The following is a 57,671-nucleotide window of genomic DNA, read 5'->3' on the forward strand; positions in this document are numbered from 1 at the left end:
TTTCCGCCAAGTACCTGCCTTACTTACCTACGGAAGAAGAATTGAAACAGGAGTTAGAGCGGGAACACGCTAATGCGATTCAGCAGCTGCAGACCAAAGAGTAGGAAATAATGCATTCATTTTTATCACAGCGCCTCACGGCGCTTTTTTTGTGCCTATGACTACCAGAGAAGTACATTTTAGAGTTAGAAATTTGAATTCTGACGACTATGAAAAGCTCCGTTGTTTTGCTAAAGCGGAGACGGGAAAAGCCAGTGTGTCGCTGTTGGCAAGGCGATTATTACTTAAGGAGTTAACGTTAAAAAATCATGAAATAAAGCCCTTTGCGGGTCAAACAAACCGAGTGGAAATTCGTTTGGATCAACATGATTTAGATCAGCTACAAAAAAGAGCTTTAGCGGAGAACATGACGGTAAACGGTTATATCAGCTTTCTCATGCAAAGCGTGTTGGCTAAAGAACCACTGTTAACGACTAAGGAAGTGGAAGTGCTATATCAATCGAATGCTCAACTACTACGTATAGGACGCAATATTAACCAGATTGCTAAATCATTAAATACGAATAATCCTACGGCTTTAAGTACTCAGGAGCTAAAGGAAATAAAAGCACAGATAGCTCAGCATACGGAGAGAGTGGGGCAGTTGGTGAGTGCGAGTTTTAAAAGAATGCCTTGAATTCACAGTCCATATACTAAGATGTTCGTACAGTTAATAGATTTATTAACAATGTTTTTCTGAAGGCGAGTTTGATCGACAGCCAACTATCCGGAAATTACGGATAGTTCGTCAGGAGAGAAATATGAGTATTACTCACTGTTTAGATAACTGGTTCTTAGGCCATGAGCGCAGTCTTTATAGACGACAAACTCTGGCTGGAGTAGCACCTCATAACTTTAAACCAGGCACTGGTCTGGCTAATCTAAAAGCAGCAGCCCTCAAGAAGCCAGAAGTGATGGTCAAGATCCCTAAGCGTACCGGTAAGGCTACAGGCCTTAAAGCAGCAGCAAATCATATTGATTACATTAGCCGCAATGGAAAGCTAGCAGTTGAGAATCAAGATGGAGAGCAAATTAAAGGTAAAGCGGCTCTACGTGAAAACGTGATCAAGGAATGGCAGCGACAGGGTATTCCAGAGCAGAGCAAGTATAAAGAGTCCCTGAATGTGGTGCTATCTATGCCGCCAGGCACGGATCCTCGTGCAGTGAAGAACGCAGCAAGAGAATTTTCACAGGAAGTCTTCAAAGGGCATCAATATGTGTTTGTGCAACATCTAGATGAAAAGCATCCGCATGTGCATATTTGCGTCACTATGCGTAACGAAATGGGCAAGCGTATGAACCCTCGTAAAAATGATCTTTTTAAATGGCGCGTCTTATTTGCCGAGAAAATGCGTGAGCATGGGGTGGATTGTGCGGCGACGCGACGCCAACACAGAGGCGTTACTCAGAAAGGGGTAAATGGTACGGTGAGTCATACTACTAAAAGAGGTGGCTATTCCACAGTGCGTCAAAAAGAGGTAAATGAGTTACTGGAAGCCATTAAAACCCAAAAACGTCCCGCAAATCCTTATTTGAAAGAACAGCTGGAAACTAGGTGTTTGATTTTGGGGGAGTATCGATTTTTAGCGAAGCGATTGTATGATGAGGGATTGAAAGTGGAGGCGAAGATGGTTAGTGGGTTGGCGAAGGGATTGGAGCAATCGGATATGAGGACGAAAAGGCAGGAAAGGTTTGATGAGTATCAAGCAGAGCAAAGCCTTGAGCAACTAAGTCTGAATCTAGGTTAGTTTATAATTTATTTCTGAAATTGAAACTTGAGGTTTAAGTCGGCAGACATCTGCTTTAAGCGACGGTTTTCATCTTCAAGCTCTCTGAGTTTCTTAACGTCGGAGAGCTCCATGTCACCATATTTAGTTAAAAATTTATAAAACGTGGCGTTATATACATTATGTTTTACGAGGCATAACTTCTTAATTGATATACCAGCTTTCACTTCTTTTAATGTCGTCATAATCTGACTTCCTATCATGCATTTTCTCACGATAAAAACTCTATCTTTCAGCTGTATTGGTATAGAGAAGAGTTACATATTCATGTAACTAAATTAAACTTTTGACTGAGCTTTCTGGTGCTTAATCATATAAAAAAACGTTATATGACATTTCTTAAGTTTTTTTCGATGCTTTGTACATGCCTTTCGCTAATAACTCCGCTGGGTGCCAACCGTCTTCAGGGGTTATATTTGTTTCAGGCTTATATTCATTATTTTCAAGCATCTTCCATTCAGCCATTAGCAGCTTTGTATCAAAATAATTTAAGTTTAAATTTAACCAGTTCTGGAGCTCTTGAAAGTTATTAGCAAACGATTCGCCTTGGTGCTCTAAGTGAAAAGTTAGGAGTTCAATAGGATATTTCTTGTCCGCAGCATCCATTAAAGCTTTACGAGCAATCCCTAGTAAAATCTGTCCACTAAAATTAAGTTGAAACTCATATGGATCGTCTCTTAATCCGTATTTAATTCTTATTTGTTTAGAATGGGACCAATACCGATCCTCTATCAAATCTAGTCGTTTTTGATATACTTTTATAATCTCATCCTCTACCAAACCTTTAGTTTCTTCTTTTAACTCTTCAAAGGTCTTAAGTCGAACACTAGTCCCTTGAGCTACTTCGATGGCTCCTTTTTGGAAACCCTTTCGAGAAATCATAAAAGCTGAATCGGCACCGACATCTTGTACTATTTGTATTAATGTTAAAATGTGATCCTTGCTAACTTTTTTGTTCCAATATTTAGCCTCCACAAGCCAAGTTAAATTCTGTCCTAGATATTTGGTTTTTACTAAGACATCAACATCATGAGTTGACCTAACTCCTTGAATTGTCACATTTGTCTGAGCATCAGCGCCGATAGCCCGAAAGTGATCGCAAATATCCTCTTGGAACTGAAACCATTCCTCTTTCCTCATGATCTCCTCCGTAACAAAAACAAACAGGATAATCTCTAGCCAACAAAATATTTGTTGTGAAGATGAATATGGGGGGATTTTAAAATGGCTTGCTTTAGATTAGAGATCGCTAGGGCCTCAATCTTTAAGCAGCATGCTAATCACTTGATGCGGCACACTCTATCCCTAACTAGAGAATTACTGCAAATAACGTATTATCTTTTACTAGACCGCATTAGGTTGGCAAGGGCTCTAGTGAGTTCAGCCTCATCTTTAAGTGCTTGTGCTAGACGCTCCGCTAATTCACCCAAAACGACTCGGATGCTCGAAGCCACCTCTAAACAGTGTTCATCGGTACGATCATGAAGCCCATCACTCAATGCTGAATGTAACAATAAGAGCGGGTTATGCCCATTAATTAGCAAGGTTTGAGGCACAGCATTTTTGACGTCGCTGAGAGCCTGGCTAAAGCGCGACTCAGCTTTGGCAGTCTCCAATTTAGCAATGGCATCATCAGGGGCTCCCAGCTTGCGTGAAACTTTTATAACCTCGTCGAGAATTCTATTTTTTTGCCCTTCGACGACCCGACGATAGTAAACAAAAGCTCCTATACCAAGGCCTTGGTTTTCACAACGTCTTCCTTTCAAAAATAGCTCTCGGTCAGGACCAATCAGCTTAGTCAAACGTGCTGATGTTGGTGGCCCGTATCCCGGCAACTCACCAAACTTGTAGCATTGTCCTGAATCCTCCCCTTTGTTTCGTTGAGCAGCGAGGGAAAATGTTTTCTCTGATTCTCTGCAGTTCGAACATTTGTAGGTTGAGTAAAAGAAGTGCCAGGAGTCTTGAGGAATTACTGCCTGATCCCTATTAGATACTCTAAAATAACGCATTCCATTACATGAGTCGTTGGGACAATGAAGTAGAAGGTCAGGAGCGCTAAACTTATATCCAGCAAGAGCCCCTCCGTTATAATAATAGGGAGTTCCTAGCTCCGATACACTAGTTATACTACCGGGGGAAACACCTTCTAGAAACTCAATTAGAGGTGTAGGATCAGATGATTCCTTTACTTCCGAAGTTGCCTGGTTACTCATACAAGTTTTAAGGAAAATTAATATGTGGCATGTTTAAAATTAAATTATAACAAATATTTACTTGTGTTCACTTATGTGCCTTGCCAAGTAGTTGGGTTACAAGGTAAACAAAGCTCGCAACCCAACATAAATTGTGTTCTATTCCTAGTGTGTCAAGAGTACTTTACGCCGTGTCCTCTGTCGATTTTGGTAGGTCCGGTTGAGATTTTCGTACTTGTTCTTAATAACAAGTGGAGCTACCTTGATGCACAGTCAGCTTCCGTAATCGTCGACGCTTAATTTTATGTTGAGATTCGGTTCTTCTTCATTAGTGACTTCAGTACCCAACTATTTTGTTCGTCTAGAGTTCCCGTTTGGTGTAAAACGGAAATGGTTGAAGAGGTGACGGTAGATAGTGAGTGGTTTATAAGTTTGTAAAAAGTTTTTTTGACTTACATGAGTCCACTTTCCCCGGCGTTAGCCTATCCTGCATTTTAGCTTTTACGTCCTTTATTCATTGATATAACGAATTTCTCGGATTTTATAGAATTTATTCGATCAAGTCCGAATATATACGAACATGTACGAATATGAGCGAATGCTCTAGAATAGGAAAGAATTATCACGAAAGGAGAGGAAAGCGATGGATAAGGTAACCATTGATCAATTTCGAGCCCAAGTAAAACCAATAAGAGGCTCTAAGTTAGATCCATTTCGTGATGAGATTTTAGCGTTATATGACGAAGGCTATTCACTGGACCAGGTTATAGAATTCTTAGCGTTGAATGAGGTTCAAGTAGCAAAATCAACCTTACATGGATTTATCAAAAGAAGAGTAGGTGCGACTCCGGTCAATAAAACTAGACAGGCAAAGTCTATTGAGAAAGAGAGGGAAGGGTTTAAAGGTTTTAATTCGCCAGTTTGGGCTGATCCCATTACTAAAATTGATGATTTAATCTGAGAGTAATAATTCTCATAAATGTTCTTGATGACTACGTTCACCCCTCAAACCCCAACGCCTTAAACACCGCATCAATAGGATCGGCGTAAAAGCTGGTTTGAAATTTAGTAAATAGTTCTGGTGGGATGCTAGGAATATCTTTAGCGCTGCTCATGGGTAGGGCGATGCGCTTTCCGCCAGCGTCAAAAGTGACTTGTAAGCATTCTGCAATACTTTCCACTGGATTGATGCTGCCACCTAAACTCATATCACCTAAAATCACCATCTGGCTTTGTACAGGTCTATTCATTAAGCCAGAGGCAAAGGTGACTAAACTTGCTAATGCCATGTGGGTAAGCGGACCCGTGTTTTGTAGTTCTACTACATGCAGGTGAAAGTCGTGGTCTAGCACTTTAGCGGATGCGCTGATGCGGCTGGCGTTGGCTTTGAAATAATCGAAGGCGATTTTGACTTGTTCTTTCGCTTGGCTGGAGTTCCATAGCCCAGAAGTCACAAGCTTCCCTGATCCTTTTGTGACTTGTAACTCTAGCCTATAAAGCCCAGGCATGCCTTTATTGCTGAGGCCTATCGTATGGACTACGCCGGGCTTACCCTGACCTTCAGGGATGAGTTTGCCACTACCTTGCTCCAGCACCGTGACAAAGTGTTCCTCAAGCGAGTCGTTTTCTATGTAGCTAAAGTGAACATCATAAAACTCCATGCCGCCGATTTTTTTCAATTGCTCTTTCACGCGGCGTCGGACTTGGAGGGCATATTCTAAGCAGAGTCGAACATCTTCTTTAGTAAAAACACCATGAGGATGCAGTAATTTTAATAAACCAGATACCGTCTTGCGCACGGCAATTACGTCCCGTTGGTTTAAATTGTTTCCTAGTTTAAAGTACTTATCAATGGCATCGGCAAAGCTGCGTTTGCGCATTTCACGAAAGAACTCCGCTAAATAATCCACAATAAGACCGTAGTTTTTCGTGAAAAACTCAGGACGCATCTTTGGGATTTCCCAGCCAGGAATATACGCATGAAAGCGATCAAAGAAAGCTGCATCAATCATTTGCTCAGGGAAGGGCGCAAGCAAATGGCTGGTTTTCACTAAAGACTCAACGCTTTGATTGATATTGCCGATAAAAACCATAGAGGCGGAGGCTTCCATTTGCTCTCTGCCGCGCCCAAAAGAGCCAGAGGCCATATAGTCTTTCATGATTTGGATGCCGTCTTTGTCTTTAAAGTTAATACCAGCCACCTCATCAAACGCCACAATATCCCAAAGGCCAACTAAACCAATACGTCGTGAGCTCATGTTGTAAAACAGGTTGGCAACAGTGGTTTGGCCGCCTGACACCAGCATACTGTTGGGTGAGCACTCTTTATAGATATGGCTTTTCCCGGTGCCACGCGGCCCTAATTCACAGACGTTATAGTTGTTTTCTACAAAAGGGATCATTCGTGCTAGCAGATGCCATTGCACAGACTCCTCAAGGGTAGAGGGCTCCATGCCTATAGAGCGAATCAGAGCTTCACGCCATTGTTCGGTTGTGAAGGCGGCACGCCCATCAAATAGCTCTTGCATGTTCATGTGCGGCATTTGAATGGGCTTTAAGGTGGATACAGCAAACGGGGAGTTGGATTGCCCCTCTTCGTGAAAGTAGTTTAAGGTTGCAATCACCCAGATTCCACCTACCAGTAGCTTTTCAAACTCTTTAACTAAATTGGGTGAGATTTCCGCATCTTTAATGCCTAAGTTACTGAAGGTGGCTTCGTAGCGATCCTTACGTTCATTTAGGCGTACCGTCACGCGATCAATAATGCGATAACTGCCACGTTCTCGTGTGAGGGATTTTATTTTTTCCGCTTCATCGGGGCGCACGTAGTTTTCGGCCAAAATGGTTTTTACATTCTGAATGCCTTTTGCAATGATTTCCTCATCATCAGAGGCACAATACATGCCTAAGAGGTACTCCAATACATAGACAGGCACATTCGCGCCTTCTTTGATCATCTGCGTGAGGTCTTTGCGCACCACTCGGCCCGCGAAGTGCGTATTGAGCAACTGATCTAAATCCGTATCAATAGGGGTGTCCATGCTGGTTAGCCTTTAGAAAAAATCATCGGTAAATGCTAAATCAATCGTCACTTTATAGCGCTCTAGTTCTATATTGCTGTCTTTATCATGCAGGATTAAAAAGTAATCTTTTTTACGATCGAAATTACTGCCAAGTAAAGACAACAGCACAGACTGATGGCGCTCACTCATCTGATCCGACTCACTATCAAAGGTGATGGTTTCTTCGCTGGAAATGGGTTGATCGGCCTCATAAAGGGCCGCTCGTATGGTGATAGGTAGATAGTTATCTCCTACGGCATCGGTTTGCATGAGTTCAAAGCGGTGCATATTGCTGGTCATTTTAATCGTTGAGCGGGGTGAGATAACCCCTACTTTTTGCTTTGTACGCTCTTGGGCAGCCTTACCTCTTTTGGTATTAACCGTAATAACGGGTACGACCACTTCTTGCGGCATAGCTCCACCGTGTACAAAGCGTGCACCACCTACGAAGTGAAAGCGATTAGCGCCCTTGGGTATCCAAAATTGCGTGTCTGATTCTGTGTCTGCCGTATTTTTTGTCGAACCTTGCCAGACTTCGGTGGAGGTAGGCAGATCATAGCCCAAGGCATAGCGTTTTTTATGCTTAAACGTATTAGCAGGTTTATTCGCTAGGCTAGTGCGATCTGTGTCCTCTAAGGCGCTGTGCTGGAATAAAAAGCCATGGTCTGCGGTAATAAGAACAGTAGCGGTATTGAGGTCCATAGTGATTTTACGCGTGAGTTCAGCTAGCTCTTGGATAGCAGACTCCACATGAGCAAAGGTATCTAGCTCAGAGGCTCCGCCTTTATCGCTGCGATCATCAATAATATTATGATACACATAGACTACGCGTTGATTTTTGAAGTGCTGCTGCCCCTCACTTTTAGACCAAGACTTAAGCTGCTCTGCCGTAATAGCAATACCCTGATAATTAGCGAGTATTTTATTGCGTTGCTCTGTGCCCGCTGTGGATTGCCCATCCACATATAAGGTGTCACGTCCTTCAGGTGTATAGGTTAATGAATCGTGGGGCAGTAAAGAGGCCATGCCTAAGCTGGTGTAGCTAGGTAGTACGCCTAATTGGCTGGCAAGTGTAGCCTCGTTATAGCGTTTTTCATTAATACGATCTATAAGCTCTACCGCTGCCTCATAACGGAAGGCATCACTGATTATCACCACCACCCGTCTATTGCTGCTTTGCTCTAATAGCGGCTTAACCCATGTTTTGTAAAAGTCTTGCTGCTTAGGAATACGTGCAATAGCCCAGTTATCCATGCTGTTTTCATGCTCTATGTGTTTACCCCAATCTCGGGAGAGCTGATCTAGGTACCAATAGGAGTAGCAGTCTTCAACCGCTTCGTCCAAGGGTTTAAGTAAATCTACCGTTGCCATTTTAGAGGCGGCAATGTAGTGCCTATACGTAAAATCAAACGCATACAATTCAGCCGTATACGCATGATACAAAGCACTTAAATCTGGGTAGTTAAAGCCCTCGTCATATTGTTGGCGTAAGGTAAATAACTTGATAGCCGCATTAAGTGCGGTATAGACCGCCCGATATTTACGCCTAGAAGAGCAATCAATGTGCCTAGACGCCCAGAATCCATCTAAGCGCTTCGCAATTAGTTGTTGAAATAAGTGGAGCTCTTGCGGCGGTACTTTAGGGATGGCTTGTGCTAGATCTACCACTAAATAGCGTTCAACCTCTTCAAAGGTGGCCACTTCCACTAAGGTCTCTATGGGGTAATCCGCTAATCGCTCTGAGATGCGTAAGGCGCTAGCAACGCGCTTGGCAAGCTCATCATAAATAAGATGGTCATTAAAGCGATAACGCCACTGAGATAACAGCGCCCGGGCGGTTGCACGGGCATTGAGTGAAGACAGCACTAATGATTTAGCCCACGAGGGAACCTCACCCACACTTTCACAAAAGCCAGTAGTGAGTAAACGGATAAAAAAGTTACCTAGCTGGAAGGCGGTTTCTCCTTCTAGCTCTTCACGGCTTGCTTGATAGCCAATCTCACCCTGTAAGGCGTGCAATAAGGGAGTAATGAGCTGGTACTTTTCTAAATCCGTAATCACTTTTGGATTCTCTTCTAAGCCCGTGCTGTCTTCAATCAGGTGTTTAGCGAGCTCACAAATAATACTTACAATATCGGTCTGCCCACTTCCAATACTGACGGCAATCATGGCCATATCTAACTCTGTGGCTGTGGCTTCTGCTGTGATCAATCGTTTAACGCCTTCTATGCGTGCTTTATTTGCAAGAAAAGTTTCCCGTTGACGCAAGTGCTCACGTAGACTGAGCTGCTTTAGGCCTAAGTCGTTAAAGACAATAGAGATACGGTCTGCGTAGAAAACGCGGGAATACAGCTTAATATCAAGCAACCAGTCGTCTTCAGGCTCGGGTTCGGCAAAAGGGAAGTAGAGTAGGTATTTGTTTTTTGTGTCCTCTAATTCCAGCATCAACTTAATACCAAACGTAGACTCTCCCTCCATGTTTAAAATGGTGACATCGCTTAATTGCAGTTCAGCTAATTCATGGATAAAGCTTCTTTCAGCGTCATACCAAAAAACGAGGCGTTGCTTATCAAAGGCGGTTTGAAGACTAGAAGAGAGTTGTTTGGTGTTCATGGTTCTTATAAGTTAAATGTATTATTTCCCAGCAATGGCTCTACGTTCAGCCAACAAATCCCCAAATTTCCCATAGTTCACCTTAACGCCATCGTCTAAGTCTAGCTGGATGCGTTGGTCAGCGGCGTGGCGTAGTTGTTCGTCAAAGGCGGCGAGTTCGGCCTGTTGGTCGTGGATTTTCTTTTGTTCTCGGTTTAAGCGGTTACGCTCTGCCGTACTATCGGCTGCCTCAATACGTGCAGCTAAGCGGGTGGCATAGGCACTGAGTCTAGCGGTGTGGGGAATGACGTACTCGGTACGCATACGGGCGAGGGTGCTTTCGTTATAGCGGTGCAAATACACTAAGCATTCAAAGGCTTTGTGTCTACCGGAGCTAAACAACCAATAAATAGGTCGTCTTTTGTACATGCTCATGTGGTCTTTGAAAAATTGCGTGCTTAAATAACGGCGAATGACTTCCATAGCGGTTTCGCCACTACGGGCTTTTAGTGCATATAAGCACAGGCTTTGTGCTACGAAGTCGATGTTTTGCTGCAGGCTCTCTTCTCCCCAGACTTGCGCTAAAAACTCATTAAATCGATTCGCAATATCTTCCTCAAACCATTCCTCTGCCGTCAACGCCAAGATACCATCACCATCCGCAGCAAAACTCTTATAAGCCCCTTCCGCTACCAGCTCCGCAAAGCCATCATTATTTTCATTCGCATACACCAAGCCATCTCGGTCTAAAGAATAACGGCCCATCATGCAGCCAATGGCATAACTGATGAGTTCAGCGATGGTGTCACTTTGCAGCCGATCTTCACGCTCTTGCTCTGTTAGGTCGCCACGGTAACGGTAGTGGGGGTTACAGGTGAGGGTGATTTCGTTTAGGGGTACGTCGGGAGTTAGCTCATCCTGTAGGCCGTAGGCGTCAATGAAGATACGGTTGTTCTCTTCTTCTAGGCGTTGCATTTCTAGGGTGGAAGCAAGCCAGTTAGCGCGGAGGGTTTTGTAGGAGGTGCTGAGGGCGGGTTGTTTGGTGTCTTTGGCCATTAAAGGCAAAGACGAAAAATCCCATGAGATTTCGTAAGAATCCCAGTCATTTTTGGCTATACTTTTAAGTGGTATTATGTGTGACTGAATATTTTTAATTATTGGAATGCTTGATACTGTGCCCACAGTAAAATTTAAGGTCGGTGCTAGTAGCTCCATTATTCCTAAAGCTACCTTTGAGTTTAAGATAGAACATAGGTAGTCTATATTTTTAGAAAAAATACAAAGACCACCAGTATCAAAAAGATAGCCATTCTCAAAAACTCTAAAACTTAAAGCACCACTACTAACTTTAGACCAAGTAATACCGGGTTTAAAATAAAATTTTTCTCCTCGTACAAATGATCCTTTATAATTTTTAATCTCAAATCCGTCTTCTTCCCAATTTATTAAAAATGTATTGTTTCCATACCATTTCTTAAACTCTCCTCCTTTATTATATGGAAACCATTTTTTTTCGGATTTTTTTGCTTTTTCTTTATCTTCAAATTTAAAACCTATTTTAGAAAATGGTATTTCAAACCACATTTTGAGAAATTTATTTACATCTCCAGTGGTGCTTCCCTCAGCAACATTAGCTATAGAACTCAACAGAGGATAAGATTTAAATATTTTAATTTGCTGATTAGTAGCCCAATACGCTATCGGATTCCCCGGTATTTTCATAAAATCCGCAGCTGACGCACGATAAAAATGCTGACTCATATCAACAGACACATTCTCACTCATAATCTTCATCCTTTAGGTAAAACAATACGCCCTGCATCCATATCATCGTGAAAACCATCAGGGACGGGTTTATAGCTGGAGGTGGGGGAGGTGGGGTGGCGGTAGATGAAAGCATGAAACGCATTAACTTTCTGGCCCTAAAATAACTTTTTCAATCATCAGTAGTACACCAAGGATTCAAGAATATTAAATTACCGTCTACACAAGATACGATGGCAGCTGAGATATCATCACGATCGCGAAATAAACCTGTGTACTTATGCTGCTCATAATAGTTATTAGACTCACGTCCAGTTTCATATTTAATCACAAATCTTTCATGGGGTATAAAGCTGGTACCAACATCCCCGTAAAAAGCATGCCAAACCCCAAAACATCCTACAAATGTATGCCCTTTAGCTATTAAGGATCTTATGGGTAGACAGTCATCCGCCTTAAGTCCCAACTTATATTTAAGGTCTAGCCATAAAATGTTTTTCTTACCTTTTTTAAATTGATTGTGCTCTCGCTTATTATTTAAGACTCTGGCTATCACTTGATTAGTAGGATAAGAGATAGCGTTTTTTTTAGAGCCGGTAACAGGTAGTGCAAGTTTTAGTCTTACTATACTTTCCTGATCGTTAAGTGCTGCACTAACCTTATCCGCTTCAGGGTGAGATTCATCAGGGCAATATACTTCAATGAAAATTTCATTATTTACACTAAAGTCGGGTGTTTTTGCATTTTTTCTTACTTGAATGGGTGAGGATGTAGTACCAAATAGGCTTTTTAGCTGTCCATAGGCTTCAAGCTCAGCCAATAGTGACTTTTTATCACCTTCTTTTTCAAGCAGTTTGCTCCCTTCAAGCTCGTGAGTGTCAAAGTCCTCATTTACTAGGGCTTTAATAGTCCTATCAAACCAATCGCAAAGGTTCTCAGAGTCAAAGTCTGAGTAAACCTCCTGCAATCCTTTCAATATTGAGCTTCTCTCGGGATTTATACTGCCAGGAGACTTTCTAATATATTCACCTAAAAACCCCGTAATCTCAGAAACCCCTCTCTTTTCCAAAAGAGACTTAAACTCTCTTAGGTCTGCATAGTAGTTTTGGTCATTCATTTATTTACCACAACATTCGCAGCTTTAAGATTCCTTTCATTCAAAGGAGGAAATTGCTTGGGTTTGTTTTTCTCATCTAAATCTTCATACTCAACGTAAAAATAGGCTCCGCGAGTTGCAGGGTTACCCGCTTTTTTACAAACAGTAGCTGCTGTACCAAATGCTATACCCATGACCATGTTAGCCATATGTGCCAAGCACTCAATAGATGAGTTCCTAAGAATCTTTAGTCTTAATTTTTCATAGGAAGATAAAAACATCCAACTTTGCATCGTGACCATGCCATGAAAGCCATAGTCTTTTAGTAACTTAAATCCTTTTTCAATAAAAACCGCAAATAAATCTGATTTGCTATCGGGGTAAGCTTTACTCACAAAGTCTTTCAGTTCTTTGTTCATTCCCTTACTCCCCATATACGGTGGATTTGCCACCACTGCATCATACCTCTGCGCCAATATCCATGCCTGATGCACCAGTGGCAGCAAACGCTTAGCGGCAGGTACTTGTACGGTATCGCCCGTATCAACAAGTCCCCGTAACGTATCCAACAACTCCTTAAGCTCAGCCTCTTCCTCATGAGGCACATCAATTAAAGAGCCAAAGGTTTTTGCCTTTTCAAAGCGCTCTATATTGCTAGCCAATAAGGCATAACGGGTATCAGTCGGTGTGCTGAAAGTGGCAGAAGACTCTTCAAAAAGGCCATAAGAAATACTAGTATCGGCTTTCTGATCTAAGTTAAGGTCTTGCCATAAGCGAGGGAGGTCTAGGTGTTGACTGTCTTGAAGGGCAATCACATTTAACGACAACGGGTTTTGGGCGAGACGAGTGAAGAGGCGGCGGTCATCTTGGCGGGCCATCATTAAAAGACTAAAACTCGCCAACTGACCGGCTCTATCATCAATATCCAAACCAAACAAATTGTTTTCTAAAATAAGCTGTGGGATATCGCGGCTGCGAAAGCCTCTTTCTTCGTAAATACGCTTTAAAATGTTGTAAGCTTCGATCAAAATATGGCCTGAGCCTGCGGCTGGATCCAGCACCTTAATGGATAAAGGATCTAAGCTCTCTGGAATGGTGGCTTGTAGTTCAGCCTCAACCTCTGGTGCTTGCGTACCGGCCTCAATGTAATAAGGCATGAGTTCTTTTAAAGAGGAGTCAGGGTAGGTTTGTAGCCACTGGCGACCTAAGGAGTTTTGGACTAGGTATTGCACAATCCAATTAGGCGTAAACAGCTGAGTGGCGGCGGGGATGTCTTCGCTTTTAACTACCTTACCAATGACCGCATCTTTTTTCTCAGAGATATAAAACTGATACAGCCAGCCCATTATCTCCACCTGATCCCAGTCTTCTTCAGGGATTTCCGTCACTAAAGTTTTGATTAAGGAATCGGTTTTGGTGAGATTGTTTGGTAGCAACAGCTCTTGCTCAGGTGCTACCTCAAAAAAAGGAATAGCGGGAGCCAAGGCACGGCATTGAGCCAGAATCAGTAAATGATAAAGCTCTTCATCTTTGGTGCCATCTAGCTTTAAATCGTGTAGCTGTTGTGGATCTAAACCGGGTAAATCAATGGATAAGCAATCATCAATCAGCTCAATACGATGAGTTTGATCTAGATGGCTAAGCACTCTACGGCCATGATCTAAGAAATCTTTTAACTCCATATAGCGTAAAGCACAGAAACGGTTAAACCAACTATAAGCGGCAAGCTCCATGGTTTGATCAAAGCCCTGTTGCTCCACTTGTAATGCTAACGCATCGCGTTTACTTTTAATGGTTGCGGGGAAAACTTGATCACCTATAAGTGCTACATCACCTTTCACCTCAAGAGGCAGTGTAGTCTTAGCATCAATCCCGTAACGTGCCGCTTGTTTATGCATGGCTTCAATAAACGCCTCGCGCGCCTTGGGTGCATAGTTTTTAATGTTGTTCGTATTCATAAGTCATCCTTACCGCTGGCTTAGCGAATTTGCACTCGTTTACCGTCTTCAATTGCCGATTTCAGTTTTGCCTTGAGCGCGTCAATAAACTGATCCATTTCTTCCGTGGTCTCTATATACATACCTTGTCTGAGCGCACTAAATACGTCTACAGAAGACACTTGGAACACAGGCTTTGGGGCGATAACAGTTGGTTTTGTGACAGGGCTTTCAGCGGCGGCTGGGCCGGAGTTTGTAGGGCTTGGAGCGGAGGTTGTAGTTGCTGTAGTAGCGGCTGCAGCTGTCGCTTCTCGTTGTTGTTGTCTCTCTAGCTCAGCTTCGGCATACGTTCTTAATAGCTCTAAGCTGTTGTGCAGCAAATCATCTGCCGTCTGCGTTTGGGCCAGATAGATTTGCGCAATACTGCTTTCGTTAGCAATCTGCTCTTTAAGCTCGTGTAAGGGCCTTAGTACTTGATTACTGATATCTGCCGAGCTTAAGCCCGTATTGCTAATTTCATAGTTAAGCTGGGCTGTTTTCTGTTCTAGGCGTGTGAGAGCATGCTCACGTTTCTCTTGTATCAAATTTTGCTGAACCGCTTGTACCGTTTCAATCAGCTGCGGCGTGGTATGCAATACGCTGTAGGGAGTAGGAAGAGCAGCAATATGCTCTAACTCAGTTAACGCTTTCTTTGCGGACTCCACCTTCACTAAGGCCACCTTATTGATGGTAAATGCGCGTAGCGCATCTAAGAGTGCATTCCATATGGGCTGCTGGTTCTCAAAAAACTCATGTAGATCTCGGTAATCTTCTTCAAGGTCTAAATAATCCGCTTTGTTATCAACTAGCGCCGTAAAGAAATCCACACTGGAGGGGAGGGCTAGTAGACGCTGTAATTGCTTTTTAGCTGGTTCAGCCAGCTCTTTACCTGGAAAGTGGCTTACCGCCATTTGATTTAGGTATCTTTCTAGGTTGTTAAGCCAAACCTGAAAGTTGGTTTTGTAAAACTCAAAGAGGTCTTTTTCATTTTGTGGTCCCAGCTGACTAAATAGCTCACGCGACAACTCACGTGCCTGCTTTAGCAACTGTTCATCAGTTTGACGCTTTCTTTGAATAATGAGCTCACGGCGCTTACGGCTGTTTGTTAATGGCTCATACGCTTCGGCTAGTGGCATACTTACCGGACTACCATGAGCATGGAACACAATGCGATCTGCTACGGCTAGGCGAGTGATTAATAAAAGGATTTCCCCATCAGGCCAGCCATACGGGCGCTGACTGAATCGATCAATGAGTTCAGTAACCGCTAGACGAGCATCACCCGTAGTGCGTAGCTTAATAAACTCATCCATTTCTCTCAATGCAGCGGCATTTCCTTCTTCACCATCTAACTCTAAGCCTGCCTGAGCTATATCATCGCTTTGCAGCAAGGCGCGCAGCTCTAAATCGGGGTTGTCTTGAAGTACCTGCAAGTAGTTCAGCTTGGTGTAGGTGTTTTCTAAAATGTATCTACAAGCCTCATCGAACTGCATATTGATATTCGTTGATTTATGATGCAGTATTTGCCCCAGTGCATAGCTGTTAGCTTGCTCTACCATTTCTTCTAAAAGAAAGTTTAAGCGCTTTTTACGCTCTAAGTTTTCACGGCCCCTATCTGCCAAGATACGGCTTAGCTCTACTTGGCTGGTGTCATCGTTAAGACGAATAAAGCGGTTTGTACGTAACCACGTGCGTAACTCAGTATAAAAATCGCTATTATCAGGCAGCTTAAATAACGCAGAACCCTGTGCTTCACTACTTTTGTTGATGCAAGCGGCCTCAGTGTACGCCTCATAATCAGGATCTAAGGGGCTAATAAACTCAACCTTTAAGGCATGCTCATGGCGGCCATCTACGGTATGACCATCTAAAAAGCGCCCAATGCTGTAGTCAGTCTTGTTTTCTGGGTAACGGTATTTATTTTTGTCTTTGAGTACGTCTTTAAAGAGCAAATCCGACAGGGCGCGGTTTTCTTCTGAACTTGTAATGTCTACCGCTTTAATTTGACGACTAATATCACGCTCTTCGTTGGTAAGAAATAAGTACTCTTCGCCGTTACGAATAATTAAGCTTTCTTTCTCTAAGCGCAGTAAGCTGGCTTCAATTTTCTGGCGTAAGGCGAGCTTGTCTTGGTCTATTTCCGTCAAACTGAGGGTAACTAAGTTATCTAGTGTGCCTTTGATCAGATCCACATAGCGAATCATAAATAAGGTACGTAAAATGCGTACATCAATGGCTTCTAAGCTGGTGTTTTCACGTGCTTGATCAATGGTACGTTTAACGGTGGTATCTAAAAACCCCTCAATAGCACTGTAAAAACTATGCATAGGGATAAGCGCACCTACGGGCTTATCTTTTATAGATAAGGCAGCCATTTGGAAAGCATCTAACATGGAACGCTCTCCATAGGCCAGATGGGCACCAGAAGCCCCCACTTTACGCACCTGTTCAAAGACTTTTTGTACTAATTGAAACTGATAAGGGATGAACGGGTAGTGGGCGACAAAAGTATCTACTTCGTCATAGTTTTTAAGCGTAGGACCAGACTTATCAAAGTTAATTTGATTACGTAAGATATCGCCTTTTTCTTGCCAAATAATTTTTAACTGCTCTTCAGCGGCATCAGTTTTACGTAATAAGCGTTTTTGAATGACCTCATCGGTGTTTGAGCTAGACAATGAAAGTCTAGTGGTAAAGCGCCCCGTAATTTTAGAGAAATCATTGGCTTTACTGGCAGACAAATCCCCAATCACTGCATCCATATCGGCTTGAGAGGTTACAATAATCCAGGCTCTACCATTACAGATGGTGCCTAAGTTTTCTGTGATGGTTTGAATGTTGAGCATGAGTTTACTGTCTTGCCCAATAAATTGCCCAACCTCGTCCACCAAAAATAAAACGCGGTGATTAGCCGGTTTTGAGTCTAGATGCTCTTTTACCCATTTACAAAAATTCTCTACAGAAACAGAAAAATCTTCTTCGGCATTTTCAAACCATTTATTTGCTGCGTCCAGTGAGATGTCTAAGGCTTTAGAAAGCGCAGCTTCAATATCATCTTGATAGAAGTGGGGCGCATCTCGCTCCTCTTCCCACGATGAGCCACTGCTTTCTTTAAATGCCTCTTTAAAAGCTTGATAAATCCCACGTTGGTTTAGATAACGCTCCATGTGGGCAATATGCGGGCTATCACCACTAAAGCCTAAGTGCTCATTAAATACTCGTAAAAATACATTTAAGATGGGGTTGCCATCATCATTACTGCTGGCTTTGCTGTCAATATTAAAAAGAATAACATCAGTAGTATATTGCGCTGCTTGTGTAATATCAGCTCTAGTAATGGGGTCCTCAACTTTATTGGCATCAAAGAAATCGATAGCTTGTTTTGTGCTACCACTGGCATCCCGCGCTTCAATATTCCCTAGTAGATAAGAGAGCACTTTAAGGAAATGAGATTTTCCAGAACCAAAAAACCCACTAATCCAGACCCCCATACGATTCGCTAAAGAGGGGTCATTATGGGCGGTTTTATAGGCATTAAAAAAATCACGGAAATGACGCTCTAGCTCTTTGGTGATGACATACTCATCAAGCTCCTGATATACCGTAGCATCATCCGCTTGATCTGCTTTAACCACGCCATTGATTGGGCGTTCTAAGGGTTTGGAGAAAATATGTTGAATAGTCATTACAGTGATTTTTTAATAAATAATAATTAGGGTACTAGCTTGAAGGCACGATAGTAATTATTGCTTGGTAGCTTATTAAATAAGCGTAAGTTTTGGCCTGAATAATAACCGGGATAAAACAGAATTAAAGGCGTTTTATCTAGCACAGCATGCAGGTTGTTTAATAAATCATGGGCGCGTAATAAGGGCCACACAGAGCCTACGCCGTATAAAATTACAATATCCTGCTCTAAGGCCTGAGTGCTCTCCACTAGGTAAGGCCCAAAACGAGCTAGGTTTAAAGGGCCTCTGAGGGCTTTTAATAAACTAGCATCGCCTTTTTGCTGCTGTATCTTGATGGCTTTATCCGTAAAACCTCGTGTATCTAAGTAGTCTTTTGTTACTTGTAGCAGATTTATTGTTTTTATTTTGATTTTGGCGTGCTTTTTATCAAAAGTGTTCTCTAGAAAATGAATGTACTCCCTTATTTGTAGTTCATCCTCTGGCGCATAGTCAAAAACCCAAAAACCCAGTTCATTACCCAAGCCCTTACTTTGCAGAAAGGTTTCGCTGGTTATCTTTTCTGGTATTTGATTTAAACGCTGATTTAAAACGTCATTCATAACACTAATCCCTTGCTACATTAATACAGTTAATTAATCGCTCTAGCCCTTGCTGCTCAGCGAGTTTACGTAGCTCAGGCCTTACCTTAATAGGGCGCAATACCAGTGAACGCGTACTTTCTAATAGTCCCACTTCGGCCAACATACGAAAGGCAGTAGACCGCATTTTTTCTCGTGTTTGCTCACTGAGCGTTAATAAGTTGGGATCACGCTGCGCACGATCGTCTAAAAAGTCGTGCCACTGCCAAGCGGCGATTTGTTCCGCATGCGTTATAAAAGCATCCTTAATCACTGTTTCCACAAACTCTACCAGTAATAGGTTATGAGCAAGCGCAGCAGAAAAAGCCACTTGCGTCGCTAACTCATCATCCCCATCTCGTAATGCTTTCCAAAAGCCAGGACTTAGATGCGCTAAGCGCTTTCTAAGCGCTGAAGAAATACGCCTCACCGTAGACTGTGTGCGTTTCTGAAGCACATTTTCCTCATACATGGCTTTATCCCATGCTACCTCATCAAGCTCTTGGAGCAGCAAACCAGCAATAATGCGGCACTCTCTGGTTTGTAGCGAGCCGCTGGTGAGATCGGAGTTATAGCGGAAGGTGGTCATTATAATTATTTGTGAATGGTGGATAGTTAACTTATTATTGTAGTTGGAAGATGCTGTTTTCCAAACTTAGATTAGCACCCCATAATGCTTGTTACCGTATATTGATTTATGCTCTCAGCGCCTGAGTCCATTTTTTCACTACATTAAGCACTCAGAGTTCTTACTATTTAGCTTTGCACTAACAACCTTCCTAGCCTCCCTCTCATCCCCAATCAGCACCACCTCCTCTTCCTCAAACCCATTCACACTATTCTCACATTCTGCAATGCCAGTTAGCCATTTCGGAGCCTCAACGTCTTCTCGCTGTTTATACCCCCTATACCTATTCTCAAACTCCTTTGCCACAAAAGGCCAGTCCTTTTCGGTTTTATTACCTAAGGCGATCCAGCCGCCCATGTCTTGTAGTACCAGATGAATAATCGGGTCATCAAAGGCGACGCTGCGGTAGGTGCCGATGTGTCGTAAGGCTTTATCCACCTTGGACCAGGCCAGTAGGGCGCTGTCGCGGGTAGAGCCTTGCAAAAGCTTTACGATGTCGGCAGGCATAGGGCAGAATTGGCCGTTGTCAGGGTTTACGCAGTGCCGGTTGATGGCGTGCTTTACCGCTTCAAAATCATACGGGCGCATGGCGTTCCACCAGATTTGTACGGCGTACTCACTAATATCGCGGCGGTAAAAGGCGTGGACGGCCGTAATCAATTCAGAAAACACTTGGGTTTGATTTGGGTTCATTGTTCAGCCTCCTGCATTTTTTTGATCCATTCCATTGCCACTTGTTGGTTATGGGCTTCAAGGGCTTCTTGGCGGTTTAACGACGGATTTTGTTTGATGTTAGTTTTGTTATTGTTAAAGCTTTTGATGGGAAACAGACCCGTCCAGCCGCGTTCTATGCTTTGTTTGATGCATGCGGTTGGATCACTGCCGTTTTGCAAAAGATCATTTAACGTTTCTATGGATAGCTGTTTTGCATCTGTAGTCCATGCCTTACCGCTGACGCGCTTTCTGAAACGATCCCAACGTTGCCAGGATTCTTCAGGCAGCCAGTCGGGGAGATCCACCTTCTGCGTAGTTGATGGTTCCCTTACGGTTCTTTGGTGGTTCTTTATGGTTCTGGGTGCAGCATCTGCAGACCCCACTGCATCTGGTGCCGGGGTGGGGTGCTCCAAATGCCGGGGTTGAGGTCTTAAGGTGCAGGGCTGCACTTCCTGCAGGGGTGCATAATATGCCGGGGTAATGGTGTAAATATTGGAGCGGCCATAGCGCTCTGTTTTTTGTAATAACTGGTTTTCTTCTAGCCATTTAATGGCATTACGTACCGCACGCACAGATAGACAAGTGCGCTGTGCAATCTTTTCCACTGATGGCCAGCACACGCCGTCATCGTTAGCATTATCGGCTAATGAGATCAATACGGCTTTCTGCGTGACAGTCATTCCTTGCAATGGCCAGCAGTAATTCATGATAATAGTACTCATAACCTACCTTTTTTATTCACATCACTGCATACTTCGTAAGCAGGGTACTTTTTAAAAATATGGGGATACTGTAGGTACACGTGAGCGGGTATGCCTCGCTTTTTCCAATTAGAGACTCGAGCTACACCTGTAGGATAAATCCCTAGTTTTCTGGCAACTCGTGATGGGCCGCCTAATTCATTGATAAGAGCTTCTGCTTTTTTCATAGTCGTGAGAGTAGTGGTTTACATAAACCCATTAAACATGGTGTTTATAATTAAGTCAACAATACGTTTAACATGCTGTTGTCCTTTAGTGGAAAAATAGAAGTATGAAAAAAATGGATGAAAAGATGCAGCGTCTCTATAGCGCTGCCTACCGCTTAGGAAAAATTAGCTCCTCCCAAGACCAAGTGGGAGTGGCGCGTTTGTTAAATGTGTCGCAACAAATTGTGCACAATTGGGAGAGTCGTGGGCCTTCCAAAGAGGGCTTACTTAAAGCGCAGATGGAGCAAGGGATCAATGCCACTTGGGTGATGGAAAACCAAGGCCCCATGTTTATTTCTGAGCGTGCTTTACTGGGTGAGCAGGCAAAGTTCGATTTGTTTGATGCCGCTGCAGCCTGTGGGGATGGGTTTATTAATAGTGATTATCCTGAAATTATTTCAAGCATTAGCATGCCTATGGAGGTAGCTAGCCGCATCATTGGCTCCACCAATAAGAATGACAACATAAAAATAATTGTGGCGGTCAATGATTCCATGGTGCCTACTATCAATCCAGAAGATTTATTGTTTGTTGATGTTTTAGTAAATGAGTACGTAGGTGAGTCTATTTACTTATTGCTTCATGGTGAGGAAGTCGTCTGTAAACGTATTTCCCTTGTTGCTTCAGATTTAGTTGTGAGTTCTGATAACACCGCTTATCCGTCTTGGAAGTGGGATGAAAAGCCAGAGCGTACCCGTATTATTGGTAAGGTCATAAGGGCGTTACCTATGGATTTCAAACGCTTTAGCACTATGTAAAATTTTTTACTCTCCATTTTCAGCCACCTTTTCTAGGTGGCTTTTTTATTACCTATAGGACTTAGATACATTATTTAACAACTTAGTGTGTAGTTTTTGCTGCCTATCTATAAACATAGTGTTGATATTTAATTAAACATGTTGTTTAATGAATGTACGCCAATTGATCGTATTAGATCAGCGGCGATGTTCTTTAACAATGTGTAGATATAACTAGCAGTCGTGCTAGTGAAGCAGACCCTTTGTCTTCCATAGGCAAAGCGATATGCAGTGGCATCCATCGGGCAGCCACAACCAAATAGCCGAAGGTGTAACGCCTTGCTCCGATTAATATCCGAGTCGATATCTAACTATGACGATGGTTAGCCTTTGATCACTGTGGCCGTGAGGATAAACGGTGGCTGAAATAGGCGAAAAATAAAACAGACGTCGAAACAGCGTAAGCAGTGTGACAGCAGGAATGAGACTGCGATAAGTTCCTTGGCCTTAGTCGCCAAGGAAACTTTGGTTAGTGAGTTGTGGAATAAATAGCTTTTTAACCAAAGTCGATTGTTTTAACCCACAGGAGAAAAGAGATGAGTCCACATGAAATTATTGTTTTGGCTTCTAATTTTCGAGAAGCAGTAGATAGCCAACGCGCCTTTACCTTGCCCATGATGAGCATGAGTGATTTTCAATTATTTATGAGTTTTTTGTAATTTTTAGGAAAAATAATGAGAGCCGTACATTTTGTATTGCAGGGTAAAGGGGGAGTTGGTAAGTCATTTATTGCGGCCTTATTAACGCAATATCTGCAGCGTTATCAAACGGAGGTACTTTGTTTTGATACGGATCCAGTCAACCAAACCTTTAGTCGCTACCAGCTATTACAGGTCCAGCCGATTAATATTTTAACGGAACATAAAAATATAGATGCAAGTCGTTTTGATGCGTTGATAGAAACGGTAATGCAGCATGAAGGGATCGCGGTGATTGATAACGGAGCTAGTACTTTTGTTCCGTTAATGTCTTATATGCGTGAAAACGAAGTGGTGCCGCTTTTACAAGAGGAAGGCGTTCAGGTGGTCATTCATGTACCACTACAAGCAGGCCAAGGTTTGCCAGATACGCTTACGGGATTAAATACGGTCTTGACGGATTTCCCATGTGAGGTCGTGGTGTGGCTTAACCATTATTGGGGTCGAGTAGAAACACAGGGTAAGAGTTTTGAACAGTGGAATATTGCTAAAAACAATGCTGAACAAATTGCCGGTGTGATTGAACTGCCTAATTACAATCCTGACACTTACGGTCGCGACATCTTAAAGATGACAGCTAATCATTTGACGTTTCAAGAGGTGATGCAGTCTTCTGATTTTACCTTAATGCCTAAGCAACGCTTAAAAAAGGTGCAGCGAGATGTGTTTGAGCAGTTAGCTGAGCAGCGTGTTTTTACAGCACTGGAAGGAGGGTAGGATGAATAAAAATGAGATGAAAAAATATATATTGCTGCCCTTGGCGGCTTTTTTTATGTTTAACCATTCGCAAGCAGAAGAACTAACAGGGGAGACGCGCTTAGCATGTGAAGCAGTTTTATGCTTATCTTCTTCGGTACGTCCTTCAGAGTGTTCCCCCGCATTACATCATTATTTTGATATTAAACGCTATCGTAAAGGCGTGTTTAATTGGAGTAAAACAATTAATGCACGTAAAGCATTTTTAGGACTATGCCCTGCCTCTAGCAGCACAGATATGGCCAATATGCCGGCATTAATTAATGATATTGCACAGGGTGCGGGTCGCTGTGATGCGGCGTTTTTAAATCAACGGCTACGCGTTCGAAAAACAAAACGTGAATGTAGTTTGGGGGATGGCTCAGATAGAGACCATTGCTATGAAGTGAGCTATTACGTTATTGACAATAAAAAGCCGACTTATTGTCAGGCCTATGAGGAAAATAGCCTCACTATTTTGGAAAAAACTCAATACGTAGGTAATCCAGAAACAGGTGGTCGATGGATAACGGTGGATCATCATGAGCAAAGACACTGAGGACATTATCAATGAAGTGTTCCAAAGCTGTGGGCTGAAACTCTCGGCAGATGATCCTATTGTGGCCGTGCTGCTATATATTTCTCAGCGCTATGAGGGACAGACCGAAGTGCTTAGAAATCATGAAAAGGCATTTTTTATTAGCTTGGATCAGCGCTTTCAACGTATTCATGAGGTGTATGAAGCCTTAGAGCAGCAAAAGCAGCATATACGCTTAGATCTTATTACCCATACTCAGCGCTCAGTGCGTAAGGAGGTTAAGGAGCAGGTGCGAGAACAGTACAAGCAAGGTCATAAGTGGATTGGTTTAGGCTTCGCTCTGATGCTTTTACTGCAAGTTTTTATTTTGGCGAGGATGTTATGAAACGCTTGGTTATAACGTACTTAGGAGTGAGTTTACTTATACCCTTTACCGCTTATGCAGATTCAGAGTCAGTAGATGCTGAAACGATTGGCTTTAATACTCTTGCTCAGCAATGTGCGCCACAGGTGCATATGGATACGCTACAAGCCATAGCGAGAACGGAGAGTCATTTCAATCCTTATGCCATTGGTGTGGTGGACGGAGCGGTAAAGCAACCTAAAAACTTAGCAGATGCAATTGCAGTCGCTAAAGCGTTACATGCGGAAGGTAAGAACTTTAGCTTGGGGTTGGCACAGATTAATAAAAAGAACTTAGCGAGGTTTGGTTTGAGTTATGACACGGTGTTTGATCCTTGTGTGAATTTGAAGACAGGAGCAGAGATCTTGTCAGAGTGCTATTCACGAGCCAAAGGCTCACCGCAGGAGGCTTTACAAAAAGCACTGAGCTGTTATTACTCCGGTAATTTCAAAACAGGCTTCACTGAAGATTTCCCTGGGCTGCCATCCTATGTGGAACGTATTAAAGCAGCGGCACGAAAAAACACCTCAGAGCAGAAAATTGTGACAGAGGTGCCAGCCATTGACGTTGATGCAACTAGCCCCGCTAAAGCAACAATTCAAACAGCTAAGCTAAGTGGCAAAACTCAATCACCGTCACATAAAGAAGTTGCTGTTAATCAGCCTAATAAATCAGAAAAACTAGCGGCTTGGGATGCGTTTGGCGACTGGTGAAAATCATCGTTTTATTAAAAGAAGACCACTTTTTAAAGTGGTTTTTTTATTTTCAAAAGGAAGTCATATGAAGGTAGTTACTAAAGTGAAAATGGGGTGGGTCGTTGTAATGACTCAGTTTTTAGTTGCTCACGCTGCTTTTGCCCAAATGGGTGGTGGTTTTGCTACTCAGGCTCAAAGCATGATGGAGAATATCCGTGATGGCATTGTGATTATTGTGGGTGTGGTGGCCACTATCGCATTGCTTTGGCAGTTAGCGGAAGGTTTTATGGGGCGTAAAACATGGGGTGATGTACTGAGCGCCTGCTTGTGGATCTTTGGTGCAGGGGCTGCGGTAGCTGCAGCGACCTGGATCTTTACTGCAGGGCAAGGGATTAGCTTTTAATGATGACTGATAAAACGCAAGCCTTTCCCACCTATAACGCGTTAGGACGTGCTGCACTGGTCTTCGGTGTGCCTCTAGTTCCTTTGGCGGCTTTAGTAGGTGGCTCCTTAGTTCTAACGATGTTTTTATTTACTTTTATGGGAGGTAAAGCTCTATTTTTAATGGTGCTACCCATTCCTTTTGTTTTTTTAATGAAAACCATTTCTAAAGCCGATGATCAAGCCTTATTTGTTTTGGGCTATGAGATTTACTGTTTTTTCTACAGACGTAATGCGCGGCTTTTTAATCATACCAGTACGATTTTAGGTACTCATTACGGGAAGAAATTAAATGATTATCAGCGATTTTTTGAGCAATGCGCTCAAGCGTCAAGCGGCTCAATCGGATTTTCTACCGAAAATATCCCAACACGTTACACCTAACCTCATTCATTACCAAGATGGCTACTTAGGCTTTGTCATCCGTTGTGAGGGCATTTCCTTTGAGTCAGAAAATGAAGCGCATATTTATGCACGCTTTCATCAGTTGGCTTTGTTGTTGGCAGGTATAGGTAAAACGTTAGGTAACCGCTTAGGGCTGTGGACTACGCTTCAACGGAAAAAACGTAGATTTGATCGCCATTACCATTTTGATAATGTCTTTTGTCAGCAGTTTGCGCAGAAGTATTTACAGCGATTTGAAGAAGGGCAATTTTTTGATACGTTTTTTTATCTTAGTGTAGTCATTAAATATGACGATTTTGAAGATGGTATCAAAGAGGCTGAGGAGTTAATTGATACCTTGTTATCTGGTTTGCAGTCATATGATCCGTATGTGTTAAGTGCTTATAAAAATGAAAAAGAGGTGGTTTTCTCAGAGGTGTTTGAGTTCTTTGGCAGTCTGATCAACTATGAGCAAGGTGCCGTGCCTTTGAGTTCAGTAAACATCGCTGAAACACTGGGTCACGCAGATTTGCATTTTGGTGCAGATATGATTGAGATTCGAGCACCTAGCGCTACTAAATACGCTACAGCTTATGATCTGAAAGATTTTGGTGTATCGAAACCCAAAATTTTAACGGGTATTTTAGATCTTCCTTTTGAGTTCACGTTAACTCAAAGTTTTGTTTACATTCAAAACTACGAAATTCAACAAATTATTAATAAGCAGTTAAACAACCTGCATTCAGTAGGAGATCAAGCGCACCAGCAGCACAACGAATTAATGGAAGGCAAAGGAGCCATCACTACAGGAGAGCTTATGTTTGGAGACTATCATGCTGCCTTAATCGTGTATGGCGATACGCCTAAGGAGGCAGCGAACTATGGAGCTATGGCCTACACGCGGTTTTTAGATGCAGGAGGTTTTGGTTTTAAGAAGGCGAGTTTTTCTGCTCCTATTACGTATTTCAGTCAGGTACCTGGAGCAAAAAAGAAACCCAGAAGCGTACCTAAAACTACGGTTAACTTAGCGACCACTTTTGGCATGCACACATACAGCCACGGCAAGACTCATGGCAATCCTATCGGTGATGGCAGTGCGGTTATCCCTCTACAAACCATCTCTAATGGTATTTATGATTTCAATTTTCATTTCAGTAACCCTAAAGAAGACAACCTAGGTGAGAGTCTGGCTGGGCATACCCTAATTTTAGGGGCTACCAGTACAGGCAAAACCACCTTAGAAACCACATTGCTGAGTTTTTCTCAACGATTTGAGCCTTATTTATTCGCTTTGGATTTGGATGCCGGGCTACAGATTTTCATTCAAGCCATTGGTGGTAGTTATTTTAAGTTGAATGCGGGAGTACCTACAGGGCTTAACCCTTTTCAACTGTCTGATACTACTGAAACGCGCGAACTTATTTATCAGTTAGTAGGGGTATGTGGTCAAAATGAAAATGGGCGAGTCACTGACGAAGAAGAAAAGCAGATCAAAGTGGCGGTAGACACGCTATTTACGAGTATTGATTTTAAACACCGTAATTTCAGTACTTTATTAGAAAGTATTCCTTTTTCTGCTGGCGAAAATGCCTTACGGACCCGTTTGGCTAAGTGGTGTCGTAGTGAAGATGGGCGTTATGCCTGGTGCTTAGATAATCCAGTCAATCTATTTAATCCAGCGGAGTTTTATAAAATCGGTTTTGATCTGACTGAGATTTTAAAAGAGGGCTATACACCAACGGAGCCCGTGTTGCTCTACTTGTTTTACTTACGTAGCTTAATGCTGAAAAGTGTAGCTAGAGCAGGTGGCATTATGGTGACCGTAGTGGAGGAGTTTTGGTGGCCATTACGCTTTGAGGCCACCAAAGAGTTAATCTTAAAGATATTAAAAACAGATCGAAAGCTTGGTGGGTGGATTATTTTGACCAGTCAAAGTCCTGAGGATGCGATTGCCAGCGATATTTTTCCTGCTATTGTTCAACAAACGCCGACTAAAATCTTCTTGCCAAACCCGGATGCCAAGTATGAAGGTGGGTATCAATTATGCGGATTAACAAGCAAAGAATATGAGGAGTTAGTGAAACTGTCGCTTGATAGCCGTCAGTTTCTTATCAAGCAGTCACGCCAATCCGCTTTTGCTAAATTGCACCTACATGGTTTTGCTGAAGAGATGGCGGTGTTATCGGGTGATTCATCAAATATTACCATTCTAGATGAGCTGTTAGCACGTATGCCTGCTGCCACTCCAAACGAATGGTACCCTTTATTTAAAGAACAAATCCAAGCAAGATGGCGTCGCATGAGAAATTAGGCTAAGCCTTGTGCATTGCTAGCCAGACTGAAGTAAGATGTGAGTGTTTATTTACCCAAATTATAGAGGTCTAGCATGCGAAAGTTTTTAGTGGTTTTTACATTAATTACCCTTAGTGCTTGCTCTGTCCACACTCCTAGTGGTTCGATTGTTGTTGATCCAGATAGGAAGCATGGCAGAGGAGATTTCTGCCCTCCAGGGCAGGCTAAAAAAGGTAATTGTTAGATCTGTCCATTTGTAGTCTTACAGATAAAATCGGTTTAATAAGCCACCCTTCATGGGTGGTTTTTTTATGGAGAAAAGCAATGCGAAAAATGCGTATTTTGTTGTTGGGATGGCTCATTGTGATGAACAGTAGCATCTGGGCTCAGGGCATTCCTACCATAGACAAATCAGCGATTGCTCAGTTTGTGCAGCAGATAGCGCATATGAAAGAGCAAATTGATAATCAGATAGCTCAAATTAATGAGTTGAAGTCCCAAGTGGAGGCAGTAACAGGAGGTAGAGCTAAGGGTGGTTTACATCGTGCCAACGTACCCGATCGTATCCCTTCGGAATGGCAAGAGATTTATCAGTTAATGGATGTGGATATCGCTCATCTTAAAGACCCAAAAGCCTTAGGGGCAGATGCCGAGTTAAAAAGCCTAGCATCCGTCTATGAGCGCAGTGAGGTGGCTTTGGCGGATACGCAATTGCGTTTAGACAACATTAATGCCTTAACGGATGAGATCAATGTAACCACTGATATAAAAGACTCCGCTGATTTACAGAGCCGTATTGCTGCTGAACAAGCGGTAATTACTAACAATCAAGTAAAACTAGATCAAATGGCACGCATGTATGAGTTACAAAAAGACGTGATTTATCAGCAGTCCACTGCACGGGATGCTTGTATCCTAGAAAACTGGTCTAGTGATAACTCGGATGCATGTTATTGATACGTGCTTATTTTATCTCGGAGAGTAGCGTGAAGAAAATAATAGTGAGCCTAGTGGGTGCTTTGTTTATTTTGGCAGGGTGTGGTGAAAAAGAAGAATCACCTAAGGTTGATCCCATGCTTTCTATGTCTGAAAAAATAGATATGGAAGATGGCATTATGCAATGTAAGGTAGATGCTGCAACTTATGGAAAAGATCACGAACAGGGAGCTAAAGTTTGCGCACGTAATACGTCTCTAGAGATTTGTGAGAAGTACTTTTCAGTAGCGGTATGTAAGCCTTAAGTAATAAGGAGTTTTCATGCATGACGTTCTGATTGATATATCAGAATATATGACACAAAACCTCGGTATAGATTTACTCGCTAAAAGCGGTGCATTGATTGAAAAAATCGCACCGCTTTTTTCTATGGGGTTTGGGATCTATGTTCTGTCATTGGTATTTTATTACTATGGCCGCGGGTTGGATGAGTCGGTGTTGGATCTGAGTAAACGCTTGTTAGGCTGGTTCATCGTCATTGCTCTAGCGTTTAACGCAGGTGCTTATTCTAATCTGGCTATTAGTTTGTATGGTTTACCTGAAGAGCTAATTAGTTGGTTTAATGAAACTGAGCTAAGCGTTGGTATGCTGAGTAATGGTGTGAAAGCCGTACAGGACATGGTGGCATCCTTAGATAATTTACTTATTGGCAAGCCTTGGTATTACGTACAGCTACACGGCACTATTTTTGCAGCAAAGGTGGTAGTGAGTATTTGTGGTTTAGTTCTCGTGGTCTTTGCGTACTTCTTTTATCTAATAGCGAAGCTTTCTTTGGCCTTAACCCTAATGGTAGGACCTTTATTTATTGGCGCTATGTTATTTCCTAGCTCGCGTCAGTACGGCATGAATTGGATAGGGCAGGTATTAAACTATTCATTGGCCTGTTTACTCTATGCCGTCATTAGTGTTTTGCAGATGAATTTTGTCCAAACCAAAATGACGAGTTGGGCCAATAAAAGCTACATCGATAGTGTTGCTAAAGCGTGGGAAGTTTCCTATGTGATGGTGGTTATGACGATTTTATTTTTAATTGTAGTGCTAAGTATTCCTAATATTGCTTCAGCCTTAACAGGTGGAGCCTCCGTAGACGGGCATGGAAGAACAATGGGCCGCTTGGGCTCACTGGCCACTCGCACACTGTCTAAAATCCCCGTTATTGGAGCTGCTAACAAAATTATTGGGAAATAATTCATTTATTCATTTGATTGAAAGCCGTCTTTTTAGGCGGTTTTTTTGTGTCTACGAGGTAAAACGATGAGGTATTTACTAATTGCATCTATAAGCAGTCTGCTAATGGCATGTGCTGCACCTAAGGTTCCCGAGCCCACAGGAAAGCCATTTCCTATTAACCCAATTCATGAGGTGGAGCATGTTGAAGCGTCATAAGAAAAAGGGGTCTAAGCAGATGGCTATCGATTTTATTCAGCAAGCGAATCAATTTGAAAAGTCGCAGATTGACGCTATTAAACGTAATAACAAAACAGCGTGGCGTATTACGGCTGCTAGTCTGCTCCTTGCCGTGCTGAGTGTAATAGCCGTGATGCTGCTGACTCCTTTGAAGACCGTGACACCTTATGTGATACGAGTGGATAACAACACAGGAGTCACAGACATTGTGACTGTACTTCAGCAAAGTGAAACCTCTTATGGGGAGGCCATCGATCGTTATTGGCTTAGCCAATATATCAAAATGCGTGAAAGCTATGATTGGTGGACAGTGCAGTCCACCTATGATGCCAGCATGCTTTTGAGCAGCTCTGTTTTACAAAATGAGATTGCCGCATTTTTTGAAAGTGAAGCTGCACCATACAAAGTCTTTAAAGATAAATACCGCGTTGATATCAAGATTTTGTCTATTTCCTGGGTAGGAGACACGGCGCAAATTCGTTTTGAAAAGCAGGTGAAGCCACTTATTCAAGGCCAAAAAGCACCTGTGGTGCAGCGTTATATTGCAACTATAGGCTATCGCTATGTGAATACCGCACAAGCTGAAAAAGATCGACTCGTTAATCCATTAGGCTTGCAGGTGATGAGCTATCGCGTTGATCCAGAGGGGTAAGTCATGATGAAAACATATAAAAAGCTGCTTTTAGCAGCTGTTTTTTTGAGTGCTAGTCCAGCACAGGCTCTGGTTATACCTGAACGTTCTCAATTAGATGGTCGAGTACAAACGGTGACCTATTCTTCAGATAATGTAATCAAAATAACCGCTAAGGTGGGACATGCTGTTTTGATTCAGTTAGAAGAAGATGAACGCTTAGAGGGAGACAGCGCCTCTTTAGGGATGGGCGATGCAGAAGGGTGGAGCTTAGCGGTTAAAGGTAACAACATTATTTTTAAACCGATTGTTGAACGCTCGGATACCAATTTAATTATTACTTCAAATAAGCGTACTTATGTTTTTCAGTTGTCTGTAAATGAAAAAGCCAAGCACCCTACTTATGTGTTGCGTTTTCATTACCCCGATACGTTGTTAAAGCAAAAACAAGCGGCTAAGCAAGAGCGTGAGCAGGTAGTAAATATTGTGTTGGGACGCTCAGGGCGTAGCGTTACTAGCACCAATCAAGAGTATTGGGGTTATGGCGCAAAGACCTTAGCCCCTACGGCATTATTTGATGATGGTCGCTTTACTTATTTTGATTTTAATCACAATAAAGCGTTACCTGCTATTTATAAGAAAATGCCAGATGGTACAGAGAGCTTAGTCAATATGCATGTAGAAGGGAGCCGAGTAGTGATTCATGAGACAGCACAGCATTTTATCTTGCGATTAGGTGATTTAGTTTTAGGAATTGATAACCGTGGTTTTGATGAGCGTGGAAGGTTTAATCGTTTAGGAACAAGTGATCCTAATGCGGTACGCATTGTGAAATAAGGAATAAGCATGAGTATTTTTAAACGAAACACGGAAGATAGCTCATTGTCTAATGAGCTAGCGCCTAGCCTATCAGAGATAGTGCAAGATCCTGAGATAGAACGTGGCCTACCTCAGAACTTAAGTAGTAATAAAAAGAGTAATGTTAAAAAAGCGCTTTTAGCTGTTATAGGGGTGATTGGTTTAGCGCTCATTTTGTCAGGACTCATGCTTATAAAAGACGCGCCAAAACCAGTTAAAGAAGAGGTTAGCGAAGCCGTATCAAATAAGCGGCCGCGTGACTTTTCCTCTGAGCAGCAAAAACTACTTAGTCAATTTCAGACACCAGAACTAGATCCAGAACCAAAGCCCGATACCTCATCCACTGAAGAGCCTTTGATTTACGAACAGAAGCAGCCAGTACCACCACCTCCAAAATCTAATGGAGTGGTAGAAGCCGAAGAGCCACGTCGTGAATTACAAGGTAATGTGCTGGTGTCTTTGGATACGGCTAGCCGTGGCCCAAGCTCAACGGATTCACCGCATGTTACGCAAGGCAGGGAAACCACTCTTAGCGAGCAGTTACGACCTACCGTTACCTTGCCAGGGCGAGCGAGGAAACGCGCTGATTTAACGTATTTATTAGCAAAAGGCACTAGCATTGCTTGTACCTTAAACACCAAGATTGTGACCACTCAACCAGGTATCACGCGTTGTATTGTTAATAAGGATGTGTACTCTAAAAACGGTAAGGTTTTGCTTGTTGAGCGAGGGTCTGAAGTGATTGGTGAGCAAACCAGTGCGTTGATTCATGGTCAAGCGCGGGTCTTTGTATTGTGGAATACGATTGAAACGCCAGCAGGCGTGTCGGTGGAGATTCATTCACCTACTGCAGATAATTTAGGCGCATCAGGGCAAGCAGCACATGTGGAAACCCATTTCTGGCAACGCTTTAGTGGTGCCATTATGTTGTCGATGATTGATGATGTGCTAGGTATTGCTGCCAATACGAACCGTAGCCGAGATCAGCAGTATCAGTTTGATAATACACGCGACTCGACTAAGGATATGGCAGCAATTGCCTTAGAAAACACCATTAATATCCCACCCACAGGCTACGTGAATCAAGGTTCCTTGGTAAATATTATGGTGGCTAGAGATGTGGATTTCTCTGATATTTATAAATTAGTGAATTCCGACTGGAAAACGTGGCAGCTTCACTAGGAGGTAGACATGACAGACTATGCAAGAGACGTGAGTGCTAGAAATGTGTTGCAGCGCTTAGGTATTACGGAATACCTAAATCGTGCGGGTGTGACTGAAGTCATGATAAATAGACCTAAAGAGGTGTTTTTGGAGGGAAGCTTTGGCGTGGAGCGTATTGAAGATGAACGCTTAACCTTGAGTCATTTATCTCAACTCGCGAATGTGCTGAGTATTTTTAATAGTAAACACCTAACAATTAAAGAGCCTATGCACTCAGTCACTTTGCCTGATGGTGAGCGCGGCCATATCGTGATGCCGCCTGCCTGTGAGGATGGCACTTTGGTATTTGCATTGAGAAAACCGTCTACCAATCGTTTTTCATTAGAGGATTATTTAACCACCCAGCGTTTACCGTCACAAGCCTCTCAAGTGACTACAGAGAATGCCCAACTCAGCGGTTATGAGAAGGCCATGCTGGAACATAAAGCAGCTAATAATTGGGCTGATTTTTTTCAGCTAGCCGTTAAACACCGATTAAATATCTGTATGGTGGGAGGGACTGGGTCAGGTAAGACTACTTTTACTAAAGCCATTGCAGATTTAATTCCGTCTAGTACTCGGCTGATCACAATTGAAGATACCCATGAGCTAGATTTACCGCATCATCCAAATCGAGTGCATCTTTTTTATAAAGAGCACATAACGGCCAAATCAGTTATTGCCTCGTGTATGCGTTTAAAGCCAGATCGTATTTTTTTAACGGAGTTACGGGGTGATGAAGCGTGGGATTATTTGTCCGCATTAAACACGGGGCATCCCGGCGGTTTAACCTCGGTGCATGCTAATGATGCTCAGTCAGTTTTTTATCGTATTGCTCAGTTAGCAAAAGAGTCAGAAACAGGTAAAACCATGGATTATCAATACCTACTAAATACCGTCCGTGCCACCATTGATGTGGTTTGCTTTTTTGATAAGACGTATATGACAGAGGTGTATTTTGATCCGATAGCAAAGCGAGAGGCGATGCTGGGCAAGCAGTAAGAGGTAGTTAATATGCTAAAAAAAATACTGGTATTAGTAGGAGTAGCGATAATGCTGCTCCTTTTTTTTGGAGCTGTTGGGCAGTTAGTAGGTGCCTATGTATTTATTAAATATGGGCCTATTCCTAACGAAAGCTTAGCTCTTAATACGCTCTATAAGTATTACTTACTTAGTGATGGAACAATATTTGGCTATAACACGGCTTATAAAGTGGCTGTGGTGCTGAGTGGGATTATCACAGTAGTGCCCGTTGTGATATTGATTGCCGCCATTTTCGTGAAACCTAAGCGAGAGCTGCATGGCTCTGCGCGTTTTGCCACAAAAGCGGAAATTACCCAATCCGGTTTGCTTAAAGCTAAGCACGAAGAACCCGATATATTAATAGGGCAGTATCAGGGAAGTTATTTACGTTGGGCCGGTAAGCAGTTTGCGTTTTTAGCGGCACCCACTCGCAGCGGTAAAGGGGTAGGTGTTGTTATCCCTAACTGCTTACATTATCGTGACAGCCTGGTGGTTTTTGATCCGAAACTAGAGAACTTTAATATTACAGCAGGTTTTAGAGCAGCACATGGGCAAGATGTCTTTTTGTTTAACCCTTCCACTAAGGATTTCAAAAGCCACTGTTGGAACCCGATCTCATATGTGTCTAGAGATCCTTTTTTCTCTACAGGTGGGGCATTTAATATTGCGACGATTCTTTATTCTACGAGTGGTAATGACAGCGGCAACAGCCGCTTTTTTAATGAGATGGCTCAAAAGCTCTTTGTGGGTTTATGTCTTTACTTGATAGAAACAGAAAAAAGCACAAGCGTGATCCCGTCCTTAGCCGCGATGGTGGGTTTATCCACGCCAGACGATGGTCAGTCATTATCGGATTGGATTAAAGAGCAAGCATTACGAGATGATTTGAGTAATGAATGCAAAAAGAATTTACTGAGTTATGCCGGTAACTCAAGCAACACGGCTTCCGGTATTCTTTCCAGCTTTTTAGCGCCGTTATCTGTATTCTCCGACCCTTTGGTTGCAGCGATTACTAGCAAAGATGACTTTGATTTGCGCGAGGTACGCAAGAAGAAAATGTCGATTTACATAGGCATATTGCCTAACGACATTGCTAAGTTTTCTCGTCTAATCAATTTATTTTTTAGTCAGCTCATCTCAGAAAATACCGCAGAGCTACCTGAAGATAATCCTGCATTGAAATACCAGTGCTTATTGCTCATTGATGAGTTTGCAGCGCTTGGGAAAGTAGACATTATAGAAAGTGGTGTGGCCTATATCGCAGGCTATAACATTCGTATTCTGAGTATTTTTCAAAACATGAGTCAGTTAAATAGGCATTACACGGTGGATGGTGCGAGAAGTCTTTCCACAAACTTTGAGTGCCAGATCATCTTTCCTCCAAGAGACAACAAAGATGCGCAGGAGTATTCGGAGATCATTGGCTATGAAACCTATAAAAGCACGTCTTTTAGTCGCGCTAAAGGAGCGATTGGCGATAAGAGCATCTCTATTAGTGATCAAAAACGACCCGTGATGTTACCGCAGGAGGTAAAGACCATGCCCACCACAGATTGCCTTATTAGTCTTACAGGTATTCAACCTATCTACGCAAATAAAATCATTTATTACGCAGACCCCGTTTTTCAGGAACGCTTAGGTTATCCAACACCTACTGTGCCGCTCTTAGAGGTAGGGCAAAAAAGAGCACAGCAAGCGCTTAAGTCTCCTGTGAATACGAGTTCTACGGGGTTAGAAAATAAAGAGGAAGTCGTACAAGCCTTAGTAAAAAGCATGTGTGATGCTCATTCAACCGCTACGTATATTCGGGATGTAAAACAAGCGGTTGAAAAAGCCGTAGAAGAATACGGTCTAGCGTATTTTCAGCAAGCTGTTATTAAATAAGGAGGTGATATGGCAAATTCAATTGAAATTGAGCGAGCATTGTCTTTTATCGATAACCAAGATAGGGAAAAGTGGGTCCGTATGGGCGCAGCAATCAAATCAGAATTGGGCGAACCAGGCTATGAAATATGGGATCACTGGTCACAGAGTGCGGATACGTATAACGCCCAAGCTAGTAAAGCCGTATGGCAAAGTTTACGACCTGGCTTTGTGGGTGTTGGTTCTTTGTATTATGAAGCCAAGCAAGCAGGCTACTTACCAGAAAAGTCTTCTTCTAGAGACCTTCAGGTTTTACAAGAGCGTCAAGCACAGCGCAAAGAGGTAGAAGCGCAGGCACTTGCTGAGCGTTCACAAGCAGCAGAGAAAGCAAAAGATAAAGCGAGTACGCTTTGGAATAATGCAGAACCAGCAGATCCTAAGCACCCTTATTTAGTCAATAAAGGGATAACCGATCTTGCAGTGATCGGCAGCTTAAGGCAAGACCGTTATCAAAACTTACTGGTTCCTGTAAAGCAGGATAAGGAGCTAGTGGCGGTTCAGCGTATTAATCCAGAAGGAGCTAAGTTTTTTGGTAAAGGCTCAGCGATTAGTGGCAGTGCTTTTTTGATAGGAGATGCGGCGCAAGCGAAAGAGCAAGGGCTAGTGCTAACAGAGGGATTAGCTACCGGAGCATCTATCCATCAGGCCACAGGACAGCCAGTATTGGTGGTTTTTGCCGCTCATAACTTAGTAACGGTAGCTGAGAAAGTGAAGCACGTAGACGTGCCATTTATCTTAGCAGCGGATAATGATCACAGTGAAGCGGGGATTAAGTTTGCAGAAAAAGCGCAGGAAGTATTAGGTGATAAAGTTACGATTGTGATGCCTGATTTTGATAAGGATGCAATTACCGCCTATCAACGACGGCATGGCGAAGGAAAGTATCCCTCTGATTTTAATGACCTACACGAACTAAACGGCCTCAATTCATTGAGGTCTTTTTTTCAGCTTGAAACCTTAAGGGATAGTAACCAGGAGGATAAAACAATGAATAAATCAGTTGTTAATACGATTGAAGTGGATCTGGAACGCAATCGTTCAAATAGAATAAAAAGTGACCCCAAGGTTGAGTCTCAGGAGAAAGAGAACGTTCAAGTCCAAGCTGAAACTGAAGTAAAAGCTACTCCTTCAGTTTCAGAGCAAGCTCAGGATGTTATTACCGATTTAAAGTATAAAGCACCACCTAAGTCTTTAGAGGCCAAGTACGTCTACGCCGAAGGGAAATACTATGATCGCACGGGCTCTACCGTTCTTTTTGACGATAAAGGTAAAGCCTTAGCCACCACTCGCTTAGATCGTCAAACGGTCTATGACATGATTGAGGTCGCTAAAGAAAAGCATTGGGACGCGGTGGTATTAAAGGGGAGTCCCGACTTTAGGCGTTTTGCTTACTTAGAAGCAGAAAGCCAAGGTATTCAAACCAGAGGCTATTCACCCACGCCAGCCGATTTAAAGTTGGTAGAGCAGCTACGAGACGAGAGAGCCTTAAATAAGATTGAAAAAGATTCAGAGCGGGAACCGTCTAACCCAGCTAAAGCGGCCTCGGAAGCCGATAAAATGCAGGCTCAAAATCAGATGCCGACGTCTGCTCAGATTGAAACCTCAGCAAAGGCCGATGTGGATAGTGATGTACCAATGGCTGAGATTACAACGACTCCTTCTATACCCAGTGAAGTCAAAGTGGCAGCGGAGAAAATGAAACAATCCGAGACGAATTTGAACCCCGCTCGCTTTTCTACGATGCAATACTATAAGGGCTTGGCTAAGCAAGCTGTTAACTATATGAAAGTAGGAAATCGCGCCGATGCGCAGCGTAATTTTGATACCAATATGGATAAAGCGCTAAATGGCACAGCTTTCAACATGCCTACGCCCTTACAGGCTGAAATAACACAGCCACAAAATGAGCCAACTCGTACCCATGACAACAAAGAACGGGAGATAGAGCGATGACTAAGCAACCAGATAAAGACGATAAGCACATGACAGAAGAAGAGGCCCGTGAAATCGGCGCCTTAACTTCTATCGAAGAGGTCATTACCCACCCTGAGCTGATTAAGTTTTACCAAGATAACGCGGAGTATTTTCAGAATGAAGGGGATCTGGAGGATCATTCGTAGTTTATTTTTTTAGATTAGACGGCGATAAGCGCCGTCTATTTGAGTAAATTTAAACCATACATAAACAGTTATCTACTGATCGTTAAAACTAAGTATTAATACCTATGCAGCTTTCTTGGATGGTAAGTCAAAATGTTAGCATCTTTAACGCTTTGAAACAGCTGAAGGTGTGGATATGTATATTTTGGACTTGCTTTCAAAAGTTTCATTTTTTGCTGGTTTAGCTTGTTGCATCATCATGTTTTACACCGCAGACGAATGATGCCGAGTTTAATCACAAAAATAACTTAGCGACTATATAAAGATAAACAGAGCCCTTCTTGGTTTTAAAGCTAAGAGGGGCTTCTTCTTGTAAAGAAAGTGAAGAAAATATTATTTATGAGTATTTCTCTGTAAGGCATCAGGCAGGCGCACATGATGTTCGTACAAAGAGGCAGCTTGGGCAAGCGCATATAAAGCTGCTTTTTCACACCGAATTTGCTCAGAACCCGAAAACCGCTTAGTTTGAGTGAAAATTTTAGGATTTGATCCTTCGGTTTTATAGAGCCAGCTAAAACAAACTGTGCCTGCAGGAATTTCAGGTTCTGCGGTATCGTCTAATACGCCGGTGGTGGCAATTATTGTATTAGCTCTTGTTAACTTAGTCGCACCTATGGCCATTTGTTCAGCCACTTTTTCACTGGTTAAGTTGTATTCTTGGAATAGAGTAGGACAGATTCCTAATAAATCTATTTTAGACTCTAAGGTATAGGTGACCAATCCGCTTTCTAGCAAACCACCCGCCTTGGGGTGCTCAGATAAAAGCGAAGCGAGTAAGCCTGCGGTACAAGACTCTACTGTGGTGATAGTTAGATTGAGTTCAAATAGACGCGCTGCGAGAGGTGCTGCTTGAGCGAGCATGGCCGTTTCCTTTTTAAGATTTTTGTTAGAGTTAGAAGCAATTTTCATGTCTATTTTTTGTGATTTTATCTCATAATAACTAAAGAAAATCCAGTCAATAAGTTAAGGAAATTCTTACAAGGGTAAAAAATGGCAAATAACAAAGCTTCGGATGCTCCCAGCACTCATGAGTTAGCCGACACGCGAACAGCATGGGCAGAAGACAGAACCCTTCTAGCTAATGAGCGTACCTTTGCGAGTTGGATGAGGACAGGTATGGCTGCCGTCGCGTTAGCACTTGGTTTAAAGGCCGTATTCAAAGATACGGAGCACACTTTTATTGCAAAAAGCGCAGCAGAGATCTTTATTCTCGTGGCAATTATTATCTTTTGGATGGCCGTAGCAAAATGTCGTACCGCTCAAAAACGAATGAATAGTCATGACATAGAAGCTCAATCCTATCAACGGATGAAGTTACTTGCTAGCCTACTGACTTTTGCAGCGATCGTAACTGGAGGGATTCTTTGGCTATTATGAGTGTACAAAATTCAGAATAAGAAAATCTTGAGCTCTTTGTCTACGCTCTTTTCTCAGTAAGCAAATTCCCTTTTTATCTATTTTTTTCATTATTAGCACCTTCGGGTGCTTTTTTTATGGGTATTGATATGAGTAAAGCAAAACGTAAACCATTTCATGAAGAAATCGCTGAGCAATTAATTAGACAGTTAGAAGAAGGCACTGCACCTTGGCAAGTACCCTGGGATGCCGGATTTATCAGAGAGCGGCCTTATAATGTGGCCACAGGGAAGCCTTACCAAGGCCGAAACTCCGTCGCTTTATTACTCTCTACTCATCCTGATCCTCGTTGGATGACGTTCAATCAAGCTAAAGAAGCGGGTTACGCCATTAAGAAAGGTTCTAGAGGCACACGGCTTCAAATGACCATTGCACAAGATGAGCGCGTCAAAAGAGACGAAACGGGTCAAACAATTAAAAACAGTGCCGGGGAGTCACTTAAAGAAACGTTCACACGTGATCGGCCCATCGTAAAGCATTTTACGGTTTTTAATGCCGAGCAGATTGATGGCATCCCACCCTTAGCGCGTCCAGTAGTACACACTTGGCAAGCCGTAGAGCGAGCAGAGAAAATTCTAGATGCTTCTGGCGCAACGATTGAGCATCAGCGGGGAGATAAAGCGTATTACAGTCCATCCGCAGATAAAATCGTGCTACCGCTGAAAGATCAATTTCCCACACCAGACCGTTATTACGCCACCGCCTTGCATGAGCTCGGTCATTGGACAGGACATGCAAGCCGCTTAAATCGGTTTGAAACAGGCGTGAAGGAATCTAAGCAAGACTATGCCAAAGAAGAACTACGCGCAGAAATTGCTTCTATGATGATTGGCCAAACCATTGGTATTGGTCACGATCCCGCGCAGCATGCCGCTTATGTAGACTCATGGATTAAAACCTTACAAGACGATCCCATGGAAATTATTCGCGCCGCTAAAGATGCAGAGAAAATTCATGGCTTTGTGTTGGATCTAGAAAGAGAGGTAGAGCAGACGCCGTCAAATGAAGCGAACTCAGACACACCTACCGATTTAAAAGCCGCTTTTGATAAAGCACTAGAAACAGCCGATCCCAGTTTAGTAAGCCAAATGCGTTTCTTGGAAACCAGTATGGGGATGGTGGTGCAGGGTATGTCGGATGAAGCGCGGGTCCAAGCGCAAAAGAATTTTTATAGTACGCAATTGGGGCAGTTGGAGCAGAGTAGTGAGATGGAGTTTTGATTTGTGTTTTTAGGTGATTTGTGGGTGGATCAGTCGACCGTTGGCGAGTAAGAATGGCAGAGTTAAGATGTCATTGAGGTGTTATACATTAATGCGAATTGAAATGAATCGCGATAACACTGAGAGTTTCTGCTAATGAAGAGATTTCTTGCCATCAGTACCGTAAATGTTTACACAGTTATTGGAAACCTACCGGTTCAAGATTTCGTTGGTATACTCAATTGGTTCAGGTGTTTGAAGATCAAAATCAACATATTGGAAAATCTTTAAATATGCTGCTGAGTGTTTTTTATTATTACTATGAGCCATAATGTGGCGCTTCAAAGTTTAAAAAAATGGTATGGGAGCTGTTATGGCAATAGAGCTATCAAATATTGATGACGCTTTAGATTTTCTGAACAAAATAGTCACTCAGAGTACTAAATGGAATTTCGAAAAAGAGCCTATACGTTTTAGTGAGGAACTTGGCACTCTTGTTATTGAGATTCATGGACCTCAGTTTCATAATGAAATAACTGGTGAAATGGCTAGGGCGCTAGCTGCATATCAGGACTCAATATACGATTTTGCTAAAAGTGTAATATATGAAGGAGAGGGACATTCATACAAAAGGCTCACAGCAGAAGTCCGAGAAGCCTTTCAGTTAGAATTTGAGATAGAGGACGGATGTCTACAAATCAAAGCAAACCTTAAAAAGGTGTTTGATGCCGTGGCTGATCATATACGAGATAAAATGGATTCTGAAATATTAGCTTCTTTGCTAGTTAAGTTAGCTGTGATCGGAGCACTTGGTGTGACGGGGTATTTTCTTGGGAGCAAATATCTTGACAATGTGAATGCTCAGGTAGAAAAAGAGCACGTTGAAGCTGTGATAGATAAGGTTTCAGATGGAAATCAAAAAATATTAGACAAGGTTAATGATTTATTATCAACTCATAATATGGGTGAGTCCGACTTAGAAAATAGGCTGGTAGCATCGTTTGATCATGCTCAGGCTAATGGGTTGAAAGAGATAGCTAAGGCAGCTCCAGAAGCACAATCGATTGATTTTGGCAAGATACATCTAGATGCAGATGATATTAAAGAACTCAACTCTAGATCTCCCAGAGCGGTTTCAGAGCCGTTCGTGTCAGTAGGAGAGTTTATTGTAACGGCTGAAACAACGCCCGGCTTAACTAATAAACTAACATTTCGAGGTAAGTCTTTGCCAGATGAGGTGACAGTTGAGCACACATCAGGAGAGTTTGACTCATTAAAAGAAGATGCCTTGTGGAAGGCCATTAGGCTTAGGACTCCAATACGTGCCAAAATACAGGCAACACTCATAAGAGATAAAGTGAGAGGGGGAGTCTTGGTCGACTTGTTGCCAGAGATAGATTAAGAGTCTCGTGTAATAACAAAAATTTATATTTAACGTAAGAAATAAGCACAAAAAAGACTCATTTTGGCTCATCTTCTAAGTAAGATTTTATACTCCCGCAAGACCTTTTTATAAGATTTACAAGAGATAACCTTAACGCCTCTGGAGGAAGTAGTGAATGAGCTTATAGAAATAATTAGCGTTAATTTAAGTGATTACAAAGACGTCTGGAGGATCATTTGTAGTTAGCTGAAAAAAACAAATCGATTTGTATAGAGATAGAGCACCCTTTTTTATGGGTGCTTTTTTTATGGATATTGATATGAGTAAAGCAATAGAAGCACCGGACTCTAACAGTGAGTTAAAAGCATTTTTTGGAAACATAGCATGAGGATGGTAGTGCAGGGGATGTCGGACGAAGCACGAACCCAAGCGCAGCAGAGTTTTTATAGTACGCAGCTGGGGCAGTTGGAGCAAAGTAGTGAAGTAGAAATTGAGTTTTAATAAAAAAGGGTAAAGCAATGGTAGGAAATGAAAAAGCATTAACGCTAAAAGAGGCTGCGGAAATTTTAGACGTCTCTTATTTCACGCTTTTTAGGCGGCGTCATCATATCGCTTTTCAGGTACCAGGAACAAATCGATGGCGTATTTGGCCGTCAGAACTTGCAGCAGCAACGAGAACGGGTAACAATCTAAGACGATTATCGTTGCGAGTCGATCAGGAGGAATCATGGCGATCCGCAAACACAAAGAATCAGGGATATGGTGGGTTGATATCACCCCGCCCGGTGGCAAAAGAGTTAGACGCTCTACTGGCACCAAAAGCAAAAGAGAAGCCCAGGAATATCACGATCAATTAAGGGTCGAGTTATGGCGTATTGAAAAGCTAGGAGAAAAACCCAAGCGCTCGTTTGAAGAAGGGTGTGTTCGATTTTTACAAATTAGTGCAGGACAAGCTGATTATCGAACAAAAGTGCAACATGTTAAGTATTGGCGTGAAATTTTTGGTGGTAGATCACTTTGTTCAATTACTGCTGATGATATTTATGCGGATTTGCCAGTTAAGCGTGAGTATAAAGATGGTCGCGCTCCGCGTGAGCTCTCAGCAGCTACAAAGAACCGATACTTAGCCAGCATCCGACGTATCTTTTCTTTAGCTCAGAAAGCAGACTGGATAGACAAGGTCCCTAATTTGACTAACTATCGTGAGCCTGAGGTAAGAGTTCGATGGATTACGAAAGAGTCAGCAAGGAGTCTAATAGAGAATGTTCATTTATCGTGGATGCAGGATGTGTGTGAGTTTGCTTTGCATACGGGAGCACGAGCGAATGAGATATTGACGCTTGAGTGGGACAATGTAGATTTAGATGCGGCGGTAGCCTGGATCATTAATAGTAGGGCTAAATCAGGTCGGGCAAGATCTTTGCCCTTAAATACCGAAGCGATAAGTCTATTGCGTAGGCGTAAGTTGGCAGGCGGTCAGTGGGTTTTTACCCGCTCAACCGGTAATCGTGCATTAGAAATAGATAGACGAGTATTTAATAGCGCCTGTGAGAAAACAGGGATTACTAATTTTCGCTTTCATGATTTAAGACACACGTGGGCAAGCTGGCATGTTCAAGCGGGAACACCCCTGTTTGTTTTAAAAGAATTGGGAGGATGGGAAACACTAGAGATGGTAAAGAAGTATGCTCACTTGGATGCGAGCCATCTGGCAGGTTACGTAAATCAAGGCACGTTTAGGTCATAGCAGTTTGCAGAAACAAAAAAGCCACCTAAGTGGTGGCTTCTAAGTCCTTGATTTACAAGGTGAATTCTGGCTCCCCGAACAGGGCTCGAACCTGTGACCTGCGGATTAACAGTCCGTCGCTCTACCGACTGAGCTATCGGGGAATTGCTAAAAAATAAAGTATAGCACGTTTTTAAATGCGTTGCAACTATTATTTTTTAATAATTGCTTAATAAACTTTATTTAATTGAGCTCTACTTTGGTATTTGCAGTTGTGTTTTGTTCTGCGTCCACCAAAGAAATAAAAGTATAGCTGGGCTTTGTGTAAATTGCAAGTGTTAGCGTAAACTATTTTTTTGTTTCAACTTGGAGTCATCATGAATGCAGCACGCCACCAATTTTGGGTGGGATTTTTTTTAGCAGGCTTTGGTTCCGTTTTATTTTCTGCTAAGGCTATAGTGGCAAAGCTGACATACATGCATGGAGTGGACGCACTCACTGTAATTGGTTTCAGGATGTTGTTGTCTTTACCCGTATTTTTGGCGATTGCATTATGGCAAGCGCATAAGGCCTATAAGGGTGAGCTGCCTAAGCTAACGGGCGCACAACGTTGGCAGTTAATTTTCTTAGGCTTTGTAGGCTACTATCTAGCTAGTTTATTAGATTTTATTGGTTTGGAGTACATTACGGCCAGCTTAGAGCGGCTTATTTTATTTATGGCTCCTACTTTTGTTTTACTGTTTTCTGCCTTTTTTCTAAAAAGAGCCATTTTGCCTAAACAGTGGTTAGCTTTAGCTTTGTCTTATTTAGGAGTAAGCCTAGTCTTTGTGCAGGATTTAAGTTTAACGGGTGAAAATGTTTTATTAGGGGCGGCGTGTGTGCTGGGTTCTGCAGTGTCTTATGCTATTTATCTAATTGGCTCAGGTGAGCTGTTAAAGAAAATAGGTTCTACGCGTTTAGTGGCTTATGCCATGAGCACTTCGGCGGTATATACCCTTATTCATTTATTTGCTGTGCAAGGCTGGGAAGCACTCCTACAGCCCGCACCTGTGTATGGTTTGTCTATTGTTCACGCCACGTTAAATACGGTAGCCCCTACTTTTATGATTATGTGGTCTATAGAGCGCATAGGAGCGCCTATGACAGCCCAGTTAGGGCTGCTAGGACCTGTGTCTATTTTGTTTTTAGCCTATTGGTTTCTAGATGAGCCCATTACTGGTTTACAAATAGCAGGTACCGTATTGGTTTTAACGGGGGCTATGGTATTGAGTCGACGCTAGAAAAAAAGTTAAAAACGATTCAGGGGCAATTTAAGGTATTTATGACCATCATCTTCAGCAGCGGGCAGCTTACCGGCTTGAATATTGACTTGCAATGAAGGCAATATCAAGCGTGGTAGAGCGAGGGTCGCATCGCGTTCGGTACGCATGCGTACAAACTCAGCCTTGCTAATACCGTCTCGTAAATGAATGTTATGCTCTTTTTGCTCGGCTACCGTACAACTGTATTGCTCTTCGCGGCCAGCAGGAGGGTAGTCATGACACATAAATAGTACCGTGTCATCGGGGAAAGAGAGGATTTTTTTAGCTGAGTCATAGAGTTGTTCGGCATCACCACCCGGAAAATCACAGCGTGCAGAACCTACATCTGGCAAAAAGAGGGTATCACCCACAAAAACACCTAAATTATGCACATGATATGCCATATCTGCTGGTGTGTGTCCGGGCACATGCAATACATCTACCAGCATTTCACCAATTTTAAATTGGTCCCCTGAATTAAACAGCACATCAAAAGGTTCGCCATTGGTTTTGACGTTCTCGTCTAAATTATAAATGGTTTTAAATGTACTTTGAACCACAGAGATGGGTGCACCAATAGCAATTTTACCGCCAATTTGCTGTTGTATCCACGCCGCAGCTGACATATGGTCAGCATGTGCGTGGGTATCAATAATCCATTGCAACTCTAATTGGTGTTTACTTATATAATCAAGTAACTTCTGAGCGGATTCAGTACTGGTTTTTGCTGATTGCGGCTCATAGTCTAATACCGGATCAATGATAGCGCACTGCGCGCTGCCTGCGGCATGCACTACGTAAGAGTAGGTAGATGTTTGTGTGTCAAAAAAGGCTTCGGCGTAAGTCGTATTCATAAGATGTCTTTCAATATACAAAATTATAATATATACTAAAGTATAGTAACAGTAGAAACTTTTGCAACTATGTCTGTATCTACCAAACAAATTGCGCAACTCAATGAGGTTGCTGCAGAGGCCACCAAGCTACTTAGTCGTTTAGCTAATCCTGATCGATTGGTTATTTTATGTTTACTAGTAGAAGGTGAAAAAAATGTGAGCCAAATCGGTGAGGAAAGTGGCATTGTTCAGCCCACCTTATCACAGCAGCTCACTGTTTTGCGTAAAGATGGTTTGGTGCAAACCAGGCGCAATGGCAAATATGTGTATTATCGCTTAGAAAACGAACGGGTTTTAGCGCTAATGCAAACCCTTTATCAGGTGTTTTGTACACCGGAGGAGCTAGAGCATGACAATTGATTGGGTTGCATTTACACCGTGGCAATCATTATTTGGTGGTGCCCTTGTAGGCTTAGCCGCCGTGGTGTTACTTATCCTTAATGGCCGTATATTTGGCATTAGTGGTATTTTAAGCAGCACGTTATTTGGTCGCACTGAGCGCGCGTGGCGCGTGGCGGTATTAGTAGGTGTGTTTGCTTCCCCATGGTTATTTATGGCGTTTGGAGGTGAGATTCCAATTAAAGACTCACCTTCTGGGCTGTTATTAATTATTGCCGGTTTACTCGTGGGTTTCGGTAGTAGTTTAGGCTCAGGCTGTACTAGCGGTCATGGAGTATGCGGTATTTCACGTTTATCTATACGCTCCATAGTGGCTACATTAACTTTTATGGTGACGGCTTTTATTACGGTGTATGTGCTTCGTCATCTTTTACATCTTATTTAAGCTCAAGTAAGGATAAATAAAAGATGGTTATGATTTTAGGTGGTGCCTTAGCTGGGGTTATATTTGGTCTAGGTTTACTTATATCTGGATTAGCCTTTCCCCATAAGGTACAAGCATTTTTAGATTTGGCCGGTAATTGGGACCCTTCACTGGCTTTTGTCATGGGTGGGGCCATAGCCGTGGCTATTGTTCCTTTTACTTTAGCTAAAAAAGACAAAATCAAAGCAGTGGGGGGTATTAAAATTGAGTTACCTAAAAATACGGTAATAGACAGAAAATTACTTATTGGTAGTGCTCTGTTTGGTGTAGGCTGGGGGTTAGTAGGATATTGTCCAGGGCCAGCCTTAGTTTCTTTTGGTGCAGGTATAGGCATGGCATGGTGGTTTGTGCCTGCTATGGTGGTAGGTATCTTCATTCACCGCGTATTTTTTAAAAAATAAAAATAAAAATAAAAATGTAATTTAAGATTTTCATCTGTGTGTAGTACCTTTGGCGCCCTTTGGGGCGCTTTTTTTTGAACTTCACTAACCGAGATGGGTTTCGTTTTGAGGCAAGGGCTTCATGTTACTGATTTGCTCTAAGATACCGCAGGCGACCACTTGATCATCATGGCTGCACGCTTGATGTATAAGCTGTAATTGCTGTTGTAGATGCTGTAATTCCTCAATGCGTGTTTTCACATGTTGTAAATGCTCTTCAATAATATCGGTTACAGGCTCACAGGTGGTAGTAGGGCTGTTCATATAACTAAGCAAGTGGCGAATTTCTTCGTGTGTCATGTCTAAGCTGCGGCAATTACGAATAAAACGCAGCTGCTCTACGTGTTGTGGGGCATAGACACGGTAATTATTGCTATTACGTCGGGCAGCAGGTAATAAACCGATGTTTTCATAATAGCGAATGGTTTCTGTAGTGGATTGAGTGCGTTGAGCTAATTCACCGATTTTCATTTAAGACTCCTAGAGCGATTTGACCTTATAGTTACTTTAAGGTGTTTAATGGTTTAGAACAAGCTAAGTGGGAAAATCTAAACAATTAATGAGGGCTTTATGAGTACAGAACACAGTCATAGTCACCACCACCACCATGATGAGGACGCATGCTGTGCTGCGCCTACTTATCAGGCAGCGCAGCCTGTGTTGCCAGTAGAAGAGGGGCAGCAGCTCACGCGTTTACGTATTGAAGAAATGGATTGCCCGGTAGAAGAGCAGCTTATTCGTAAAAAGTTGGATGGTGAAGTGGCTGTATTGGCTTTACAGTTTAATTTAATGCAACGTGAGCTTGATGTGTTGCATAGCGAAGGCTATCAAGAGCAGCTTATAAAAGCTGTAACGGAATTGGGTATGCAGCCCGTACTACTAGAAGCTGGAAATCCCACATCGGCCATCGCTACAGAAACACCATCTACTAAAAAAGAGCTAGTTCGGATCAGTGCTTCAGTGGCTCTAGCTTTAGTGGCGGAAATCGGCTCTTGGTTAGCGTGGAGCGTAGGGTTAGTGATCCCGCTCGCTATAGTGGCTTTGATACTCACGGGTGGCGTGGTTTATAAAAAAGGGCTTATTGCCTTAAAAAATCGTAATTTAAATATTAATGCCCTGATGAGTATTGCTGTCACGGGGGCAGTACTTTTAGGTGAATGGCCTGAAGCCGCTATGGTGATGTCATTGTTCGCTTTAGCTGAGTACATAGAAGCGCGTTCTCTTGATCGTGCTCGCCATGCTGTAGATGGCCTGTTATCTCTTACACCCGAAGAGGTAGAGGTGTTAGATCAGAGTGGGCAGTGGCAAAAGCAACCAGCTCAAGCAGTAACAGCCGGGAGCTTAATTAAGGTTGTACCTGGGGCTCGTATAGGCCTAGACGGAGTGGTAGAGCAGGGAGCTTCGTCTGTTAATCAAGCCTCCATAACAGGTGAAAGTTTAGCAGTGGAGAAAAAGGCAGGCGATGTATTGTATGCGGGTACGATTAACGGCATGGGAGAGCTGCAGTACCGTTCACAGGGTCGGTATGATGACAGTTTACTCGCGCGTATTGCCATCTCAGTACAACAAGCCCAGCAAAGTAAGGCGCCAGTGCAGCGCTTTGTTGATAAGTTTTCTCAGATTTATACGCCCCTAGTCACGATGATGGCTGCGGCCTTAGCCTTGCTAGGACCTTTGGTTTTTGGTGGCACTTGGTTTGAGTGGGTATACAGGGCTTTGGTGCTATTAGTTATTGCCTGCCCGTGTGCTTTAGTTATCTCTACTCCAGTAGCGGTAGTGAGTGCTTTGGCTACTGCGGCCAGAGCCGGCCTCTTAGTAAAAGGCGGCGTACATTTAGAACGAGCCCGCCAGATGGATTATTTAGCGGTAGATAAAACAGGCACAATTACTGCGGGTATGCCTACTTTGCAAGATACATGGGTGGTGCCTGAAGCCGATGAGTTTCAGCTATTAGCGGCGGCTCATGCCCTGGCCAGTCGTTCAGATCATCCGGCTTCGGTCGCGTTGGCTCAGTCTAAGTTAGCATTCACTAATGACTCTAGTGGCAAGATAGCCCCAGCTGGTTTCACCGCGGTAGCAGGTGCAGGGGTTACTGCTGTTCTAGATAATGAAACGTGGTGTTTGGGCAAACTCAATTGGGTAACGGATGAGGCGGCCCCTTTAGAGTCCACCTTAAAAACTTGGCAGCAAGAGTGGCAAGATAAGGGTGCTAGTTTTATCTTTTTAGCTAGAAATAATAAAGTGGTAGCGGCTTTTGCTGTAGCGGATCAAATAAAAGAGGGCGTTAAGACTGCCATTACTGAGCTTCAAGGTATGGGAGTGAAAGTGGAAATGCTCTCAGGTGATAATAGTTATGCAGTGAAGCACGTAGCAGAAGAGGTGGGTATTCGTTACGCCCAAGGTGATTTACTGCCTACTGACAAACTACGTATTATCACAGAGCGAACACAACAGTATGCATGCAGTGGCATGGTAGGAGACGGTATTAACGATGCACCGGCCTTGGCGCAGGCTGATATTGGTTTTGCGATGGGAGCTTTGGGTTCGGATATGGCCATAGAGACGGCTGATGTGGCCATTATGAATGATGATCTTGCCAAAATTCCCTACACCATACGCTTATCTAGCGCATTACATCAGGTGTTAATCCAAAATATCAGTGCCGCCCTAGGGATTAAAGCAGTATTTTTAGTGATGGCTCTACTGGGCACAGCTACTATGTGGATGGCCGTTTTTGCCGATGTGGGGGCAAGTTTATTGGTGATTTTAAATAGTTTACGCTTATTGAAAAAGCATTCATCTGCTCAAGATCTATAATGAAGGCACATATTTTTTACTCATAGATATTATATTTAGGATAGCAATCCATGATTGCCTTATTAGAAGCCAAGCGAGCTGGCTTATTGGCTCGCCATAACTGGATTTCAAACATTGTAGCCGGCATTATTGTCGGGGTAGTGGCATTGCCTCTTGCCATGGCCTTTGCCATTGCGTCGGGTGTGAAGCCGGAGCAAGGAATCTATACCTCTATTATTGCTGGTTTAGCGGTATCCGTGCTGGGCGGCAGCCGGGTGCAGATAGCGGGGCCTACAGGGGCTTTCATTGTTATTTTGTCGGGCATTGTGGCTGAGCATGGGGTGGTAGGCTTACAGATAGCCACTCTGATGGCGGGTGGGATTTTACTGCTCTTAGGTTTAGCACGTATGGGGGCGGTGATTAAATTTATTCCAGCGCCCGTGATTGTAGGGTTTACGGCGGGTATAGGGATTATTATTTGGGTGGGGCAGTGGCGTGACTTCTTTGGTCTGCCTGAAATTACGGGGATTCACTTTCATGAAAAACTGCTGCAGTTGCTTAGCTCTTTCCCTCAGCTAGATATAACCACTACCCTGATCGCCATTGTCTCTTTATTATTGGTCATTTATGCGCCGCGCTTGCCCCGTATGCAGCGTGTACCGGGGCCTTTAGTGGCCTTGGTTGTATTAACAGCATTACAAGCCATTTTTCAATTTCCTAGTGTGGCAACCATAGGTACTGCCTTTGGTGAAATCCCCAGCGGCCTGCCTAAGCTAGAGGTGCCTACGATTACAATTACTGGTATGGTGGCGCTTATAGGGCCGGCGTTTGCCATTGCCATGTTGGGAGCCATTGAGTCTCTGTTATCGGCAGTAGTAGCGGATAATATGAGTCATACTAGGCATAATTCAAACCAAGAGCTTATAGGTTTAGGCGTAGCAAACATATTAACGCCTTTGTTTGGAGGGATTGCTGCAACTGGTGCTATTGCTCGTACTGCCACCAATGTGCGTAATGGGGGCAATAGTCCCATTGCGGGTATTGTGCATGTATTGGTGTTGGTTTTGGTGTTGTTAGTATTAGCGCCTTTGGCCGTTAATATTCCTTTAGCCACTTTGGCAGCGATTTTGTTTATGGTGGCTTGGAATATGAGTCAACCTAAACTGGTGCTGCGTACCTTACGTAGTGCACCACCAGCTGATGCGTTTATATTAGTCGTCACCTTTGCTTTAACGGTGTTTGCTGATTTAGTGGTGGCGGTGAATATAGGTGTGGTGTTGGCCATGTTGCATTTTCTTAAACGTATGGCAGATACCGTACGCGTCGATAGGCAAAGTGCGCAATCACTTACTCGTGAATTCAGCCATGAAGGAGTGGCAGTTCCCGAAGAGGTAGCAGTGCTTACGGTAGAGGGGCCATTTTTCTTCGCGGCTGTGGATCCTTTTGAGCGGGCCTTAGAAGAATTACCCGCCTCAGTGCACACTATTATCTTACGCTTAAATAACTCAGCTATTGCTGACGGCACGGCTTTGGGTGCTTTAGAGAAGGCGATTAGCTATAGTAAAGAGCGCAATAGAAAAATTGTACTAACTGAAGTCAAACCCAATATTCGTCGTAAATTAGATCGCATGGGTATTAGCGAAAAACTTGGCACAGAGCACATCTATGATTCGGTGCCAAGTGCCATCGCTAATATCAAGCCAGGATTAGATGCGTAGTGCAAAATCCTCATCATCCATGAGTAAATAGCGTAAGGCATCAATCCAGCCTAAGAGCACGACGAGTGGGGCAAAAATATAAAATAAAAGGATGTAAATCAAACCCCATCCAATTTGCCCCATATAAAAACGGTGTATACCTAGCCAACCCAAGAAAAAAGCTAAAATAATAGCGATTTTGCGGCGGCTATGTATGCGTTGTGCTTTAGGGTTTTCTTTACTTTGGCGGCTAATCCAATAGCTAATGGGTAGAGTCAGAGCTATAGCTATAAGCACTTTGACCCAGTTAGCGGCCACATAGGATTGAATCGCACGTGTGACATCATGTAGATGGTGGAAAGTCCACCCAGTAAGCTGTGAGAGCCAAGAGAACAGTTCGGCACCAATACGTTCGCCAAAACTGAGTGCTACTAAAAGCACAATAAAAACACCTATAGCCATGGCGATATTACGCATAATTATCCTTTTAACGAATAGTGGTTTGTTTAATGGCGTGTTGCCATTGTTGCATCTGGGCTTGGGCTTGTTCGGCACTGATTTCAGGCTCAAAAATACGGTCTTTTTTCCAAAGCGCTTGAAGCTCATCGGTGCTGTGATAAATACCCGCGCCTAGCCCAGCCAAGTAAGCGGCCCCTAAGGCGGTGGTTTCCGTAATAGTGGGACGTACTACCGGTATGCTTAAAAGGTTAGCTTGAAATTGCATTAAGAGATTGTTTTTACTGGCGCCGCCATCTACGCGTAATTCGGTGAGTGCAGGAGCTCCTGTTTGGCAGGCGTCTAAGCTCATCGCTTCCAGCAAGGCGGTACTTTGATAAGCAATGCTTTCAAGAGCTGCTCGGGCAATGTGGGCCATGGTGCTACCGCGGCTTAGACCGGTAATGGTGCCACGCGCATCGGCATCCCAATAGGGTGCGCCTAAACCTGTAAAAGCAGGTACAAACATCACACCACCGGTGTCTGGCACGCTTAGCGCCAAGGCTTCGATTTCATGGCTATGGGTAAAAGCCGTTAAACCATCCCGCAGCCATTGTACTACGGCACCCCCCACAAACACGCTGCCTTCTAAAGCATATGCGGGGGTGGCAGTGGGTTGGGCGGCACAGGTACTAATGAGGCCGTTTTCTGAATGTTGTACAGTGCTGCCCGTATGCATCAGCATAAAACAACCCGTCCCGTAGGTATTTTTGGCCATTCCTGTATCAAAGCAGGCTTGGCCAAAAAGGGCACTTTGCTGATCACCTGCTACACCATAAATAGGAATAGAATTACCAAAAAACTCAGCACTAGCATTTGCAAAAAAACTACTGGAAGGTTGCACCGACGGTAAAATAGATTTAGGAATATCAAAAATAGTAAGTAGCTCTTCATCCCATTGCTGGGTGTGGATGTTAAACAACATAGTGCGAGATGCATTGCTTACATCCGTACTGTGTACTTGGCCTTGGGATAACTGCCAGATCAACCAACTATCAACGGTGCCAAAAGCTACGTGCCCTTGTTCTGCAAGGGCACGTAGCTCAGGATTTTTCTTTAATAGCCAAGCAATTTTAGTCGCTGAAAAATAAGCGTCTAGGCGTAAACCGGTTTTTTCCCAAACGGTTTTTTTGTGCTCAGTTTGGCGTAAATTGTTACACAAAGGTTCCGAGCGTCTATCTTGCCATACAATAGCGTTATGCAGAGGCTTGCCAGTGCGTCTATCCCAAAGTAGGGTGGTTTCACGCTGATTGGTAATGCCTATGGCACAGATTTGTTTGGCATGTAGCTGTGCTTTTTTTAAGGCCTGTTGGGCGGTATCTAACTGGCTGTGCCAGATTTCCATAGGGTCGTGTTCTACCCAGCCAGATTGTGGGTAGATTTGTTTGAACTCTTTTTGAGCTAAGCTCACAATTTGGCCATCGCGATTAAATACAATGGCTCTGGAGCTCGATGTTCCTTGGTCAAGGGCAAGTAAATAGGTCATAGCACAATTATTTATCCAAATAAGGTCTCAAGTTTAGCTGTTGAATCTATTAAACTATAGACTGCATTTTGTTTTTTTGGTTTATCTTTCATGACATCAAGAATCTCACCGCTACTCACTGATCGATCTCAGTTATTGGCGGCATTAGCTCGAACTGAAGAAGTCGACATGGTGGTAATTGGAGGCGGGTCTACGGGTTTAGGAGTGGCGGTGGACGCTGCCTCTCGTGGGCTGTCCGTCGTATTACTTGAGTCGCATGATTTTGCTAAGGGCACCTCTTCTAGGGCCACAAAACTAATCCATGGGGGCGTGCGTTATTTAGCGCAAGGTAATATTGCCTTAGTACGAGAGGCTTTACATGAGCGTTCTGTTTTATTAAGAAATGCGCCGCATTTAGCGGCGCCGCTTGGTTTTGTTATGCCTTCTTATAAATGTTGGGAGATGCCTTTCTATGGAATGGGGCTTAAAGCCTATGATACTTTGGCCGGCAAAGATGGTTTAGCTGCTACGCGATTTCTCTCAAGTCGCAAAGCCGCTGAAGCTTTGCCGGGGCTTAAGAGTCAAGGTTTAAAAGGGGGCGTTATGTACTGGGATGGCCAGTTTGATGATGCCCGCTTAGCGTTGGCCTTGGCTCGTACAGCGGCGGTACATTCGGCTTTATTGGTGAATTACTGCCCAGTGAAAGAATTAGTGTATCAGGACGGTAAAGTTGCTGGGGTCGTATGTGAAGATGCCGAAAGTGGTGAGCAGTACACGGTTCGCTCCAGATGTGTAATTAATGCTACCGGCGTATGGGTGGATGCGATTCGTCGCTTAGATTCCACGCATCAGGAGCAGGCCGCAGACCCTATTGTTAGCCCTAGTCAAGGGGTGCATTTAGTGGTGGATAAACATTTCTTACCGGGACCCCACGCTTTATTAGTGCCTAAAACGGCAGATGGTCGCGTGCTATTTGCGGTGCCTTGGTTAGGTAAAGTTATATTAGGAACTACTGATACACCCCGTCCAGATTTAGCTCGTGAGCCAGAAGCTTATGAGGAAGAAATAGACTTTATTTTGCGTGAAAGTGCTAATTACCTCAGTGAACCTCCTAAACGTAGTGATATACGTAGTATTTGGGTGGGTTTACGGCCTTTAGTAAAAACAAAAATGTTAACGCAGTCGGCCAGCACAAAAAGCCTAAGTCGAGAGCACACCATCATTAGTAGTGCCTCAGGCTTAGTCACCGTAACGGGGGGTAAATGGACCACCTACAGAGCGATGGCGGAAGATGTGTTAGCGCATTGCGCTAAAGCAGGAGTCTTAACAGGGCGTTTACCGCCTTCGGTGACTAAACGCTTACGAGTGGTAGGAGCGCCTACTGAGAATGAAAATACGGCTTTATATCGCACGCCGGGTTTGGCAGCCTATGGCACAGAAGCTGATTGGGTACAAAGTTTACCCGGCGTAGAGCACGAGATATTGCCAGGGCTAACGGAAGCCATGATTCGTTTTGCTGCGCGCTATGAATACGCACGCACCATAGAAGATATTCTCGCTAGACGTTCACGTTGGTTGTTTTTAGATGCTGAACAATGTCTAGATGCGGCACCCGTGGTGGCAGAAATTCTAGAGGCAGAAGGGGTGGCAGACCCTCGTTTATCTGAGTTTCTTATTTTATGTATGCAATATCAATGCCCATAATGTAATTGCATTCTGTTAACATTGATCTAGAATTTTTACATTAAGGGGCAGCTGTTTAATTCGCTTAGAGCTTAGGTAAAGGGTTAGTTAAGATTTATTAAAAATTGGATAGTGTAATCGCTATATTTTTAGCTTTTAATAGCGCATACATATATTAGGTCAAGGCATTCTTGTGTTTATAATTCTTGGTTATTTAATTGTATTTTTCTCTGTCTTTGGCAGTTTTGTTGCTTTAGGTGGTTCATTAGGGGCGTTGTATCAGCCCTTTGAGTTTGTATTAATTGGGGGGGCGGCTGCAGGGGCTTATTTTGCTGCCGCTAGTGGCCGTTCTATTAGCCTACTCATTCAAGCCATACGCGGCGCTATAAAGCAGACACCGTATAATAAAGCCTTATATATGGAGTTGCTAAGTTTGTTGTATGCCTTATTAAATAAAGCGCGTCGGGATGGCATGATGGCGGTGGAGTCGGATATTGAAGACCCACAACAAAGTGCTATTTTCACCGCTTATCCTAATATTTTAAAAGATAATATGCTGGTTGATTATATTTGTGACTACATGCGTATTATGATTAGCGGCAATATGAGCGCGTTTGAAATTGAAGCGCTTATGGATCAAGAGATTGACAGCTTTCACCAAGAAAAGTCCGTTCCTGCCGATGCCATGCATTCGGTGGCTGATGCGTTGCCAGCGTTTGGTATTGTGGCCGCCGTTTTAGGTGTTATTAAAGCCTTGGCATCTGTAGATCAGCCGCCAGCTATACTCGCTGACCTCATCTCGAAGGCCATGGTAGGTACCTTCTTAGGTATTTTATTAGCCTATGGTTTTGTGGCTCCGTTGGCACAAGTGATTGATCAGCGTAATAATGCGGCTGTTAAAGTACTTGAATGCATTAAGGTTACTTTGCTAGCAAACTTAAATGGTTATCCGCCACCCTTAGCGGTTGAGTTTGGTCGTAAGGTCTTATTTACAGCAGAGCGTCCCTCCTTTATTGAACTCGAAGAGCACGTGCGTCAGCCGCGAGCTAATACGAATACCTAAGGTGAGTTTCGTATGAGTAAAGATAATGTCATTGTGGTGCGCCGCAAAGGGAAACGCGGTAAAGAAAGGCACGGTGGTAGTTGGAAAATTGCCTATGCCGATTTTATGACTGCCATGATGGCTTTCTTTTTGGTGATGTGGATTCTCACCTTGGTGCCAAAAGAAGAGCTTAAAGAAATTGCCGATTACTTTCGTATGCCTCTAATGGAAGCCATTTCAGGGGGCATGCGCACGGAGTATTCCGATAGCGTCATTCCTGGGGGGGAGCCTAGTGTGATTCCAAATCCACATCCTTCTGCTAGCGGATCAGATGAAGAAGGGCGTCGGCTTGATATTGAACGTCTAGAAGATTTGAAATACGAGTTAGAAAGCTTGATTCAGTCTGACCCTGAGCTTAAAGAGTTCTATTCCCAACTGTTATTAGACATGACTCAAGACGGCTTACGCATACAGATAGTCGATGATAAAAACCGTCCCATGTTTGCCATCGGTAGTGCAAGAGTGCAGCCTTATATGCGTACTATATTGCGCTCTTTAAGTGATTTGTTAAATGAAATGCCGAATCCTTTACAGATTGCCGGCCATACCGATGCGTTTCAGTATGCGAGTGGCGAAAGGCAATACAGTAACTGGGAGTTATCCGCTGATCGGGCAAATGCTGCGCGCCAAGAACTGGTGGCGGGTGGTTTAGCTGAAGATAAAGTAAAGCAAATATTGGGTTTAGCTTCATCGGTCAATTTAATTAAAGACGATCCCACTGCCGAGGTAAATAGGCGAATTAGTATTACAGTACTGAACCGCGAGGCCGAAGCTCGTATTGATGCGCAAAATGATTCAGGGGATGGGAGTTATGATTTTGGTGATCTCTACGATGCAGACAACAAAGCCTTACCTGGCATTGAAAACTTAAATAATATGTAATCAATATCAAGTTAATTTAAGTAAAGTAGGCACCTATACGTATTTTAGCGGTAAACTAAC

At 43.1% G+C, this 57,671-nt stretch carries 54 protein-coding genes and 1 tRNA gene; 36 read left to right on the forward strand and 19 right to left on the reverse strand.

Features of this window, described 5'->3' with window-relative positions; all coding sequences use genetic code 11:
* Positions 1–157: 157 nt before the first annotated feature.
* Complete coding sequence (mobC, locus tag AC2UZJ_RS07685; protein WP_486949559.1) at positions 158–676, forward strand: plasmid mobilization relaxosome protein MobC; 519 nt, start codon at positions 158–160, stop codon at positions 674–676.
* A gap of 124 nt (positions 677–800) precedes the next feature.
* Complete coding sequence (locus tag AC2UZJ_RS07690; protein WP_486949560.1) at positions 801–1,787, forward strand: relaxase/mobilization nuclease domain-containing protein; 987 nt, start codon at positions 801–803, stop codon at positions 1,785–1,787.
* A gap of 8 nt (positions 1,788–1,795) precedes the next feature.
* On the opposite strand, the gene AC2UZJ_RS07695 is transcribed toward AC2UZJ_RS07690, so the two are convergent.
* The 3 genes from AC2UZJ_RS07695 to AC2UZJ_RS07705 form a co-directional block, all read right to left on the reverse strand.
* Positions 1,796–2,011, reverse strand: coding sequence for a transposase (locus AC2UZJ_RS07695; protein WP_486949561.1), 216 nt, complete (start codon positions 2,009–2,011; stop codon positions 1,796–1,798).
* A 154-nt stretch (positions 2,012–2,165) separates the two neighbouring features.
* Entirely contained in the window at positions 2,166–2,966 is an 801-nt protein-coding gene (locus tag AC2UZJ_RS07700) for a restriction endonuclease (protein ID WP_486949562.1), read from the reverse strand.
* A 194-nt stretch (positions 2,967–3,160) separates the two neighbouring features.
* Positions 3,161–3,592, reverse strand: a complete 432-nt coding sequence (locus AC2UZJ_RS07705) for a hypothetical protein (RefSeq protein ID WP_486949563.1) — start codon at positions 3,590–3,592, stop codon at positions 3,161–3,163.
* Positions 3,593–4,661: 1,069 nt separating this feature from the next.
* Here AC2UZJ_RS07705 and AC2UZJ_RS07710 point away from each other — a divergent pair.
* The gene (locus tag AC2UZJ_RS07710; RefSeq protein ID WP_486949564.1) at positions 4,662–4,979 is read left to right on the forward strand and encodes a hypothetical protein; all 318 of its coding nucleotides are present in this window, start codon (positions 4,662–4,664) and stop codon (positions 4,977–4,979) included.
* A 37-nt stretch (positions 4,980–5,016) separates the two neighbouring features.
* Here AC2UZJ_RS07710 and brxL read toward each other — a convergent pair whose 3' ends face one another.
* From brxL to AC2UZJ_RS07760, 10 genes are all read right to left on the reverse strand, one after another.
* Positions 5,017–7,059, reverse strand: coding sequence for a protease Lon-related BREX system protein BrxL (brxL, locus tag AC2UZJ_RS07715; protein ID WP_486949565.1), 2,043 nt, complete (start codon positions 7,057–7,059; stop codon positions 5,017–5,019).
* Between the two features lie 12 nt (positions 7,060–7,071).
* Positions 7,072–9,693: a BREX-1 system phosphatase PglZ type A gene (gene pglZ, locus AC2UZJ_RS07720; protein WP_486949566.1), complete on the reverse strand. Its 2,622-nt coding sequence runs from the start codon at positions 9,691–9,693 to the stop codon at positions 7,072–7,074.
* A 21-nt stretch (positions 9,694–9,714) separates the two neighbouring features.
* The gene (gene pglX / locus AC2UZJ_RS07725; RefSeq protein ID WP_486949567.1) at positions 9,715–11,466 is read right to left on the reverse strand and encodes a BREX-1 system adenine-specific DNA-methyltransferase PglX; all 1,752 of its coding nucleotides are present in this window, start codon (positions 11,464–11,466) and stop codon (positions 9,715–9,717) included.
* Positions 11,467–11,608: 142 nt separating this feature from the next.
* Positions 11,609–12,553, reverse strand: coding sequence for a hypothetical protein (locus AC2UZJ_RS07730; protein ID WP_486949568.1), 945 nt, complete (start codon positions 12,551–12,553; stop codon positions 11,609–11,611).
* The gene (gene pglX / locus AC2UZJ_RS07735) at positions 12,550–14,490 is read right to left on the reverse strand and encodes a BREX-1 system adenine-specific DNA-methyltransferase PglX (protein WP_486949569.1); all 1,941 of its coding nucleotides are present in this window, start codon (positions 14,488–14,490) and stop codon (positions 12,550–12,552) included. Before pglX (AC2UZJ_RS07735) ends, AC2UZJ_RS07730 begins: the two co-directional genes overlap by 4 nt.
* Positions 14,491–14,510: 20 nt before the next feature.
* Complete coding sequence (gene brxC / locus AC2UZJ_RS07740) at positions 14,511–18,194, reverse strand: BREX system P-loop protein BrxC (protein ID WP_486949570.1); 3,684 nt, start codon at positions 18,192–18,194, stop codon at positions 14,511–14,513.
* Positions 18,195–18,220: 26 nt separating this feature from the next.
* Positions 18,221–18,796 (reverse strand): DUF1788 domain-containing protein, encoded by a 576-nt coding sequence (locus AC2UZJ_RS07745; protein WP_486949571.1) that lies wholly within the window; start codon positions 18,794–18,796, stop codon positions 18,221–18,223.
* A gap of 4 nt (positions 18,797–18,800) precedes the next feature.
* The gene (locus AC2UZJ_RS07750; RefSeq protein WP_486949572.1) at positions 18,801–19,403 is read right to left on the reverse strand and encodes a DUF1819 family protein; all 603 of its coding nucleotides are present in this window, start codon (positions 19,401–19,403) and stop codon (positions 18,801–18,803) included.
* A gap of 138 nt (positions 19,404–19,541) precedes the next feature.
* Positions 19,542–20,135: a DUF6475 domain-containing protein gene (locus AC2UZJ_RS07755; protein ID WP_486949573.1), complete on the reverse strand. Its 594-nt coding sequence runs from the start codon at positions 20,133–20,135 to the stop codon at positions 19,542–19,544.
* Entirely contained in the window at positions 20,132–20,878 is a 747-nt protein-coding gene (locus AC2UZJ_RS07760) for a helix-turn-helix domain-containing protein (protein WP_486949574.1), read from the reverse strand. Before AC2UZJ_RS07760 ends, AC2UZJ_RS07755 begins: the two co-directional genes overlap by 4 nt.
* A gap of 310 nt (positions 20,879–21,188) precedes the next feature.
* Here AC2UZJ_RS07760 and AC2UZJ_RS07765 point away from each other — a divergent pair, with 310 nt between their 5' ends.
* The 20 genes from AC2UZJ_RS07765 (at position 21,189) to AC2UZJ_RS07860 (ending at position 38,267) form a co-directional block, all read left to right on the forward strand.
* A complete protein-coding gene (locus AC2UZJ_RS07765) occupies positions 21,189–21,881 on the forward strand; it encodes a S24 family peptidase (RefSeq protein WP_486949575.1) in 693 nt (230 codons plus the stop codon).
* 575 nt (positions 21,882–22,456) lie between these two features.
* Positions 22,457–22,579 carry a hypothetical protein gene (locus AC2UZJ_RS07770; protein WP_486949576.1) on the forward strand — a complete coding sequence of 41 codons (123 nt, stop codon included), beginning with the start codon at positions 22,457–22,459 and terminating at the stop codon, positions 22,577–22,579.
* 15 nt (positions 22,580–22,594) lie between these two features.
* Positions 22,595–23,335 carry a nucleotide-binding protein gene (locus AC2UZJ_RS07775; RefSeq protein ID WP_486949577.1) on the forward strand — a complete coding sequence of 247 codons (741 nt, stop codon included), beginning with the start codon at positions 22,595–22,597 and terminating at the stop codon, positions 23,333–23,335.
* Between the two features lies 1 nt (position 23,336).
* Complete coding sequence (locus AC2UZJ_RS07780) at positions 23,337–23,912, forward strand: TrbM/KikA/MpfK family conjugal transfer protein (protein ID WP_486949578.1); 576 nt, start codon at positions 23,337–23,339, stop codon at positions 23,910–23,912.
* A complete protein-coding gene (locus AC2UZJ_RS07785) occupies positions 23,896–24,276 on the forward strand; it encodes a hypothetical protein (RefSeq protein WP_486949579.1) in 381 nt (126 codons plus the stop codon). Before AC2UZJ_RS07780 ends, AC2UZJ_RS07785 begins: the two co-directional genes overlap by 17 nt.
* Entirely contained in the window at positions 24,273–25,007 is a 735-nt protein-coding gene (locus AC2UZJ_RS07790; protein WP_486949580.1) for a lytic transglycosylase domain-containing protein, read from the forward strand. The genes AC2UZJ_RS07785 and AC2UZJ_RS07790 overlap by 4 nt, the downstream gene beginning before the upstream one ends.
* 67 nt (positions 25,008–25,074) lie before the next feature.
* Positions 25,075–25,392 carry a hypothetical protein gene (locus tag AC2UZJ_RS07795; RefSeq protein WP_486949581.1) on the forward strand — a complete coding sequence of 106 codons (318 nt, stop codon included), beginning with the start codon at positions 25,075–25,077 and terminating at the stop codon, positions 25,390–25,392.
* Positions 25,392–25,814 carry a VirB3 family type IV secretion system protein gene (locus AC2UZJ_RS07800; protein WP_486949582.1) on the forward strand — a complete coding sequence of 141 codons (423 nt, stop codon included), beginning with the start codon at positions 25,392–25,394 and terminating at the stop codon, positions 25,812–25,814. Before AC2UZJ_RS07795 ends, AC2UZJ_RS07800 begins: the two co-directional genes overlap by 1 nt.
* Positions 25,723–28,125 (forward strand): VirB4 family type IV secretion/conjugal transfer ATPase, encoded by a 2,403-nt coding sequence (locus AC2UZJ_RS07805; RefSeq protein ID WP_486949583.1) that lies wholly within the window; start codon positions 25,723–25,725, stop codon positions 28,123–28,125. The genes AC2UZJ_RS07800 and AC2UZJ_RS07805 overlap by 92 nt, the downstream gene beginning before the upstream one ends.
* Before the next feature lie 305 nt (positions 28,126–28,430).
* Positions 28,431–29,063: a type IV secretion system protein gene (locus AC2UZJ_RS07810; RefSeq protein WP_486949584.1), complete on the forward strand. Its 633-nt coding sequence runs from the start codon at positions 28,431–28,433 to the stop codon at positions 29,061–29,063.
* Positions 29,064–29,092: 29 nt separating this feature from the next.
* Positions 29,093–29,347, forward strand: coding sequence for a hypothetical protein (locus AC2UZJ_RS07815; RefSeq protein WP_486949585.1), 255 nt, complete (start codon positions 29,093–29,095; stop codon positions 29,345–29,347).
* Positions 29,348–29,363: 16 nt separating this feature from the next.
* Complete coding sequence (locus AC2UZJ_RS07820) at positions 29,364–30,290, forward strand: TrbL/VirB6 family protein (RefSeq protein WP_486949586.1); 927 nt, start codon at positions 29,364–29,366, stop codon at positions 30,288–30,290.
* 66 nt (positions 30,291–30,356) lie between these two features.
* Positions 30,357–30,488, forward strand: coding sequence for a hypothetical protein (locus AC2UZJ_RS07825; protein ID WP_486949587.1), 132 nt, complete (start codon positions 30,357–30,359; stop codon positions 30,486–30,488).
* 19 nt (positions 30,489–30,507) lie between these two features.
* Positions 30,508–31,161, forward strand: a complete 654-nt coding sequence (locus AC2UZJ_RS07830) for a VirB8 family type IV secretion system protein (RefSeq protein WP_486949588.1) — start codon at positions 30,508–30,510, stop codon at positions 31,159–31,161.
* 3 nt (positions 31,162–31,164) lie between these two features.
* On the forward strand, positions 31,165–31,977 hold the full coding sequence (locus AC2UZJ_RS07835; protein WP_486949589.1) for a TrbG/VirB9 family P-type conjugative transfer protein: 813 nt from the start codon (positions 31,165–31,167) through the stop codon (positions 31,975–31,977).
* A 9-nt stretch (positions 31,978–31,986) separates the two neighbouring features.
* The gene (gene virB10 / locus AC2UZJ_RS07840) at positions 31,987–33,180 is read left to right on the forward strand and encodes a type IV secretion system protein VirB10 (RefSeq protein ID WP_486949590.1); all 1,194 of its coding nucleotides are present in this window, start codon (positions 31,987–31,989) and stop codon (positions 33,178–33,180) included.
* A 9-nt stretch (positions 33,181–33,189) separates the two neighbouring features.
* Complete coding sequence (virB11, locus tag AC2UZJ_RS07845) at positions 33,190–34,203, forward strand: P-type DNA transfer ATPase VirB11 (protein WP_486949591.1); 1,014 nt, start codon at positions 33,190–33,192, stop codon at positions 34,201–34,203.
* 51 nt (positions 34,204–34,254) lie between these two features.
* Positions 34,255–36,108: a type IV secretory system conjugative DNA transfer family protein gene (locus AC2UZJ_RS07850; RefSeq protein ID WP_486949592.1), complete on the forward strand. Its 1,854-nt coding sequence runs from the start codon at positions 34,255–34,257 to the stop codon at positions 36,106–36,108.
* 9 nt (positions 36,109–36,117) lie between these two features.
* Positions 36,118–38,100, forward strand: a complete 1,983-nt coding sequence (locus AC2UZJ_RS07855; protein ID WP_486949593.1) for an LPD7 domain-containing protein — start codon at positions 36,118–36,120, stop codon at positions 38,098–38,100.
* On the forward strand, positions 38,097–38,267 hold the full coding sequence (locus tag AC2UZJ_RS07860) for a hypothetical protein (RefSeq protein WP_486949594.1): 171 nt from the start codon (positions 38,097–38,099) through the stop codon (positions 38,265–38,267). Before AC2UZJ_RS07855 ends, AC2UZJ_RS07860 begins: the two co-directional genes overlap by 4 nt.
* 372 nt (positions 38,268–38,639) lie before the next feature.
* On the opposite strand, the gene AC2UZJ_RS07865 is transcribed toward AC2UZJ_RS07860, so the two are convergent.
* Positions 38,640–39,167: a CinA family protein gene (locus tag AC2UZJ_RS07865; RefSeq protein WP_486949595.1), complete on the reverse strand. Its 528-nt coding sequence runs from the start codon at positions 39,165–39,167 to the stop codon at positions 38,640–38,642.
* A 129-nt stretch (positions 39,168–39,296) separates the two neighbouring features.
* On the opposite strand from AC2UZJ_RS07865, the gene AC2UZJ_RS07870 reads away from it, so the two are divergent.
* The 4 genes from AC2UZJ_RS07870 to AC2UZJ_RS07885 all read left to right on the forward strand — a co-directional run bounded on the left by AC2UZJ_RS07870 (position 39,297) and on the right by AC2UZJ_RS07885 (position 44,052).
* Positions 39,297–39,683: a YidH family protein gene (locus AC2UZJ_RS07870; RefSeq protein ID WP_486949596.1), complete on the forward strand. Its 387-nt coding sequence runs from the start codon at positions 39,297–39,299 to the stop codon at positions 39,681–39,683.
* Positions 39,684–39,811: 128 nt separating this feature from the next.
* Entirely contained in the window at positions 39,812–40,942 is a 1,131-nt protein-coding gene (locus AC2UZJ_RS07875) for an ArdC family protein (RefSeq protein ID WP_486949597.1), read from the forward strand.
* A gap of 352 nt (positions 40,943–41,294) precedes the next feature.
* Complete coding sequence (locus AC2UZJ_RS07880; RefSeq protein ID WP_486949598.1) at positions 41,295–42,323, forward strand: hypothetical protein; 1,029 nt, start codon at positions 41,295–41,297, stop codon at positions 42,321–42,323.
* 709 nt (positions 42,324–43,032) lie between these two features.
* Entirely contained in the window at positions 43,033–44,052 is a 1,020-nt protein-coding gene (locus AC2UZJ_RS07885) for a tyrosine-type recombinase/integrase (protein WP_486949599.1), read from the forward strand.
* Positions 44,053–44,119: 67 nt separating this feature from the next.
* Here AC2UZJ_RS07885 and AC2UZJ_RS07890 read toward each other — a convergent pair.
* Positions 44,120–44,195, reverse strand: a tRNA-Asn gene (locus AC2UZJ_RS07890).
* A gap of 213 nt (positions 44,196–44,408) precedes the next feature.
* Between AC2UZJ_RS07890 and AC2UZJ_RS07895 the strand changes: the two genes are divergently transcribed.
* Positions 44,409–45,311: a DMT family transporter gene (locus tag AC2UZJ_RS07895; RefSeq protein ID WP_486949600.1), complete on the forward strand. Its 903-nt coding sequence runs from the start codon at positions 44,409–44,411 to the stop codon at positions 45,309–45,311.
* 8 nt (positions 45,312–45,319) lie between these two features.
* Here AC2UZJ_RS07895 and AC2UZJ_RS07900 read toward each other — a convergent pair whose 3' ends face one another.
* Positions 45,320–46,186: an MBL fold metallo-hydrolase gene (locus AC2UZJ_RS07900; protein ID WP_486949601.1), complete on the reverse strand. Its 867-nt coding sequence runs from the start codon at positions 46,184–46,186 to the stop codon at positions 45,320–45,322.
* 69 nt (positions 46,187–46,255) lie between these two features.
* Between AC2UZJ_RS07900 and AC2UZJ_RS07905 the strand changes: the two genes are divergently transcribed.
* The 3 genes from AC2UZJ_RS07905 to AC2UZJ_RS07915 are packed head-to-tail and all read left to right on the forward strand — an operon-like array spanning position 46,256 to position 47,452.
* On the forward strand, positions 46,256–46,588 hold the full coding sequence (locus AC2UZJ_RS07905) for a metalloregulator ArsR/SmtB family transcription factor (RefSeq protein WP_486949602.1): 333 nt from the start codon (positions 46,256–46,258) through the stop codon (positions 46,586–46,588).
* On the forward strand, positions 46,578–47,012 hold the full coding sequence (locus AC2UZJ_RS07910; RefSeq protein WP_486949603.1) for a YeeE/YedE family protein: 435 nt from the start codon (positions 46,578–46,580) through the stop codon (positions 47,010–47,012). The genes AC2UZJ_RS07905 and AC2UZJ_RS07910 overlap by 11 nt, the downstream gene beginning before the upstream one ends.
* Before the next feature lie 23 nt (positions 47,013–47,035).
* A complete protein-coding gene (locus AC2UZJ_RS07915; protein WP_486949604.1) occupies positions 47,036–47,452 on the forward strand; it encodes a DUF6691 family protein in 417 nt (138 codons plus the stop codon).
* Positions 47,453–47,536: 84 nt separating this feature from the next.
* Here AC2UZJ_RS07915 and cadR read toward each other — a convergent pair whose 3' ends face one another.
* Positions 47,537–47,962, reverse strand: coding sequence for a Cd(II)/Pb(II)-responsive transcriptional regulator (cadR, locus tag AC2UZJ_RS07920; RefSeq protein ID WP_486949605.1), 426 nt, complete (start codon positions 47,960–47,962; stop codon positions 47,537–47,539).
* Between the two features lie 99 nt (positions 47,963–48,061).
* On the opposite strand from cadR, the gene AC2UZJ_RS07925 reads away from it, so the two are divergent.
* Together AC2UZJ_RS07925 and AC2UZJ_RS07930 are read left to right on the forward strand one after the other, a co-directional pair.
* Positions 48,062–50,308: a heavy metal translocating P-type ATPase gene (locus AC2UZJ_RS07925; protein ID WP_486949606.1), complete on the forward strand. Its 2,247-nt coding sequence runs from the start codon at positions 48,062–48,064 to the stop codon at positions 50,306–50,308.
* A 50-nt stretch (positions 50,309–50,358) separates the two neighbouring features.
* Positions 50,359–52,005, forward strand: a complete 1,647-nt coding sequence (locus AC2UZJ_RS07930; RefSeq protein WP_486949607.1) for a SulP family inorganic anion transporter — start codon at positions 50,359–50,361, stop codon at positions 52,003–52,005.
* Here AC2UZJ_RS07930 and AC2UZJ_RS07935 read toward each other — a convergent pair.
* Complete coding sequence (locus AC2UZJ_RS07935) at positions 51,994–52,461, reverse strand: TM2 domain-containing protein (RefSeq protein WP_486949608.1); 468 nt, start codon at positions 52,459–52,461, stop codon at positions 51,994–51,996. The two genes, AC2UZJ_RS07930 and AC2UZJ_RS07935, sit on opposite strands and share 12 nt — an antisense overlap.
* A gap of 10 nt (positions 52,462–52,471) precedes the next feature.
* Entirely contained in the window at positions 52,472–53,965 is a 1,494-nt protein-coding gene (glpK, locus tag AC2UZJ_RS07940; RefSeq protein WP_486949609.1) for a glycerol kinase GlpK, read from the reverse strand.
* A 90-nt stretch (positions 53,966–54,055) separates the two neighbouring features.
* Here glpK and AC2UZJ_RS07945 point away from each other — a divergent pair, with 90 nt between their 5' ends.
* The 3 genes from AC2UZJ_RS07945 to motB all read left to right on the forward strand — a co-directional run bounded on the left by AC2UZJ_RS07945 (position 54,056) and on the right by motB (position 57,611).
* Positions 54,056–55,648 carry a glycerol-3-phosphate dehydrogenase/oxidase gene (locus AC2UZJ_RS07945; protein WP_486949610.1) on the forward strand — a complete coding sequence of 531 codons (1,593 nt, stop codon included), beginning with the start codon at positions 54,056–54,058 and terminating at the stop codon, positions 55,646–55,648.
* Between the two features lie 172 nt (positions 55,649–55,820).
* Positions 55,821–56,690, forward strand: a complete 870-nt coding sequence (motA, locus tag AC2UZJ_RS07950) for a flagellar motor stator protein MotA (RefSeq protein ID WP_486949611.1) — start codon at positions 55,821–55,823, stop codon at positions 56,688–56,690.
* Between the two features lie 12 nt (positions 56,691–56,702).
* On the forward strand, positions 56,703–57,611 hold the full coding sequence (gene motB / locus AC2UZJ_RS07955; RefSeq protein ID WP_486949612.1) for a flagellar motor protein MotB: 909 nt from the start codon (positions 56,703–56,705) through the stop codon (positions 57,609–57,611).
* Positions 57,612–57,671 lie beyond the last annotated feature (60 nt).

The organism is Paenalcaligenes sp. DL 309, assembly GCF_057475285.1.

Bases quoted from the DNA above. Each gene is read 5' to 3' on its own strand.
- mobC (WP_486949559.1), top strand. From the start codon at position 158: ATGACTACCAGAGAAGTACATTTTAGAGTTAGAAATTTGAATTCTGAC.
- AC2UZJ_RS07690 (WP_486949560.1), top strand. From the start codon at position 801: ATGAGTATTACTCACTGTTTAGATAACTGGTTCTTAGGCCATGAGCGC.
- AC2UZJ_RS07695 (WP_486949561.1), bottom strand. From the start codon at position 2,011: ATGACGACATTAAAAGAAGTGAAAGCTGGTATATCAATTAAGAAGTTA.
- AC2UZJ_RS07700 (WP_486949562.1), bottom strand. From the start codon at position 2,966: ATGAGGAAAGAGGAATGGTTTCAGTTCCAAGAGGATATTTGCGATCAC.
- AC2UZJ_RS07710 (WP_486949564.1), top strand. From the start codon at position 4,662: ATGGATAAGGTAACCATTGATCAATTTCGAGCCCAAGTAAAACCAATA.
- brxL (WP_486949565.1), bottom strand. From the start codon at position 7,059: ATGGACACCCCTATTGATACGGATTTAGATCAGTTGCTCAATACGCAC.
- pglZ (WP_486949566.1), bottom strand. From the start codon at position 9,693: ATGAACACCAAACAACTCTCTTCTAGTCTTCAAACCGCCTTTGATAAG.
- pglX (WP_486949567.1), bottom strand. From the start codon at position 11,466: ATGAAGATTATGAGTGAGAATGTGTCTGTTGATATGAGTCAGCATTTT.
- AC2UZJ_RS07730 (WP_486949568.1), bottom strand. From the start codon at position 12,553: ATGAATGACCAAAACTACTATGCAGACCTAAGAGAGTTTAAGTCTCTT.
- pglX (WP_486949569.1), bottom strand. From the start codon at position 14,490: ATGAATACGAACAACATTAAAAACTATGCACCCAAGGCGCGCGAGGCG.
- brxC (WP_486949570.1), bottom strand. From the start codon at position 18,194: ATGACTATTCAACATATTTTCTCCAAACCCTTAGAACGCCCAATCAAT.
- AC2UZJ_RS07745 (WP_486949571.1), bottom strand. From the start codon at position 18,796: ATGAATGACGTTTTAAATCAGCGTTTAAATCAAATACCAGAAAAGATA.
- AC2UZJ_RS07750 (WP_486949572.1), bottom strand. From the start codon at position 19,403: ATGACCACCTTCCGCTATAACTCCGATCTCACCAGCGGCTCGCTACAA.
- AC2UZJ_RS07755 (WP_486949573.1), bottom strand. From the start codon at position 20,135: ATGAACCCAAATCAAACCCAAGTGTTTTCTGAATTGATTACGGCCGTC.
- AC2UZJ_RS07760 (WP_486949574.1), bottom strand. From the start codon at position 20,878: ATGAGTACTATTATCATGAATTACTGCTGGCCATTGCAAGGAATGACT.
- AC2UZJ_RS07765 (WP_486949575.1), top strand. From the start codon at position 21,189: ATGAAAAAAATGGATGAAAAGATGCAGCGTCTCTATAGCGCTGCCTAC.
- AC2UZJ_RS07770 (WP_486949576.1), top strand. From the start codon at position 22,457: ATGAGTCCACATGAAATTATTGTTTTGGCTTCTAATTTTCGAGAAGCA.
- AC2UZJ_RS07775 (WP_486949577.1), top strand. From the start codon at position 22,595: ATGAGAGCCGTACATTTTGTATTGCAGGGTAAAGGGGGAGTTGGTAAG.
- AC2UZJ_RS07780 (WP_486949578.1), top strand. From the start codon at position 23,337: ATGAATAAAAATGAGATGAAAAAATATATATTGCTGCCCTTGGCGGCT.
- AC2UZJ_RS07785 (WP_486949579.1), top strand. From the start codon at position 23,896: ATGAGCAAAGACACTGAGGACATTATCAATGAAGTGTTCCAAAGCTGT.
- AC2UZJ_RS07790 (WP_486949580.1), top strand. From the start codon at position 24,273: ATGAAACGCTTGGTTATAACGTACTTAGGAGTGAGTTTACTTATACCC.
- AC2UZJ_RS07795 (WP_486949581.1), top strand. From the start codon at position 25,075: ATGAAGGTAGTTACTAAAGTGAAAATGGGGTGGGTCGTTGTAATGACT.
- AC2UZJ_RS07800 (WP_486949582.1), top strand. From the start codon at position 25,392: ATGATGACTGATAAAACGCAAGCCTTTCCCACCTATAACGCGTTAGGA.
- AC2UZJ_RS07805 (WP_486949583.1), top strand. From the start codon at position 25,723: ATGATTATCAGCGATTTTTTGAGCAATGCGCTCAAGCGTCAAGCGGCT.
- AC2UZJ_RS07810 (WP_486949584.1), top strand. From the start codon at position 28,431: ATGCGAAAAATGCGTATTTTGTTGTTGGGATGGCTCATTGTGATGAAC.
- AC2UZJ_RS07820 (WP_486949586.1), top strand. From the start codon at position 29,364: ATGCATGACGTTCTGATTGATATATCAGAATATATGACACAAAACCTC.
- AC2UZJ_RS07825 (WP_486949587.1), top strand. From the start codon at position 30,357: ATGAGGTATTTACTAATTGCATCTATAAGCAGTCTGCTAATGGCATGT.
- AC2UZJ_RS07830 (WP_486949588.1), top strand. From the start codon at position 30,508: ATGGCTATCGATTTTATTCAGCAAGCGAATCAATTTGAAAAGTCGCAG.
- AC2UZJ_RS07835 (WP_486949589.1), top strand. From the start codon at position 31,165: ATGATGAAAACATATAAAAAGCTGCTTTTAGCAGCTGTTTTTTTGAGT.
- virB10 (WP_486949590.1), top strand. From the start codon at position 31,987: ATGAGTATTTTTAAACGAAACACGGAAGATAGCTCATTGTCTAATGAG.
- virB11 (WP_486949591.1), top strand. From the start codon at position 33,190: ATGACAGACTATGCAAGAGACGTGAGTGCTAGAAATGTGTTGCAGCGC.
- AC2UZJ_RS07850 (WP_486949592.1), top strand. From the start codon at position 34,255: ATGCTGCTCCTTTTTTTTGGAGCTGTTGGGCAGTTAGTAGGTGCCTAT.
- AC2UZJ_RS07855 (WP_486949593.1), top strand. From the start codon at position 36,118: ATGGCAAATTCAATTGAAATTGAGCGAGCATTGTCTTTTATCGATAAC.
- AC2UZJ_RS07860 (WP_486949594.1), top strand. From the start codon at position 38,097: ATGACTAAGCAACCAGATAAAGACGATAAGCACATGACAGAAGAAGAG.
- AC2UZJ_RS07865 (WP_486949595.1), bottom strand. From the start codon at position 39,167: ATGCTCGCTCAAGCAGCACCTCTCGCAGCGCGTCTATTTGAACTCAAT.
- AC2UZJ_RS07870 (WP_486949596.1), top strand. From the start codon at position 39,297: ATGGCAAATAACAAAGCTTCGGATGCTCCCAGCACTCATGAGTTAGCC.
- AC2UZJ_RS07875 (WP_486949597.1), top strand. From the start codon at position 39,812: ATGAGTAAAGCAAAACGTAAACCATTTCATGAAGAAATCGCTGAGCAA.
- AC2UZJ_RS07880 (WP_486949598.1), top strand. From the start codon at position 41,295: ATGGCAATAGAGCTATCAAATATTGATGACGCTTTAGATTTTCTGAAC.
- AC2UZJ_RS07885 (WP_486949599.1), top strand. From the start codon at position 43,033: ATGGCGATCCGCAAACACAAAGAATCAGGGATATGGTGGGTTGATATC.
- AC2UZJ_RS07895 (WP_486949600.1), top strand. From the start codon at position 44,409: ATGAATGCAGCACGCCACCAATTTTGGGTGGGATTTTTTTTAGCAGGC.
- AC2UZJ_RS07900 (WP_486949601.1), bottom strand. From the start codon at position 46,186: ATGAATACGACTTACGCCGAAGCCTTTTTTGACACACAAACATCTACC.
- AC2UZJ_RS07905 (WP_486949602.1), top strand. From the start codon at position 46,256: ATGTCTGTATCTACCAAACAAATTGCGCAACTCAATGAGGTTGCTGCA.
- AC2UZJ_RS07910 (WP_486949603.1), top strand. From the start codon at position 46,578: ATGACAATTGATTGGGTTGCATTTACACCGTGGCAATCATTATTTGGT.
- AC2UZJ_RS07915 (WP_486949604.1), top strand. From the start codon at position 47,036: ATGGTTATGATTTTAGGTGGTGCCTTAGCTGGGGTTATATTTGGTCTA.
- cadR (WP_486949605.1), bottom strand. From the start codon at position 47,962: ATGAAAATCGGTGAATTAGCTCAACGCACTCAATCCACTACAGAAACC.
- AC2UZJ_RS07925 (WP_486949606.1), top strand. From the start codon at position 48,062: ATGAGTACAGAACACAGTCATAGTCACCACCACCACCATGATGAGGAC.
- AC2UZJ_RS07930 (WP_486949607.1), top strand. From the start codon at position 50,359: ATGATTGCCTTATTAGAAGCCAAGCGAGCTGGCTTATTGGCTCGCCAT.
- AC2UZJ_RS07935 (WP_486949608.1), bottom strand. From the start codon at position 52,461: ATGCGTAATATCGCCATGGCTATAGGTGTTTTTATTGTGCTTTTAGTA.
- glpK (WP_486949609.1), bottom strand. From the start codon at position 53,965: ATGACCTATTTACTTGCCCTTGACCAAGGAACATCGAGCTCCAGAGCC.
- AC2UZJ_RS07945 (WP_486949610.1), top strand. From the start codon at position 54,056: ATGACATCAAGAATCTCACCGCTACTCACTGATCGATCTCAGTTATTG.
- motB (WP_486949612.1), top strand. From the start codon at position 56,703: ATGAGTAAAGATAATGTCATTGTGGTGCGCCGCAAAGGGAAACGCGGT.